Origin of the sequence: Nocardia cyriacigeorgica, assembly GCF_010858045.1 — a bacterium.
GTDB classification, from domain to species: domain Bacteria; phylum Actinomycetota; class Actinomycetes; order Mycobacteriales; family Mycobacteriaceae; genus Nocardia; species Nocardia cyriacigeorgica_E.
Genome location: NZ_JAAGVC010000005.1, coordinates 248,869 through 293,014, shown reverse-complemented (window position 1 = coordinate 293,014; position 44,146 = coordinate 248,869). Strand labels below are relative to the sequence as shown.

Annotated in this window: 39 protein-coding genes and 1 pseudogene (1 of these 40 cut by a window edge); 20 read left to right on the top strand and 20 right to left on the bottom strand. The window is 69.2% G+C overall.

All coding sequences use genetic code 11. The annotated features are described in order from the left end of the window. A pseudogene (locus tag GV790_RS07825) lies at nt 1-234 on the bottom strand (hypothetical protein); the annotation flags it as partial. 186 nt (nt 235-420) lie between these two features. Between GV790_RS07825 and GV790_RS07820 the strand changes: the two are divergent. Further along, nucleotides 421-1,107, top strand: coding sequence for a metal-dependent transcriptional regulator (locus GV790_RS07820; protein ID WP_163811946.1), 687 nt, complete (start codon nt 421-423; stop codon nt 1,105-1,107). A 3-nt stretch (nt 1,108-1,110) separates the two neighbouring features. Next, entirely contained in the window at nt 1,111-2,091 is a 981-nt protein-coding gene (gene galE, locus GV790_RS07815) for a UDP-glucose 4-epimerase GalE (RefSeq protein WP_163811944.1), read from the top strand. Between the two features lie 29 nt (nt 2,092-2,120). Here galE and GV790_RS07810 read toward each other — a convergent pair whose 3' ends face one another. Together GV790_RS07810 and GV790_RS07805 are read right to left on the bottom strand one after the other, a co-directional pair. Then, entirely contained in the window at nt 2,121-3,218 is a 1,098-nt protein-coding gene (locus GV790_RS07810) for a DUF4192 domain-containing protein (RefSeq protein ID WP_163811942.1), read from the bottom strand. Nucleotides 3,219-3,880: 662 nt separating this feature from the next. Then, nucleotides 3,881-4,600, bottom strand: a complete 720-nt coding sequence (locus GV790_RS07805) for a sensor domain-containing protein (RefSeq protein WP_163811940.1) — start codon at nt 4,598-4,600, stop codon at nt 3,881-3,883. A 259-nt stretch (nt 4,601-4,859) separates the two neighbouring features. Here GV790_RS07805 and GV790_RS07800 point away from each other — a divergent pair, with 259 nt between their 5' ends. From GV790_RS07800 to speD, 4 genes are all read left to right on the top strand, one after another. Beyond that, on the top strand, nt 4,860-5,816 hold the full coding sequence (locus GV790_RS07800) for a PAC2 family protein (protein ID WP_163811938.1): 957 nt from the start codon (nt 4,860-4,862) through the stop codon (nt 5,814-5,816). A 42-nt stretch (nt 5,817-5,858) separates the two neighbouring features. Then, entirely contained in the window at nt 5,859-8,357 is a 2,499-nt protein-coding gene (locus tag GV790_RS07795; protein ID WP_163811936.1) for a DEAD/DEAH box helicase, read from the top strand. Between the two features lie 99 nt (nt 8,358-8,456). Next, entirely contained in the window at nt 8,457-9,569 is a 1,113-nt protein-coding gene (locus GV790_RS07790) for a type III PLP-dependent enzyme (protein WP_163811934.1), read from the top strand. A gap of 10 nt (nt 9,570-9,579) precedes the next feature. Further along, complete coding sequence (speD, locus tag GV790_RS07785) at nt 9,580-10,788, top strand: adenosylmethionine decarboxylase (RefSeq protein ID WP_163811931.1); 1,209 nt, start codon at nt 9,580-9,582, stop codon at nt 10,786-10,788. A 57-nt stretch (nt 10,789-10,845) separates the two neighbouring features. On the opposite strand, the gene GV790_RS07780 is transcribed toward speD, so the two are convergent. Next, the gene (locus GV790_RS07780) at nt 10,846-11,754 is read right to left on the bottom strand and encodes a hydrogen peroxide-inducible genes activator (protein ID WP_163811929.1); all 909 of its coding nucleotides are present in this window, start codon (nt 11,752-11,754) and stop codon (nt 10,846-10,848) included. A gap of 130 nt (nt 11,755-11,884) precedes the next feature. Here GV790_RS07780 and GV790_RS07775 point away from each other — a divergent pair, with 130 nt between their 5' ends. The 3 genes from GV790_RS07775 to GV790_RS07765 all read left to right on the top strand — a co-directional run bounded on the left by GV790_RS07775 (nt 11,885) and on the right by GV790_RS07765 (nt 13,834). Next, nucleotides 11,885-12,472 (top strand): peroxiredoxin, encoded by a 588-nt coding sequence (locus GV790_RS07775; RefSeq protein ID WP_036538064.1) that lies wholly within the window; start codon nt 11,885-11,887, stop codon nt 12,470-12,472. Between the two features lie 9 nt (nt 12,473-12,481). Continuing rightward, on the top strand, nt 12,482-13,021 hold the full coding sequence (locus tag GV790_RS07770) for a carboxymuconolactone decarboxylase family protein (protein ID WP_138455001.1): 540 nt from the start codon (nt 12,482-12,484) through the stop codon (nt 13,019-13,021). A 138-nt stretch (nt 13,022-13,159) separates the two neighbouring features. Then, nucleotides 13,160-13,834, top strand: coding sequence for a PhzF family phenazine biosynthesis protein (locus tag GV790_RS07765; protein WP_163811927.1), 675 nt, complete (start codon nt 13,160-13,162; stop codon nt 13,832-13,834). A gap of 12 nt (nt 13,835-13,846) precedes the next feature. On the opposite strand, the gene GV790_RS07760 is transcribed toward GV790_RS07765, so the two are convergent. From GV790_RS07760 to GV790_RS07750, 3 genes are all read right to left on the bottom strand, one after another. Beyond that, nucleotides 13,847-14,467: a DUF5134 domain-containing protein gene (locus GV790_RS07760; RefSeq protein WP_163811925.1), complete on the bottom strand. Its 621-nt coding sequence runs from the start codon at nt 14,465-14,467 to the stop codon at nt 13,847-13,849. Nucleotides 14,468-14,751: 284 nt separating this feature from the next. After that, nucleotides 14,752-15,975 carry an aminotransferase family protein gene (locus GV790_RS07755; RefSeq protein WP_163811923.1) on the bottom strand — a complete coding sequence of 408 codons (1,224 nt, stop codon included), beginning with the start codon at nt 15,973-15,975 and terminating at the stop codon, nt 14,752-14,754. After that, nucleotides 15,975-16,628 (bottom strand): Pr6Pr family membrane protein, encoded by a 654-nt coding sequence (locus GV790_RS07750; RefSeq protein WP_163811921.1) that lies wholly within the window; start codon nt 16,626-16,628, stop codon nt 15,975-15,977. Before GV790_RS07750 ends, GV790_RS07755 begins: the two co-directional genes overlap by 1 nt. Before the next feature lie 294 nt (nt 16,629-16,922). Between GV790_RS07750 and hrpA the strand changes: the two genes are divergently transcribed. Together hrpA and GV790_RS07740 are read left to right on the top strand one after the other, a co-directional pair. After that, nucleotides 16,923-21,113 (top strand): ATP-dependent RNA helicase HrpA, encoded by a 4,191-nt coding sequence (gene hrpA / locus GV790_RS07745; protein ID WP_163811919.1) that lies wholly within the window; start codon nt 16,923-16,925, stop codon nt 21,111-21,113. Between the two features lie 267 nt (nt 21,114-21,380). Then, complete coding sequence (locus GV790_RS07740) at nt 21,381-21,611, top strand: hypothetical protein (protein WP_163811917.1); 231 nt, start codon at nt 21,381-21,383, stop codon at nt 21,609-21,611. 29 nt (nt 21,612-21,640) lie between these two features. Here GV790_RS07740 and nrdR read toward each other — a convergent pair whose 3' ends face one another. The 3 genes from nrdR to GV790_RS07725 all read right to left on the bottom strand — a co-directional run bounded on the left by nrdR (nt 21,641) and on the right by GV790_RS07725 (nt 24,225). Continuing rightward, complete coding sequence (nrdR, locus tag GV790_RS07735; protein ID WP_048834273.1) at nt 21,641-22,111, bottom strand: transcriptional regulator NrdR; 471 nt, start codon at nt 22,109-22,111, stop codon at nt 21,641-21,643. Nucleotides 22,112-22,319: 208 nt separating this feature from the next. After that, complete coding sequence (locus GV790_RS07730) at nt 22,320-23,504, bottom strand: hypothetical protein (RefSeq protein WP_309138984.1); 1,185 nt, start codon at nt 23,502-23,504, stop codon at nt 22,320-22,322. Nucleotides 23,505-23,703: 199 nt separating this feature from the next. Beyond that, nucleotides 23,704-24,225 carry a hypothetical protein gene (locus GV790_RS07725; RefSeq protein ID WP_163811912.1) on the bottom strand — a complete coding sequence of 174 codons (522 nt, stop codon included), beginning with the start codon at nt 24,223-24,225 and terminating at the stop codon, nt 23,704-23,706. Between the two features lie 289 nt (nt 24,226-24,514). On the opposite strand from GV790_RS07725, the gene lexA reads away from it, so the two are divergent. Both lexA and GV790_RS07715 read left to right on the top strand, forming a co-directional pair. Beyond that, nucleotides 24,515-25,252: a transcriptional repressor LexA gene (gene lexA / locus GV790_RS07720; RefSeq protein ID WP_175585824.1), complete on the top strand. Its 738-nt coding sequence runs from the start codon at nt 24,515-24,517 to the stop codon at nt 25,250-25,252. Nucleotides 25,253-25,284: 32 nt separating this feature from the next. Next, the gene (locus GV790_RS07715; RefSeq protein WP_163811910.1) at nt 25,285-25,992 is read left to right on the top strand and encodes a histone deacetylase; all 708 of its coding nucleotides are present in this window, start codon (nt 25,285-25,287) and stop codon (nt 25,990-25,992) included. A gap of 73 nt (nt 25,993-26,065) precedes the next feature. Here GV790_RS07715 and GV790_RS07710 read toward each other — a convergent pair whose 3' ends face one another. Beyond that, a complete protein-coding gene (locus GV790_RS07710) occupies nt 26,066-26,941 on the bottom strand; it encodes a helix-turn-helix domain-containing protein (protein ID WP_163811908.1) in 876 nt (291 codons plus the stop codon). 93 nt (nt 26,942-27,034) lie between these two features. Between GV790_RS07710 and GV790_RS07705 the strand changes: the two genes are divergently transcribed. From GV790_RS07705 to GV790_RS07695, 3 genes are all read left to right on the top strand, one after another. Further along, entirely contained in the window at nt 27,035-27,826 is a 792-nt protein-coding gene (locus GV790_RS07705) for an SDR family oxidoreductase (protein ID WP_163811906.1), read from the top strand. Nucleotides 27,827-27,836: 10 nt separating this feature from the next. Continuing rightward, entirely contained in the window at nt 27,837-28,910 is a 1,074-nt protein-coding gene (locus tag GV790_RS07700; RefSeq protein WP_163811904.1) for an NAD(P)H-dependent amine dehydrogenase family protein, read from the top strand. Nucleotides 28,911-28,989: 79 nt separating this feature from the next. Continuing rightward, nucleotides 28,990-29,841, top strand: a complete 852-nt coding sequence (locus tag GV790_RS07695; protein WP_280213295.1) for a class I SAM-dependent methyltransferase — start codon at nt 28,990-28,992, stop codon at nt 29,839-29,841. A gap of 71 nt (nt 29,842-29,912) precedes the next feature. Here the strand turns inward: GV790_RS07695 and GV790_RS07690 are convergent, their stop codons facing one another. From GV790_RS07690 to GV790_RS07660, 7 genes are all read right to left on the bottom strand, one after another. Then, nucleotides 29,913-31,058: an acyl-CoA dehydrogenase family protein gene (locus GV790_RS07690; RefSeq protein WP_163811902.1), complete on the bottom strand. Its 1,146-nt coding sequence runs from the start codon at nt 31,056-31,058 to the stop codon at nt 29,913-29,915. A 149-nt stretch (nt 31,059-31,207) separates the two neighbouring features. Further along, nucleotides 31,208-32,197 carry a lysophospholipid acyltransferase family protein gene (locus GV790_RS07685; protein WP_256673097.1) on the bottom strand — a complete coding sequence of 330 codons (990 nt, stop codon included), beginning with the start codon at nt 32,195-32,197 and terminating at the stop codon, nt 31,208-31,210. 117 nt (nt 32,198-32,314) lie between these two features. After that, the gene (gene hflX, locus GV790_RS07680; RefSeq protein WP_163811900.1) at nt 32,315-33,835 is read right to left on the bottom strand and encodes a GTPase HflX; all 1,521 of its coding nucleotides are present in this window, start codon (nt 33,833-33,835) and stop codon (nt 32,315-32,317) included. 88 nt (nt 33,836-33,923) lie between these two features. Further along, complete coding sequence (dapF, locus tag GV790_RS07675; protein ID WP_163812044.1) at nt 33,924-34,805, bottom strand: diaminopimelate epimerase; 882 nt, start codon at nt 34,803-34,805, stop codon at nt 33,924-33,926. A gap of 41 nt (nt 34,806-34,846) precedes the next feature. Further along, nucleotides 34,847-35,680 carry a TrmH family RNA methyltransferase gene (locus GV790_RS07670; protein WP_163811898.1) on the bottom strand — a complete coding sequence of 278 codons (834 nt, stop codon included), beginning with the start codon at nt 35,678-35,680 and terminating at the stop codon, nt 34,847-34,849. Next, nucleotides 35,677-36,666 (bottom strand): tRNA (adenosine(37)-N6)-dimethylallyltransferase MiaA, encoded by a 990-nt coding sequence (miaA, locus tag GV790_RS07665; RefSeq protein ID WP_175585823.1) that lies wholly within the window; start codon nt 36,664-36,666, stop codon nt 35,677-35,679. Before miaA ends, GV790_RS07670 begins: the two co-directional genes overlap by 4 nt. Continuing rightward, nucleotides 36,663-37,418: a hypothetical protein gene (locus tag GV790_RS07660; protein WP_163811894.1), complete on the bottom strand. Its 756-nt coding sequence runs from the start codon at nt 37,416-37,418 to the stop codon at nt 36,663-36,665. The genes miaA and GV790_RS07660 overlap by 4 nt, the downstream gene beginning before the upstream one ends. 265 nt (nt 37,419-37,683) lie before the next feature. Here GV790_RS07660 and GV790_RS07655 point away from each other — a divergent pair, with 265 nt between their 5' ends. Then, on the top strand, nt 37,684-39,057 hold the full coding sequence (locus tag GV790_RS07655; RefSeq protein WP_163811892.1) for a DUF349 domain-containing protein: 1,374 nt from the start codon (nt 37,684-37,686) through the stop codon (nt 39,055-39,057). Between the two features lie 271 nt (nt 39,058-39,328). Here GV790_RS07655 and GV790_RS07650 read toward each other — a convergent pair whose 3' ends face one another. Together GV790_RS07650 and miaB are read right to left on the bottom strand one after the other, a co-directional pair. Further along, nucleotides 39,329-39,913 (bottom strand): Rv2732c family membrane protein, encoded by a 585-nt coding sequence (locus tag GV790_RS07650; protein ID WP_163812042.1) that lies wholly within the window; start codon nt 39,911-39,913, stop codon nt 39,329-39,331. A gap of 371 nt (nt 39,914-40,284) precedes the next feature. Further along, nucleotides 40,285-41,844, bottom strand: coding sequence for a tRNA (N6-isopentenyl adenosine(37)-C2)-methylthiotransferase MiaB (gene miaB, locus GV790_RS07645; RefSeq protein WP_175585822.1), 1,560 nt, complete (start codon nt 41,842-41,844; stop codon nt 40,285-40,287). Nucleotides 41,845-42,149: 305 nt separating this feature from the next. Here miaB and gluA point away from each other — a divergent pair, with 305 nt between their 5' ends. From gluA to GV790_RS07630, 3 genes are all read left to right on the top strand, one after another. After that, nucleotides 42,150-42,878: a glutamate ABC transporter ATP-binding protein GluA gene (gluA, locus tag GV790_RS07640; RefSeq protein WP_163812038.1), complete on the top strand. Its 729-nt coding sequence runs from the start codon at nt 42,150-42,152 to the stop codon at nt 42,876-42,878. Nucleotides 42,879-42,938: 60 nt separating this feature from the next. Beyond that, nucleotides 42,939-43,778 (top strand): glutamate ABC transporter substrate-binding protein, encoded by an 840-nt coding sequence (locus GV790_RS07635; RefSeq protein ID WP_036538100.1) that lies wholly within the window; start codon nt 42,939-42,941, stop codon nt 43,776-43,778. 100 nt (nt 43,779-43,878) lie between these two features. Continuing rightward, on the top strand, nt 43,879-44,146 hold the beginning of the coding sequence (locus GV790_RS07630; protein WP_014351936.1) for an amino acid ABC transporter permease. 413 nt of this gene lie beyond the right edge of the window; the window shows 268 of its 681 coding nt (coding positions 1-268); its start codon is at nt 43,879-43,881; the stop codon falls past the right edge of the window.

The following is a 44,146-nucleotide window of genomic DNA, read 5'->3' as shown; positions in this document are numbered from 1 at the left end:
GAATTGCTCGAGCCCGCGGCCGCGGGCACCCCCGAACTGCTGCGCATCCACACCGCCGAGTACATCGACGCCGTCGAGCACGCCGAGGCTGCGCGCCAGCGCCATCGTGTACGCCAGCCGGGCCGGTTTCATCGGATGTTGCGGCGTCCAGGTGTAGTCGAGGAACCGGTCGGTCCACACGACCGTCGCCGGGTCGGCGGGTCCTGGATGCGCGCCGGGCACTGCAGTGGCCATGCTCGCAACGCTAGCGGGAAGCGCAGCGCCCCGTTCGGCGTTCATATGCAGTAGAAATACAAGCATGAGCGAACACGGCGGTATGCCGTGCGCCGACAGGGTTCCCGATACGCGACGCGTGCCGCTGTGGCGTGCGCGAATCGAGACGTCGCGTGGGTAGAATTCGTGCCGACGAAGGGGTAACAGGTGAAGGATCTGGTCGACACCACGGAGATGTACCTCCGTACCATCTACGACCTCGAGGAGGAGGGCGTGGTGCCCCTGCGTGCCCGGATCGCCGAGCGCCTCGAGCAGAGCGGGCCCACGGTCAGCCAGACCGTCGCCCGCATGGAGCGCGACGGGCTGCTCCTGGTGGCCGGTGACCGGCATCTCGAGCTCACCGACAAGGGCCGCAGCATGGCCGTCGCGGTGATGCGCAAGCACCGGCTGGCCGAGCGGCTGCTGGTCGACATCATCGGGCTGGACTGGCAGAACGTGCACGCCGAGGCCTGTCGCTGGGAGCATGTGATGAGCGAGGACGTCGAACGACGCCTCGTCGAGGTGCTCAACCACCCCACCACCTCCCCCTACGGCAACCCGATCCCCGGTCTGGACGAGCTGGGTGTGGCCCCCATCGCGCCGGCCGACGAGAACCTGATCCGGCTCTCGGAGCTGTCGCACGGTCAGACGCACGCGGTCGTGGTCCGCAGGCTCGCCGAGCACATCCAGACCGACCCCGAGGTCATCAACCGGCTGCGTGAGGCCGGCGTGGTGCCCGACGCCAGGGTGACCGTCGAGACCAAGCCCGGCTCGGTGGTGATCACGGTGCCCGGCCACGAGGGGTTCGAGCTGTCGGACGAAATGGCCCACGCCGTCCAGGTGAAGCTGGTCTGACCGGTGAAACTTCTGGTCACCGGCGGTGCCGGTTATGTCGGTGGAGTGTGCGCGCAGGTCCTCATCGAGGACGGTCACGAGGTGGTCGTCCTCGATGATCTGTCCACCGGCAACGCCGACGGCGTGCCCGGCGCCGCGCGGTTCGTCGAGGGCGATATCGCCGAGGCCGGGCCCGATCTGCTCGCGTCCGAAGAATTCGATGGCGTCCTGCATTTCGCGGCTCAGTCGCTGGTGGGCGAGTCGGTGCAGCAGCCGGAGAAATACTGGCACGGCAATGTGGTGAAAACGCTGGAGCTGCTGGAGGCGATGCGCCGCACGAGCACGCAACGACTGGTGTTCTCCTCCACGGCCGCCGTGTACGGCGAGCCCGAGCAGGTGCCGATCACCGAAGACGCCCCGACCAGGCCGACCAATCCCTACGGCGCTTCGAAACTGGCGATCGACCACGCCATCACCTCGTATTCCGTCGCGCACGGCCTCGCGGCCACCAGCCTGCGGTATTTCAACGTCGCGGGCGCCTACGGCGGGCTCGGCGAGAACCGAGTGGTGGAGACCCATCTCATTCCGCTGGTGCTGCAGGTCGCCGCCGGTCACCGCGAATCCATCGCGGTCTTCGGCACCGACTGGCCGACCCCCGACGGCACCGCCGTCAGGGATTACATTCACATCCGCGATCTCGCCGACGCTCATCTGCTCGCTCTCCGGTCGTCCGAGCCCGGCACTCACCGGGTGTTCAATCTCGGTAGCGGCACCGGTTTCTCGGTGCGCGAGGTGATCTCGGCCTGTGAGCGGGTCACCGGGCTGCCCATCGCCGCCAAGGATTCGCCGCGGCGCGCGGGCGATCCGGCCGTGCTCATCGCCTCCAGCGATCGGGCGATCGCCGAACTCGGCTGGCGGCCCGAACACAACGATCTCGACGAGATCGTCACCGACGCCTGGAACTTCCTGCGCGAGCTCGGCCCGCGGGCACACAGCGCGCCATAGCCCGGCTCCCGGGCGCACTCCGCGGCAGATCACCATGATCGGTCGAGGTCGACGCCGAGATCGATGGCTGCCTCGCGGCCGCAGGTGATCAGCCGCTGCAACCGCTGCGGGTCCATTCCCGAACTCAGCGCGGCGTCCAGCAACGCCGCCAGCGAATGCTCGGGGTCGGCGTCCAGCGCCGCCGCGAACGCGATACCGGCGAGGGGCCCGTCACCGCGGGCGTACGCGCAGTAACCGAGCAGGGTGGCGGCTTCGGCGCGGTCGGTGTCGGGCAGGCCGCGCGTCATCATCGCCCACAGCTGTTCGGCGGCATCGGCGTGATCGGTGCCCGCCAGGGCGAACATGGCATCGCGCGCGTGTTTATCCCGCAGTGCCGCAGCTGATTCTGCGATCTCGGCCGCCGACATCCGCACCCCTGATGCCACATTCGCGATCTGCCACAGCAGGTAGTGCGCGGCGCGCCTGCTGTAGCCGACCCGATCGCCACCGCCGGCCGCGTCGACGAAACGCTCATGAGCTCGCGCAAGCGCCGAACCCATTTCCGCACAGACCTGTTCACGCATCGCCGGATCGACCGCCACCGCCGCGATCAGTTCCGAGCGCGACCGGCGGATCTGTTTTCCGTCGAGCACATGGCTCAGCGTGATCGGTGAGGCGGCCGGATCGGGCACCACCCCGCGGCGGTCCGCGCCCAACACGCTCCACCACCCGTAGCCCGGCGCGATCGCCTGCGCCGCCCACGCTCCGCACAGCGGTACCGAACGCAGCTCCAACCGCGCCGCCAACGCCGTGACGACCGAATCGCGCCCGGCTGTCCCCGGCTCGGGTTCGCTTCGGCGGTCATCGATGACGCCGGCCAGCACCCCGACCACACCCTGCTGATCGCAGACCTCGGCCACCGTCGCGGCCAGTGTTCTGGAACCGTCGCCGGCCGGCGACGGGGTGAGGTCGAATCGCGCCACCACATCGATCACAGCGCTGTCCGGATCGCGCGGCGCAGCGCGCAAGACCGCGACCACCAGCGAACGCACCGGCACGAATCCGAGAATCGCCGGAATCCCGGCCAGGAACTCCCCTGGTTCGGCGAGCCTGATCTCCCCCGAGCCGCATATCCACCACGCAGTCATCGGGATGCGCGAAATCGTCGGCGGTATGCCCCGCATCGTTGCGCGGGGGCCCGGAACCGGGTTCTGCGCCCTCGTCGACGACGTCGTCACCGTCGGTGTCCACACCGTCCGCGCAGCTCAGGATCCTCGATTCGGGCCATTCATCGACGGCCCGCGGCGGGCCGGAACATGCGGCCGCGTCGGTGCGGTGTCGCTCTGCCTGCCACGGCTCCGGCGCGGCAGGCCGCGGTGTGCGTGGCGGGTCCAGCCCCTCGGCGACAGAACCGGCCGTCTCGATCCGTCCCGTTGTGCGACCGGTTCTCGGAGCCGGACGCAGCGGTCCGAGTTCCACGGTGCCCTGTGCGTTGACACAGCTGTTGGCCGGTTCGTCGGCCGTCCTGGCTCGGTGACAGACACCGCAGTTTCCCGAACGACCCGCACTGGACGGCGACCTGCGTATTCCGCCGGCCCCGGCTGGGGCGCAGGGCGGCCCGGAATCGCCCGGCGGTGCCGCTGGATGCGCTGTTCGCGTGGTGCGGGCCTGATCACGCCTCGTGGGTTCGGTGGGCGTCGCGGGAGTCGTCATGGGTGCAGCCTGCCCGGGCACCGCTTCATCGACGCGGACACGACCTGGGCTTTCACCCGGCCTGTGGATAACTTCCCCCTGTGGACAACTCCACGTTTCAGCTGGTCGCGACCTTGTTCACGGCGGTATCGAACAACTGCTCCAGCGCTTGCGTATCCGGCTCGGCGGCGCTGAACGACATATAGGTCACCGTTATCCGCACGTCCCCGATCTGGCCGATCAGCGTGTTCATCGACTGGGTGAGTCCGGCTGCGCCGACGTCCGGACGCACCGTGCGCCGCAGCGCCATCGCATCGTCGGCGTCGACCTCCGGCGCCTGCCCGACCTCGGTGATCACCGTGCTCGACGCTCCCGAACGCGACACCCGGATCCGCTCGCACTGCTGCAGCTGATTGCGCAGCCGCAGTAGCGGCGCATCCGTGCGGGTCAGCTCCACGGTCAGGGTGGCGCGGGCCGCATCGTCGGTGCCGACGGCGACGGCGAGACGGTCGGCACCCGGACGGGCCTCGGGTGGCGTGCATTCGGCCGGCTGCACGCTCGCACCGGCTCCGACTCCGTCGAGATCACCGGCGGCCTGTCCCGCGGCCTCGGCGGGCAGCACCACGGCCGGGTATCCGGCCGGGAAGGCCTCGGTCTCGGGGAGCAGGGCCGACAGGGGTGCTTCGAGCTGCCGGGTGACTGCGGTCGGCTCGGCAGGGACCGCCCGGCCGGACATCTCGCCCCCGCAACCGGCGCTCAGCAGCACGGTCACCGCCAGCGCGCCGCCGGCCACCGCGCGGCTCAGCGACGATCTGTGCGTCGAATCCGGCACGCCCACCCGCCCCACTCTGCCAAACTCCACTGGCGGCCCGCCCACGCCACGCCGACCACCCCGGTTGTGCGTGCGTAACGCGGGAATGCTTGTGCCGTCGACGCTGTTGCCTCCACTGAAGGGTCGATGTCCGCCCGCGCGCGAAGCAGTGCATCGCCCATGGGGGACAATGGACTGTGGTACACCAGGCGACGCGGCGACCGGTGCGAGATACTGGCCCGTCGGCGTCGACACGTCGGGTGCGCCGCGCAGGAAGGAGTACGCGATGGACTACGAGTCGCGAATGTACGAACTGGAGTTCCCCGCTCCGCAGCTGTCGTCCGACGACGGTTCGGGTCCGGTCCTGGTGCACGGACTCGAGGGTTTCACCGATGCCGGGCACGCGGTGCGGCTGGCCACCACGCACCTGCGCGAGAGCCTGGAAAGCGAACTGGTCGCCTCGTTCGACGTGGACGAGCTACTCGACTACCGGTCGCGGCGGCCGCTGATGACGTTCAAGTCCGATCACTTCGCCGATTACGCCGAGCCCGAACTGAACCTGTGGGCGCTGCGCGACACCGCGGGCACCCCGTTCCTGCTGCTGTCGGGTCTGGAACCGGACCTGCGCTGGGAGAAGTTCACCACGGCCGTGCGCTTGCTGGCCGAACAGCTCGGTGTGCGCCGCAGCATCGGCCTGAGCGCGATCCCGATGGCCATTCCGCACACCCGCCCACTCGGCATCACCGCGCATTCGTCCAATCGCGATCTGATCGAGGAGAACCAGCGCTGGCCGGGTGAGCTGCAGGTGCCGGGCAGCGCCTCCTCGCTGCTGGAATACCGGATGGCCCAGCACGGGCACGAATCGCTCGGCTTCTCGGTGCATGTGCCGCATTACCTGGCGCAGACGGCCTATCCGGAGGCCGCGCAGACGCTGCTGGAGCACGTCTGCGAGAACGCCGGCCTGGATATTCCGCTGGCCGCGCTCGGTGAGGCCGCAGCGCGGGTGCGTGAGCAGGTCAACGAGCACATCGCGGGTAATTCCGAGGTCGAGACGGTCGTACACGCCCTCGAGCGTCAGTACGACACGTTCGTGTCCGCGCAGGAACGCCAGTCGAGTCTGCTGGTCGGTGACGGTGAACTGCCCAGCGGTGACGAGCTCGGCGCCGAGTTCGAGCGCTTCCTCGCCGAACAGGGCGGATACGACGACAACGGCTCCGGCACCGGCGCGGACGACCCGCGCTGACCTGGATCGGTCCCGGCTCCGGCGGCCCGTAGGGTTGTCGGAGTGGATCTGACCGAACTGCTCGAGATACCGGGAACCGACGCCGACGCGCTGTACGAGTCGTTCGGAACGTGGGCGGCCGAGCAGGGCACGCCGTTGTATCCCGCGCAGGATGAGGCGCTGCTGGAGCTGGCCTCGGAGTCCAACGTCATCCTGGCCACGCCCACCGGCTCGGGGAAGTCGTTGGTCGCGGTGGGCGCGCATCTGTTCGCGCTGACGCGCGGGCAGCGCACCTACTACACCGCGCCGATCAAGGCATTGGTGAGCGAGAAGTTCTTCGCCCTGTGTGAGGTGTTCGGCGCCGAACGCGTCGGCATGGTCACCGGTGACGCAGCGGTCAATCCGGAGGCGCCCATCATCTGCGCCACCGCCGAGATCCTGGCCAATCTGGCCCTACGTGAGGGCGCGCAGGCCGATATCGGCCAGGTGGTGATGGACGAGTTCCATTTCTACGCCGACCCCGATCGCGGCTGGGCCTGGCAGGTGCCGCTGCTGGAGTTGCCGCGAGCGCAGTTCCTGCTCATGTCGGCGACGCTGGGCGAGGTCGATTTCTTCGCTACCGATCTGAGCAGGCGCACCGGCCGCTCCACCGCCGTCGTCGCCGGGACCGAGCGCCCGGTCCCGTTGACGTTCTCCTACGCGCGCACTCCGATCACCGAGACATTGGAGGAGCTGGTCACCACCCATCAGGCGCCGGTCTATGTCGTGCATTTCACCCAGGCCGCCGCCCTCGAGCGGGCACAGGCACTGACCAGCGTGAACTTCGCCAGCCGGGCCGAGAAGGACGCCATTGCCGAGGCTCTGGGCAGCTTCCGTTTCTCCGCCGGATTCGGCAAGACCCTCGCACGGCTGATCCGCCACGGCATCGGAGTGCATCACGCCGGAATGCTGCCCAAATACCGCAGGCTGGTGGAGAAGCTGGCCCAGGACGGATTGCTGAAGGTGGTATGCGGCACCGACACCCTCGGCGTCGGCATCAATGTTCCGATCCGCACCGTGCTGCTGACCGGGCTGACCAAATACGACGGTGTGCGCACCCGCAGGCTCAAGGCTCGCGAGTTCCACCAAATCGCCGGCCGGGCCGGCCGCGCCGGCTACGACACCATGGGCACGGTGGTCGTGCAGGCCCCTGACCACGAGGTCGAGAACACCAGGATGCTGGCCAAGGCCGGTGACGATCCGAAGAAGCTGCGCAAGGTGCAGCGGCGCAAGCCCCCGGAAGGTTTCGTGTCCTGGAGCGAGGAGACCTTCGACCGTTTGGTAGCCGCCCCGCCGGAACCGATGGTGTCGCGCTTCGCGGTGACCAATTCGATGCTGCTCAACGTGATCGCCCGCCCCGGCAACTGCTTCGACGCCATGCGGCATCTGCTCGAAGACAATCACGAACCGCGCCCGGCGCAGCGCAGGCATATTCTGCGCGCGATCCGGTTGTATCGCGCGCTGCGTGATGCCGGTGTGGTGCAACAGCTTTCCGAGCCCGATGGCCAGGGCCGCATGGCGCGGCTGACGGTGGATCTGCAACGCGATTTCGCGCTCGATCAGCCGCTGTCGCCGTTCGCGCTGGCCGCGTTCGAGCTGCTCGATGAGCAATCTCCCACCTACACCCTCGATGTGATCTCACTCATCGAGTCGACGCTGGAGGATCCGCGTCAGCTGCTGATGGCGCAGCAGCACAAGGCCAGGGGCGAGGCGGTCGCGGAGATGAAGGCCGACGGCATCGACTACGACGAACGGATGGAGCTGCTCGAAGAGGTCACCTGGCCCAAGCCGCTGGCCGAGCTGATCGAACCCGCCTTCGAGACCTACCGGGCGGGGCACCCGTGGGTCTCGGAGTTCGCGCCGTCACCGAAGTCGGTGGTGCGCGAGATGGTGGAACGGTCGATGACCTTCGCCGAGCTCATCTCGCACTACGAGCTCGCCCGCTCCGAAGGGGTGGTGCTGCGCTACCTGGCCGACGCGTATCGCGCGCTGCGCCGCACCGTGCCCGAGGCCGCGCGAACCGAGGAACTCGACGACATCACCGAGTGGCTGGGTGAGCTGATCCGGCAGGTGGATTCGAGTCTGCTCGACGAATGGGAACAGCTCACCAACCCCGGCGCGGAGACCGACGCCGAGCAGCTGGCCTTCGGCGCGGAGACCGTCCGGCCGATCTCGGCCAATGAACGCGCCTTCCGCGTTCTGGTCCGCAATGCCATGTTCCGGCGGGTGGAGTTGGCGGCCCTGCGCAACTGGCAGGCGCTGGCGGACCTCGGCACCGGACCGGACTGGGAGACCGAGCTCGCGCCCTATTTCGCCGAGTACGACACCATCGGCACCGGCCCCGACGCGCGAGGGCCGCAGATGTTCCGGGTCGAGACCCGCCCGGGCTTCTGGCAGGCACGCCAGACTCTCGACGATCCGGCCGGCGATCATGGCTGGGCGATCGTGGGTGTGGTCGATCTGGCCGAGTCCGACGCGGCCGGTGAAGTGGTATTCGACGAGGTCACGGTGGTCGCGGGATGACCGGGCACCGATCACCGGAACTGAAGGTTTGACGGATTCGATTCCGGGTAGGCGCCGCTGATACTGTTCTGCTCCGCTGCCCGACCGAAAGATCCACCGATGCCCGAATCCCCGTACCTGCTCGTCGACCCCGAGCGCGTGCGCGAGAACTACCGCGCCCTCGACGCCGCCCTGCTCCGGGCCGGTCGCAGGGCCCGGATCCGCTTCGCCGTCAAGGCCTGCCCGGTGCCGCAGGTGGTGCGGGTCCTCGACGCCGAGGGCGCCCAGTTCGACGTCGCCAGCGTCGGCGAGATCCGGATGTGCCTGGATCTCGGTGTCGACCCGGGACGGCTCTATTACGGCAATCCGATCAAGAAGGCCGCCGACATCGCCCGCGCGTACGCACTCGGGGTGCGTGGCTTCGCCTTCGACACCGAGGACGATCTGCTGCGGATCGCCGAGCACGCGCCCGGCGGTGCGGTCGAATGCCGGTTCCTGGCGGCCGCACCGCAATCGCAGACCCCGTTCGGCACCAAGTTCGGCTGCGCTCCCGGCGAGGCGCTGCGGCTGCTGGTGCGCGCCCGTGATCTCGGTCTGACCGTCGCGGGCCCCTACTTCCATGTGGGCTCCCAGCAGCTCGACCCGAACGCCTGGCGGATCGGCATCGAGCAGGCGGCGCGGATCGTCGACGCGTTGTCCGACAAGGACATTGCGGTGTCGACGGTGAACATCGGTGGCGGCCTGCCGGTCTCCTATGCCGAATCCGCGCCCGGTATCGAACAGATCGCCCCGGTGACGGCCGGCGCGGCGGTGGAGCTGCTGCCCGAGACGGCCGAACTGGTGGTGGAGCCGGGCCGTGCGCTGGTGGCCACGGCGGGCGTGGTGCACGCCGAAGTGATCGCGGTGCGGACCGCACCGGACGGACGGCGCTGGGTCTATCTCGACATCGGCCGTTACAACGGCCTGGCCGAGACCGAAAACGAGTACATCGCTTACCGTTTCGTCACCGAACGCGATGGCGATCCGGTGGACGAGGCCGTCGTCGCGGGACCGACCTGCGACGGCGACGATGTACTGTATCAACGCACGCGGGTCCTTCTGCCGACCACGTTGCGAGCCGGGGATCGGGTACAGATTCTCGATACCGGCGCCTATACCGCGAGTTATTCGTCGGTGTCCTTCAATGGTTTCCCGCCCTTGACCGTGCATGTCGTGGGCGCTGAGGGAGAGTGAGTGTGTGTCCATGACGGCGGAGTTCACCGGTTGGCATGTGCTGGCCGAGTTCGGCGGGGTCGATGCGGATCTGTGCAACGACCTGGAACGACTCGACCAGGCCCTGCGCCGGTCGCTGGTCGGTGCCGGCGTCACCATCTGCGATGTGGTGCGTAAACAATTCACCCCGCAGGGCGTGACGGTGCTCGCATTGCTGTCGGAATCGCACGCCTCGATCCACACCTACCCCGAATCCGGTGACATCTTCGTCGACGTGTTCACCTGCGGCAGCATCGGTGACGGCGCCGAGAAGACGGTGGAATTGCTGCGGGACGCCTTGTCGCCCAAGGAAGTTCGCATGTCGACCGTGCGCAGGGGACGCGCCGGGCAGCGGGTCGAGGAACCCATGGGCCCGGGCCTGACCCGGATCTGGGATCTGTCGGATGTCCTGGTGGACACCAGGACCGAGTTCCAGCATCTGCTCATCGCGCGCACCGAACAGGGCATCAGCCTGTTCTCCGACAACGACCGCCAATCCACCGAGTTCTCCCAGATCACCTATCACGAGGCGATGATGGTGCCGGCGTTCGTGCTGGCCGAGAAGCTCGACAATGTGCTCATCATCGGATCCGGCGAGGGCGTGGCGAGTCAGATGTCGGTGGCCGCAGGGGCCACCCGGGTCGACCACGTCGACATCGACCGCGAGGCCGTGCAGTTGTGCGCCGAACATCTGCCCTACGGCTACACCGCCGACGAATTGGCCGCCGCGGTCGAAGGTTCGGGCCCGGTGCGGGTGCATTACGCCGATGGCTGGGACTTCCTCGCCGACGCCACCGCCGCGGGCGTGCGCTACGACGTCATCGTCATCGACCTGCCCGACGAGCGCGTCGAAGACGCCCAGCACAACCGGCTCTACGAGACCGAATTCCTGCAGCGATGTCGCGCCCTGCTGGCTCCCGGCGGCGTGCTGAGCGCCCAGGCCGGCTGCGCGACCATGTGGCGCAACGACACCCTCAAACGCTCCTGGCAGCGTTTCCACGACAACTTCGGCACCGTCGTGCACTACGGCAGCGATGAGCACGAATGGTCGTTCCTGTTCGGCCTGGTCGACCCGATCGCCGATCCGGTACCCGGCATGCTCGACCGGCTCAGCACGCTCCCCTACCGACCCTCCACCATCGACGCGCGCGCCCTGACGCGCGGGGCGATCGAACCGTACGCGCTGCGCGCGGTGAACTGAGATCGAGACCGGCCCTCCCCCAGGCGAAACCGGCACCGAGGGGGAGGGCGGCGCCGATCACGCCGGGCGCTGGGTGCGGATGATCTCGGCGATATAGGCGTAGTCGTCGGCGCGCGCGGTGGATGCGCGGTAGACCATGCCAAGGGTCCGGCCGGGCGCCGGAGCGGCGAAACGCGCCGTCGCCAGCGTGCCGCGCGCGGTTTCGGCCGCCACTGCCATCTCCGGAATCAGCGTGATGCCGAGCCCACCGGCCACACACTGCACCACCGTCGTCAGCGACGCGGCGCGCGTGTCACCCACCGTGGCGGGGTGGGCGTCGGCCGAGCGGCACAGCTCCAGGGTTTGATCGCGCAGGCAGTGACCTTCGTCCAGCAGCAGCATCGGCAGCGCGTCCAAGGCGGCCGGCTGGATGTCGGTACGCCCGGCCAGTTCGTGTTCGCGGGGCAGGACCAGCACGAACTCCTCGGTGTACAGCGGGATCTCGATCAGGCCAGAGGCCTCGGCGGGCAACGCGAGCACCGCGACATCGAGGACACCGGTGCGCAGGCCCTCGAGCAGCCGGGCGGTCTGATCCTCGACCACCTGCGGCACCAGCGCGGGCAGCTTGCGCCGCAGCGCGGGCAGCAACGACGGCAGAATGTAGGGGGCGGCGGTCGGGATGATGCCCATGCGCAGCGTGCCGCCGAGCCCGTCACCGGTCGCCGAGGCGAGGAACCGGTCGGCCGCCTCCAGTGTCGCCATCGCCTGTGGCAGCAACCGCATTCCGGCGGCGGTCACCAGCACGCGCCGGGTGCTGCGCTCGATCAGCTGCAATCCGAGCCCGTGTTCGAGCGCGGCCAGCGCCTGCGATAACGTGGGCTGGCTCACATTGAGCCGGGCCGCAGCCGTGCCGAAGTGCCGATACTCGGCGATCGCGACGAACGCACGCAGCTGCGACAGGGTTGGCTGATAAGTCTGATCAGTCACGCCTATCAGTGTAGTGCGACTTATCACCTTTACCTTTCACCGGTTGTTGGGCAAGATCACAGATGAGCTTTTTCGCACCGCCGGCTGGTCGCTCGACCCGCCGGCTACCGACATGAAAGAGGAGATGAGCATGGCCCTGCTGACCATCGGCGACCAGTTCCCGGCGTACAACCTCACCGCGGTGATCGGCGGTGACCTGTCGAAGGTCGACGCTCAGCAGCCAGACGACTACTTCACTCAGATCACCAGCGACGACCACGCGGGCAAGTGGCGGATCGTGTTCTTCTGGCCGAAGGACTTCACCTTCGTCTGCCCCACCGAGATCGCCGCGTTCGGCAAGCTCAACGACGAATTCGCCGACCGCGACGCGCAGGTGCTGGGCGTGTCCGTCGACAACGAGTTCGTGCACTTCCAGTGGCGGGCCCAGCACGAGGACCTGAAGACCCTGCCGTTCCCGATGCTGTCGGATCTCAAGCGTGAGCTGGCCACCGCCACCGGCGTTCTCAACGCCGACGGCGTCGCCGACCGCGCCACCTTCATCGTCGACCCGAACAACGAGATCCAGTTCGTCTCGGTCACCGCCGGTTCCGTCGGCCGCAATGTCGACGAGGTGCTGCGCGTGCTCGACGCGCTGCAGTCCGATGAGCTGTGCGCCTGCAACTGGAAGAAGGGCGACCCGACCATCAACGCCGGCGAGCTGCTGGCCGCGAGCGTCTGAGGTAGCACCATGAGCATCGATAATCTGAAGAACTCGCTACCCGAGTACGCCAAGGATCTCAAGCTCAACCTGTCCTCGATCGCGCGCACCACCGTGCTGAACGAGCAGCAGCTGTGGGGCACCCTGCTGGCCACCGCCGCCGCCACCCGCTCGGCCACCACGCTGCGCGAGATCGCCGAAGAGGCCGCGGACACCCTGTCGGCGGAGGCGTACAACGCCGCGCTCGGCGCCGCCTCCATCATGGGCATGAACAATGTGTTCTACCGCGGTAAGGCATTCCTCGGCGGCAAGTACGACGACCTGCGGGCCGGCCTGCGCATGCAGATCATCGGCTCCCCCGGCGTCGACAAGGCCGACTTCGAGCTGTGGTCGTTCGCCGTGTCCTCGATCAACGGCTGCCAGCACTGCCTGGAGGCCCACGAGCACACCCTGCGCGAGGAGGGCGTGTCCCGCGAGGTGATCTTCGAGGCGCTGCGGGCGGCCGCGATCGTGGCCGGTGTCGGCCAGGCCGTGCAGACCACCGAGGCGCTGGCCACGGCCGCGGTCTGATCCGTACCCCGCCGTTTCGATGGCCCCGGCCCGTGTGGCCGGGGCCATCGTCGTGGAGTCATGTTTGCCGGACATTTGCTGTGATGTGCGACATTCACCCCCTTACGGCCGCGACTGCGCCGAGTACGCTCGGCTGACATGGGCACACAGGCTGAAGTGTTGCGGGTATTCACCGATACGACGGGGCGATTCGGCAACCTGCTGGGTGTCGTCCGGGCCACCGAGGTCGCGGAGCCGCAGCGGCAGGCCGTCGCGGCCCGCCTCGGCTACAGCGAAACGGTGTTCGTGGAGGACCCCGTCGCCGAGATCGCCAAGGTCCGGATCTACACCCCCGCCGTGGAACTGCCCTTCGCGGGGCACCCCTCCGTCGGCACCGGCTGGTGGCTGGCCGAGCACGGCATGCCGGTGCACACTCTCGATGTTCCGGCCGGACCGGTGCCGGTGGAACTGACCGACGGCCTGGTGTGGATCAGGGCGCGCGGCACCTGGGCGCCCGCGTTCACCTTCCATCAGCTCGATCGGCCGGATGAGCTCGCCGCACTCGACCCCGCCGACTTCTCCGACGGTTCGCACTACCTGTGGGCCTGGACCGATGAGCATCGCGGTTCGGTGCGCTCGCGGATGTTCGCGCCGGCCATGGGGATCGCCGAGGACGAGGCCACCGGCGCCGCCGCGGTCGCGCTGACGGCGTTGCTGCGGCGCGGCCTGAAGATCACCCAGGGACAGGGATCGCAGATCTTCACCGAATGGGACTCCGACGGCTGGGTGCGCCTGGGCGGGCGCGTCGTCGCCGATTCTTTCGTGGATCTGTAGCCGCCGTCCGCGTCAGGCCGCCACGGCGGCGATCAACATGTACGCGGTCCCGAGGTCCATCACGAGGTGCGGCACCAGTGCGGCGGGCCGCGCGCCGGCATGGTCGAGCCAGGGCAGTTGCCGTCCGGTGGCCGCGCAGCCGATCAGTACGGCCGCGTCCGCCGCGAACAGCAGCGCCAACGCGATCACCGGCGCGGGCGCGGGCCCGCCGGCGTGGCCGCTCGCGGTATGGCCGGACATGGCGTACAGCATCACCGCCGCGGCGGCGACGTGGGAGCCGAGTGCCCCCGCCCGTGCCACCGGCAGCGGCCGGCCCTCGACCTGCCACTCCACCATTCGAACCGTGAGCAACATCGCGAACGCCACCGTCATCGAGATCAGCACGCCACGCATGGCGGGCCCGTGCGCGTGCACCGGGAACACCAGCATCGCGAGCATGACCGCGCACATGATCAGATGCGCCGCGTCCGATTCCCGGTGATGCGCGTCGGGTGGGCTCGTCGATGCCGGCGCCCCGGCCGCCTGCACCGGCATGGGAGCCAGCACTCGCATGAGCACCACACCTGCCGCGAGCACGAACGCGCCGACCACGATCCACCGCAGCGCCGCGTATTCGAGCACGAATTCCGCCACCCCGCACCGCCTTTCGCCGCAGCGACCGTGGATACCGTTATCCATGATCGCATCAGGACGAGCGATGCGGCGCACTTTTCGTCCGGACGGCCCACGGCTGCGAAAGCAGCCATCGATCATCCGGTGCGCCAAAGCATTCGACGCAGCTGAACCGCCGACGCGGGCCTAGGCCAGTCGCCCGGCACCCCGCAACGACGCCGTGACTGGCGAGCGGCACCGCGGTGTCGGCCAGCACGATCTCCCCGTCCACCGGCGCGACGTCCGCTGCGCCTGGCCGGACGCCGTTACCCGAGGGCTCGGGTGAAAGCTTCGGCGAGTTCGGCCAGTTGCGCGTCGGTCATGACGAACGGCGGGGAGATCTGGAGGGCGCCCGCACCGGCGGCGCGGGCGGAAACGCCGTGGGCGCGCAACGCCTTCACCGTGGCGGGGGCTTCGCCGGGATCGGTGAGCTGCACCGCGGCGACGGCACCGAGCCCACTGCGCACCTCGGCGACCCGCGGGTGCTCGGCCAGCGGCGCGAGGTGCGCGTGCAGCGCCGATTCCAGGTGCGCGGAGGCGGTGAGCAGCTCTTCGCGCTCGATGATGTCGAGGTTTGCCATGGCCGCGGCGGCCGAACCGGCGTGACCGCCGTAGGTGTAGCCGTGCCGCCACCACACGCCACCACCGAAGAACGGTTCGGCGACCCGCGGGGCGATGAAGACCGCGCCCATCGGGAGGTAGCCGGAGGTCAGGCCCTTGGCGGTGGTCATGAGATCCGGCTCGAGGCCGAACCGGGTGGAGGCGAACCAGGAGCCGCCGATCCGGCCGAAACCGGTGACCACCTCGTCGGCGACGAACAGGATGTCGTGATCGCGGCAGATGCGGCGCACCTCGTTCAAGTAGCCCTCTGGTGGCAGGTACACCCCGCCCGCGCCGATGATCGGCTCGCAGAAGAACGCCGCGATGCGTTCGGCGCCGATCTCCTCGATCAGCGCCAGCAGAGCCTTCGCGTCATTCCATTCGACGGTGCGGGCATCGGCCATCAGCTCGCCGTACCCTTCCCGATTCGGCGCGAGTCCCGATAGGGCGGTGCCGGCCACATGCATGCCGTGATAGGCCAGCCGACGCCCGACGATGATCGACTTGTCCGGCTTGCCCAGCTCATGCCAGTAGCGGCGGGCTAGTTTCGCCGCGGTGTCGATCGAGTCGGATCCGCCGGAGGTGAAGAAGATCTTGCTGCCGGGCACCGGCGCGAGAGCGGCCAGCCGTTCGGCCAGCTCGCCGGTGACGGGCGCGGCGAGATCACCGAAATTGGAGTAGTGCGCCAGCTGGGTCAGCTGCCGGGCCACCGCGTCGGCGATCTCGCCGCGACCATGGCCGACATTGGCGAACCACAGTCCGGCCGTGGCATCGAGATAGCGGTTGCCCGCCTCGTCCCAGATGTAGGCGCCCTCACCCCGCGCGACGACAAAGGCGCCGTCTCGTTCGACGGCGCCCATATCGGCGAAACCATGCCACAGTGATCCCATCAGGCGCTCCTCGGTTCGACAGCCGTGCGCCGTCCATCCTGCCAGCGCCGCGCGAGCCCGCCGAGTGCGATGACGGCCATCGCCAGCATCGCGAACACGACGGCGAGCACCACCAGGCCCAGCGCCATGGACACATAACCCTGCTCGCGCGGGTCGATGAACGGATACGGATACCAATCGACGATGGGCCCTCGGATCAGTGAGTACGCGCCGTACACCGCCGGATACGCCAGCAGCGCACCCACCAGCCGCCCGGTGAGGCCGAGACTCACCGGCACCAGCAGCCAATCGACCATCAGCACCAGCGGTATCAGCCGGTGCTCGATGACGTTGATCCATTGGTCGGTGAGCATCACATCGATATCGGCCAGCAGTACCGCGTAGACCACACCGGTGATCAGCAGGTACAACGTGCTCGCCGCGCGCACCACCTGCCAGCGCCGGTCGGCCGGATCGATCAGCGCGCCGACCAGCAGCACCCCCACCCCGATCACATTGGACTGGATGGTGAAGTAACTGAAGTAGTTCGCGGTCGAGAAGGTGGACTCGCCGATATTGCGGACCGGGATCCACGCCAAAGCGATGACACCCAGCACACCGAAGGCAAGTCGCAACACCCGGATCCACATCGGCGTACCCACGCTGGTGATCATGAGCCCGATCGTCGCATAACCCAGGCTGCGCGGCCCGGCGAATCGCAGGCGCGCACACGGACAGCAAACCCGATGGGCGGGTCCCCGAACCCACTCGGTGACGCAGCTTCACCCCGTTGGACGCCCGTTTGCCCGGTCCGAGTCCACCACCTCCGACCCGCCGGCACGTGTGTGTCCGGTCACCCCGCCGGGCCAGGGTGAGCCCGTACGCTGGGCCGTCCGGCATGCCCCTGACCTCCCCTGCGGAAAACCAGCGGACCACCGCGGACCGCGTCCATTAGGCTGGATGCCGCAATGACCAGGACCGCAACCACCCCGCGTGAGCTTCGCACCCGCCTGGCCACTCTCACCCTCCGCGACGAGCACCGGCTGCGCAGGCAGCTCGACCGCGCACGCGGAGGCGACCTCGGACGGATCGAGACCGAGATCGCGGTGGCCCAGCAGCGGATCGAGAACCGGCGGTCCGCCGTACCCGAGATCCGCTATCCGGAACAGCTTCCGGTCACCGCTCGCCGCGAGGACATCGCCGCGGCCATCGCCGCCCATCAGGTCGTGATCGTGGCGGGTGAGACGGGTTCGGGCAAAACCACCCAGATCCCGAAGATCTGTCTCGAGCTCGGACGCGGTATCCGCGGCATGATCGGCCACACCCAGCCGCGCAGGCTCGCCGCGCGCGCTGTCGCCGAACGCATTGCCGAGGAACTGGGCACCGAACTCGGCGACGCCGTCGGCTACACCGTCCGCTTCACCGATCAGGCCGCCGAACACACGCTGGTCAAGCTGATGACCGACGGCATCCTGCTCGCCGAGATCCAGCGCGACCGGCTGCTACGCAACTACGACACGATCATCATCGACGAGGCGCACGAACGCAGCCTCAATATCGATTTCTTGCTCGGCTACCTCAAACAGTTGCTGCCGCGCCGACCCGATCTGAAGGTGATCATCACCTCGGCCACCATCGATCCGGAGCTGTTCGCTCGCCATTTCGCCGATGCCTCCGGGACGCCTGCTCCCATCGTCGAGGTGTCCGGCCGGTCCTATCCGGTGGAGATCCGGTACCGGCCGCTGGCACTGCCGGTGGCTGCCGCCGACGAGGACGATGAGGACCGCGTCCTGGATCGCGACCCGGTCGACGCCATCGGCGACGCGGTGACCGAATTGTTCGCCGAGGGCGACGGCGATGTGCTGGTGTTCCTGTCCGGTGAACGCGAGATCCGCGACGCCGCCGACGCCCTGCGTGAGCTGAAATTACCGCGCACCGAAATCCTGCCGCTGTACGCGCGGCTGTCGGCGGCCGAACAGCATCGGGTCTTCGCTCCGCACACCGGCCGCCGCGTCGTGCTCGCCACCAATGTCGCCGAGACGTCTCTGACGGTGCCGGGCATCCGCTACGTCGTCGATCCCGGCACCGCCCGCATTTCGCGGTATTCGATGCGCACGAAGGTGCAGCGGCTGCCGATCGAGCCGATCTCGCAGGCCTCGGCGCGTCAGCGTTCCGGGCGCTGCGGGCGCGTGGCCGACGGCATCTGCATCCGGCTGTACTCCGAGGACGATTTCGAATCACGTCCGCTGTTCACCGATCCGGAGATTCTGCGCACCAATCTGGCGGCGGTCATCCTGCAGATGACCGCGCTCGGCCTCGGTGATATCGAGAAGTTCCCCTTCGTGGAGCCGCCGGATTCGCGCGCGATCCGCGACGGCATCGCGCTGCTCGAGGAGCTGGGTGCCCTTGCGCGCAGGTCGTCGGGCACGGCCCAGGGTAGCGCCCGCGCCACCGCCGCCGATGGCACCGAGCACGGCCGGGACGCATCGGTGGACGCGGACAGCGCAGCCGTGCCCGCCGACTCCGGCGAGCCGACCGGATCGTCGCCCGCGGGACGCGCGCCGCGCGCTCGCGGTTCGCGTCGTCGATCCGAGGACGAGGGCGGCCTGTCGCTCACGCCGGTCGGGCGCGAGATGGCGCGCCTGCCGGTGGATCCGCGGATGGCGCGGATGCTGGTGCAGGCCCATCGTGATGGCTGTCTGGCCGAGGTACTGATCATCGTGGCGGCGCTGTCGATTCAGGATGTGCGCGAGCGGCCGGCCGATCAGCAGCAAGCCGCCGACACCAAGCACGCAAGGTTCGTCGTCGAGAATTCCGATTTCCTGGCGTACCTGCGCCTGTGGGACTACCTGTCGGTGCAACGTAAAACGTTGTCGTCCAATCAGTTCCGGCGCATGTGCCGCGAGGAGTTCCTGCATTACCTCCGCATTCGCGAATGGCAGGACCTGCACGGGCAGCTGCGCACCATCACCAAGGGTCTCGGCTGGTCGGCGCACACCGACACCCATGCGGCGCGCACGCAGCACGCGGCGAAGGCGGGCGCGCGCGGCAAGACCTCGGGCAAGCCGGCGAAGGCCGCCGCCGTCGAGGGCGACGACACGCTGCCCTGGGACGTCACCGCGATCCACCAGGCGCTGTTGGCGGGCATGCTGTCGCATATCGGGGTCCGGGAGGCCGAATCGCGCGAATTCCTCGGCGCGCGCGGGGCGAAGTTCATGATCTTCCCCGGCTCGTCGCTGGCGAAGAAGCCGCCGCGCTGGGTGATGGCCGCGGAACTGGTGGAGACCTCGCGGCTGTGGGGCCGCATGGCCGCGCGGGTGGAACCGGAATGGGCCGAACGCCTGGCCGGTGATCTGGTGAAACGCACCTATTCCGAGCCGCATTGGTCGTCCAAGCGCGGGGTCGCCCGGGCCTATGAACGCGTCACCCTCTACGGCGTCCCCCTGGTGACGAAGCGCCCGGTCGACTACAGCCGCATCGACCCCGTCGTTTCGCGTGAGTTGTTCCTGCGCCATGCCCTGGTGCAGGGGGAATGGCAGACCCATCACGGGTTCTTCCACCGCAATCGTGAACTGCTCGACGACGTCGCCGATCTCGAACATCGTGCGCGCCGCCGCGACATCCTGGTCGACGACGAAGTGCTGTTCGAGTTCTACGACCGGCGGGTGCCCGCCGACATCGTCTCCGTCCGGCATTTCGACAGCTGGTGGCGCACCGCACAACGCACAGATCCCACGCTGCTGGACTTCACCGCCGACACCGTCGTCAACGAGGGTGCGGCACCACTGGATCCGACCGATTTCCCGGATGCCTGGCGCCAGGGCGAGCTGAGTTTCCCGCTCACCTACCAGTTCGAGCCCGGCAATGACGATGACGGCGTCACCGCACGGATCCCGGTGGCGCAGCTGGCGCATGTGCGGGCCATGGGATTCGACTGGCTGGTGCCCGGCATGCGCGAGGAGTTGGCGACCGCGCTGATCAAGACGCTGCCCAAGAACCTGCGCCGTGCGGTCGTACCCGCCCCCGATTTCGCGTCGGCGGCGCTGGCGGCGCTGACCCCGAGGGCCGAACCGTTGCGCACCGGGCTGGCGCGGGAGCTGTCGCGGCTGGGCTCGGTGCCCATCACGCCGAACGATCTGGACCCGTCGGCGCTGCCGGATCATCTGCGGATGACCTTCGCCGCCGTCGATACCGACGGCACGGTTGTGGCCCGTGACAAGAACCTCGCGCGGCTGAAAACCCGGCTCTCGGAACAGGTGTCGCAATCGGTCGCCCGCGCCACCGCGGGCGCCGAGCGCGCCCCCGCGGTCGTGTGGACCGCGGAATCGCTCGGTACGGTGCCGGCGACCGTGAAGCGGGAGGTCGCCGGGCAGACCATCACCGGCTATCCGGCGCTGGTCCCCGAGGACGAGGGCGTCGCCGTGCGAGTGCTGAGCTCACCCGCCGAGCAAGCGGCTGCCATGCGGGCAGGCACCCGGGAGTTGATCTTGCGCGCCGTTCCCACCTCGCCGCGCACGGTCACCACAGGCCTGTCCCCCGCCGACCGCCTGGTGCTGAGCCAGAACCCCTACGGCTCGCTGGACGCGCTGGTCGCCGATTGCCGGGCGGCCGCTGCCGACGAACTCATCGCGGCCGCCGGCGGACCGGTGCGCGGTCCCGACCAGTTCGAGGCTCTGGTGGCGAAGGTCCGGCCGGAGCTGGCCGGCGCGGCCGCGCGGATGGTGCGTCTGGTGGTGCCGGTGCTCACGCAGGCGCACCGAGTATCGACGGCCTTGGCGAACACCACCGAAGCCGACATCGCCGACGATGTCCGGGCACAGCTCGCGGACCTGGTGTTCGACGGCTTCATTTCCGAATGGGGCAGCGCGCGACTGCGTGAACTGCCGCGCTATCTTCAGGCGGCGGTGGTGCGGCTCGAGGCGCTGCCAGGTTCGGCGGTGCGCGACCGGCAGGCGATGGCCGAGGTAGACGCCGCACTGGCGGCCTACGACCGGCTGCTGGCCGGGCTGCCCGAACCGCGCAGGAACGCGCCGGACGTGGTCGAGATCTGGTGGATGATCGAGGAGCTGCGGGTCAGTCTCTTCGCGCAGAAACTCGGCACGCCGTACCCGGTGTCGGCCAAGCGGATCCAGAAGGCCATCGGCGCCATCCGGCGCTGAGCACGCGCCCCTGATCGGCGTCCGGACGTCACTGCCACGGATCGCCGGATGCCGATCCCGTCAGCGATCGCCGCGCACCAGCCGCCATCGGGCCCGTGTCGTGCCCCATGAATCGGTGGCGGCGGATTACGGGGCGCGCCGATCGCGGGTGCCCCGGTCTACCGTCGTCGGTGTACCGCGTTCGGCGAACGGTAGTCCACGGACACCGCCGCCGCGCCACTGCCACCCGGGCCGTGCCCCGTGCCCGGTCATGAGGATGTGTTGGTCATGCGAAAAGTTATCGGCGGCATCGGAATCGGAGCGGGTCTGCTGCTCGCGACCACTGCGGGCGCCGGACCTGCGGGCGCGGAGGCGCCCGCGCCGGTGGCGTCGCCGTCGAACCTCACGATGTGGTTGCGTCCACTGGCGGGCCTCGTCGGCTCCGGCTCGATCACGATCTGCCCCGGGCAGCACATGGGCAGCTTCAGCTGCTCGTGCCCGCCGGGCATCTGCATCTGAGCTGCGAAGCGCTCGGTCGGCCGAAGCCCTCAGTCGCCGGAGCCGACGGCCGCGGCGCGCGCCTGACGCATGCCCTGGATCTCGCGTTCGAAATCCTCGGCCGAGGTGAAGGAGCGGTAGACCGACGCGAACCGCAGGTACGCCACTTCGTCGAGATCGCGCAGCGGACCGAGGATCGCCAGTCCGACCTCATGGCTCGGAACCTCCGGTGAACCCTTGGCCCGGACGGTGTCCTCCACCTGCTGAGCCAGCAGGTTCAGCGCGTCGTCGTCGACCTCGCGGCCCTGGCAGGCGCGGCGCACACCGCGAATGACCTTTTCCCGGCTGAACGGTTCGGTGACACCACTGCGTTTGACCACGGACAGGATCGCGGTTTCGACCGTGGTGAAGCGCCGCCCGCATTCCGGGCAGGAACGTCTGCGACGGATGGCCGCGCCTTCATCGGCCTCACGCGAGTCGACCACCCGGGAGTCAGGGTGCCGGCAGTACGGGCAGTGCATCCGAGATCCTTCGTCGATGCGTACGCTCGCGTCCGGACCGCCGGCCGATCGGGGCCTGCCATCCGGCGAGCGCATGGGCCGGGACGGTACCCGGCGGCGGGTACACCCGTGGCGAACTCCGGTATACCCGCATAGCACTTCGAGAATACCCGCGCGGGGTTCGCCCCGGTGCTGCTCACCCCGCGAGCGCACCGGATGGTTATCGGCGTCAGCCGCTCAGCTGCCACTGGGTGGTCATATCGGCGAGGACATCGGGCAGGCGCTGGAGCAGGCGACCGCGCGCCAGTTTGTCCCAGAACGGCTCCGCCAGGACGGTGGCCGCCAGGGCCGGATCGGACTTCATGTCGATATGGCGCGGCACCAGATCGCCGGTGATGTAGGCCCAGCGGGCGTCCCGGTCGGCCCAGTTCCAGTCCGGCAGCGGTGTGCGCAGCGACAGCGTGCGGTCGCCTACCGCGACGGTGACGGTAGCGGGTCCGAAGACGCCAGGAGCCCGAACCCCGGGCACGCCCGCCTTACCGGCGAGGGTGCTGACGTAGGTGAGTACGCGCCCCATGGCGCCGCGTCCGGTGGCGGTGGCATCCCACTGGTCGGCGACGATGTGGTTCTGTTCGCGGTCGGTCATCCGGATCAGCGCGTCGACGAATCCGGCGCGGGTGCCGGAGGCCACCGAGTGCCAGGCGGCGCGCAGGCCGTCGTCGAGGATTCCGGCCCGGTGCATCTCCTCGATGCCCGCCAGGCCGTCAGCCAGGTAGGCCTCGTGCATCGGCACCAGATCCACGAAGATGTGTTTCTGCATGGTCATCAACCGGATCTGGTACCAGATCAGATCGTCGGTGGTCAGGCGCGGGCCTTCGGTGGCGAGCAGGCGGATATCGGTGGGTAGTCCGCGCACCAGTTCGCCGGGCGTGTGGCGCAGCAGGTCCGCGACGGCGTTGCCGAGTTGATGGATGGCGGGCAGATCCACCATCCGGCCCACATCGCTCATGTCGAAGTAGCCGGAAGCGAAGGAGCCGCCCGCGATTCCGGCCAGCGCGGCCCACCAGAATTCTGGATGCTGCGAGGCCAGGCGCAGGTAGTTGACGTAGACCTGGTTGAAGATTCGTTCGCCCGCGGCCGGGCCGCGGTTCGGGGCCCAGGCCGCGAGCTCGATGCCGGCGTTGTCGGTCGCGACGACGAGCCAGTACTGGTGTAGCAGGGTCGCGTATCGGCCCGCTGGGATGCCGTCGGATCTGGCCTGATCGAGCGCGGTGCGCAGGGTAGTCGCGTCCAGCGGCAGAGCGGGATTCAGGCCACCGGCACCGGAGCCGTCATCGTTGACGGCCGGCAGATCGAGGTAGGCCGCGTACGCCGGCGCCGCCTGCGCGACCGGAACGGGAGCGAGCGCGAACACCGTGCAGAGGAGGACGACTGCGGTCCTGGCGAGGAACCGGAGACGGACTCCGGCAGTGTGCTGATACGTCATGCGGCCCCGGTTCAGTTGTCGGCGGTGGTGCCTGGATCAGGTGTTCAGCACAGTAGCAACGTGTTTCAGTTGTCGATCAATATATTCGGCCACCCGTGGTGACCGTTCTTCGATGCCATTCGGGCATTCAGCGCGGCACATCGGCCGCAACATCACCCGGCAACAGCGCCGGCTCGACGACGGCGGGCCCTTGCGGATGCTGCTGCGGGGCAACGGACTCCGCCCGTAGGTGCGCGATGCCGATCAGCGCCGTCACCACCAGCGCGCTCAGCACAGCCGCGATCGCCAGGACAGCGAACCCGACCTGAGCCTGCTCGACCCGTTGCGCGGAGTCGGCCGGGTATCCCGCCCGAGCGAGCCGGGCCGGACGAGAGTCGTAGCGCACCACCGCTGCCCGGGGGCCCGCTCCACGTGGGCGTCGCTCGGCGGGCCGATGGATCGCCTGGCGGGTGCGCAGGGTGCCGCGCGCCCGGCGGATCCGCACGGCAACGGACCCTCGCTCGCCGCTCCCGCCCTCGGTGGCACCGGGCCGCGAGTGCCGCCGGCCCGCTGCCACCCCGCCGCCCGCGCCGGGAACGAGGTCGAGTCCGGCCTCCCGGGCCTCGGGCCCGGACGCCACCCTGTCCATATCGCTGATCGCTGTGCTCATCGGACAAACCTCCGTGGTGATACCCCGTCGTTGCTGTCATCCGCCGCACCTTCGCGGCGACCGGTCGCTCTACCAGCGGACTCGCCGCTCGCCCGACCCTCATTCGATCACATGTTCGAAGCACTGATGTTCGATTTCTACCACGGCGCACCGACAAAGTCAGCAGAAACGCCGGACATGCTCGAACAGATGTTTGATACATCGCGCCGACCGGACTAGATTCGGAGAACGACATCGACTCCCGGTACGGCGCGGTCGAGCCGGGCACCGACACGAAAGGGCGGCAACGGTGAGCCAGACAGACGGCACGGGCGACGGGAGCGGTCTCGGCGCCGAAACAGCCGGGACCGGAACGGATCTCACCGTGCGTCAGCGGAAGGTGCTGGAGGTGATCCGCAGCTCGGTGAGCGAGCGCGGCTACCCGCCCAGCATCCGCGAGATCGGCGATGCGGTCGGACTCACCTCCACCTCCTCGGTGGCACATCAGTTACGCACCCTGGAACGCAAGGGCTATCTGCGTCGCGATCCGAATCGTCCGCGCGCGGTGGACGTCAGGGGCCTGGACGAAGCGGTGCGCGCCGTGACGAGCCTGTCGGCGGTGGGCGCGGAGAGCAGCGGCGAAGACCTCGCGGCCGGCGACTCCGATCGTCCGGTGCCCACCTTCGTCCCGGTGCTGGGCCGGATCGCCGCCGGTGGCCCGATCCTGGCCGAGCAGGCCGTGGAAGATGTCTTCCCGCTGCCGAAGGAGTTGGTCGGCGACGGCTCGCTGTTCCTGCTGAAGGTGGTCGGTGAGTCCATGGTCGACGCGGCCATCTGCGACGGCGACTGGGTGGTGGTCCGGCAGCAGAATGTCGCCGAGAACGGCGATATCGTCGCGGCCATGATCGAGGGCGAGGCCACGGTGAAGACGTTCAAGCGCACGGGCAAGGACGTCTGGCTGATGCCGCACAACCCGCATTTCGAGCCCATCCCCGGTAACGACGCCCAGATCCTCGGCAAGGTCGTCACCGTCATCCGCAAGATCTGAGACGCCATGAGCAGGGTCCCGGCGGGCGCGTGATGGCCGACGCGACCGCCGGGAGTGCGGAAACCGGCAGACCGGAGCTGGTCTGGTACGCCAGTTACGGCTCGAATATGAACCCGCGCCGCCTCGACTACTACCTGCGCGGGGGTGCACCCAACGGCGGGGTGATGACCCTGCCGGGCTGCCGGGACCCGAGTCCGCCACTGCGGTCGGTGCCGCTGCTGTTGCCCGGACTGCTGTACTTCGCCACCGAATCGGCCATCTGGACCGGCGGGCGCGCCTTCTACGACCCGGATGTCGCCGACCACACCGCCGCCCACGCCTACCTGCTCACCGCCGCCCAGTTCAGCGATATCGCCGCCCAGGAGATGTACCGCGAACCCGGCACCGACCTGGATTTCTCCCTCGCGCTCGGCACCGGGCGCGCGAGCTTCGGCCCTGGCCGGTACGAAACCCTGGTGCACGCCGGCGTCCGCGACGGTTACCCGATCCTCACCTTCACCGCGCCCTGGGGCAGCCACGCCGTGCCCGGCAACCCGCCCGCCCCGGCCTACCTGCGACACCTGGCGCACGGACTGATCGCCTCGCACGGCTGGACGATCCAGCGCACCGCCGCCTACCTCGCCTCCCGACCCGGCGCCGACCTGGCCTGGACCGCCGAATCGGTGGTCGCATTGCTGACCGACGACGCCACCTCGCCACCACCGGATGCCGGCCGGAGCAGCGAGAACCCGTCCCGCTGACGAGCTCTCCGCCCGGACGCGGTGTGTCATCGCCGTCGAGTGCGCACCCGGCCCCGCGATGTTGGTCCCTGCGCTACCTCGCCTGCTCCCCGAGCGCCGCCGACATCGCCTGCGCGCCCGCTCGAATCGCGGCGATATACCTCGCCCGCTCGGCCGGGCCGACGGCGGGCAACAGCGGACCGATCTGCACCTCATAGGGTGCCGCCGCACCGTCGAACACCGGTGCGGACAGGTAACTGACCGGCAGCGCCTCCGCCGAGTCGATATCGGCGGCGGTGTAGGGCCGCGCGGTCAGCCGCGACAGCTGCCGCAGCACCCGCGATCGCAACTGGGGTTGCAGCACCTCGGCACCGACCGCGCCGAGCAGATCGGCGAGGACGTCGACCAGTCCGGCATCGTCGGCATCGGGCCGGAACACCGCATAGCCGTTGTCGGCCACGAACCGCAGCAGGGCCGGGGCCGCGCGACGAGCCGGACCCGACACGCTCGCCAGCCATGCGCGGCGTTCGGCTTCCGCGCGCCACGGCATCACCGCCGCTCCGGCCGGGTAGGACAGTGGAAGCGATTGCCCGACAGTCAAACCGGGCACCACCCGCTCGCCCGAATACTGCTTGGCCACCACCGTCAGCCGGTCACTGTCGATCCGGCTGAGGGTGGCGCCGCAACCGGCGGCCGCGGCCAATGCCGCCAGTTCGGTATGGGCGGCGCCGATGTCAGCGGGCGGCCCCGGTGACAACCGCGCCAACGCGGGCCCCGGCCGGTACCGCAGATCACCGTCACGGCGAACCCACCCCGCAGCGGCGAGCTCTGCCAGGACGGCCGTGACGGTGGCGCGCGCCAACGACAGTGCCGCCGCGATCTCCGAGGCGTTCATCGCCCGCTCGGATTCGATCAGCAGCTCGACCACCGCGATCACCCGGCGGGTCGGTGGTGACCCTGATATCGACATCGCATCCCCTTGTCGCCGGACGCGCCGCGCCCTACACTGCATCGACTATTCGCCGAATAGTAGTCGAATATTCGACACAGAAAGGATACGGCGATGATTCTGGATCGATTCCGGCTCGATGGCCGGGTAGCGATCATCACCGGCGCGGGACGTGGCCTCGGTGCCGCGATCGCCCTCGGATTCGCCGAGGCGGGCGCGGACGTGGTGATCGCGGCGCGCACCGAGGCAGATCTGCGCGAGGTCGCCGCGCAGGTGGCGGCGACCGGTAGGCAGGCGCATGTCGTGGTGGCCGATCTCGCCGATCTCGAGGCCGCCGCCGCGCTCGCCGACGCGGCGGTGACCCGGTTCGGCCGCCTGGACATCGTGGTGAACAACGTCGGCGGAGCGATGCCGAAACCGCTGCTGGACACCGACGCCGCCGAATTGGCCGAGGCGTTCACCTTCAATGTCGGTACCGCGCATTCGCTGGTGCACGCCGCGGTACCGAAGATCCTGGAGACGGCGGGCACCGGCTCGATCATCAACATCACCTCGACGATGGGCAGGCTGCCCGGCCGCGCGTTCGCCGCCTACGCCACCGCGAAGGCCGCGCTGGCGCATTACACCCGCAGTGCCGCCATGGATCTGTGCCCGCGCATCCGGGTGAACGCGATCGCCCCCGGATCGATCCTCACCTCGGCGCTGTCCGTCGTGGCGGGCAACGACGAGATGCGCGGCAAGCTCGAGCAGGCCACCCCGATGCGCCGCCTCGGAGATCCCGTCGACATCGCCTCGGCGGCACTGTTTCTCGCCTCCCCCGCGGGCGATTTCCTGACCGGCAAGGTGCTCGAGGTCGACGGCGGCCTCATCGCACCGAATCTCGACATCCCCCTTCCCGATCTGTGAGGTGACGACCATGGTCTATCGCGTAGTGCACTGGGGCACCGGCAATGTCGGGCGGCACGCGCTCGCCGGCGTGCTCGACGATCCACGACTCGAATTGGTGGGCGTGCGGGTGTCCGGGCCGGACAAGGACGGCAGGGACGCGGGCGAACTCGTCGGGGCGGCCCCGACCGGCATCACGGCCACCACCGACACCCAGCGGATCCTCGCACTGGAGCCCGACTGCGTGGTGTACACCGCCATGACCGACAACCGGCTGATGGAGGCCCTCGACGACCTGCGGACCTTGCTCGCCGCCGGTATCAATGTGGTGGCCAGTGCGCCGGTGTTCTTGCAATACCCATGGGATGTCATCCCGGACGAACTGCTGGTGCCGGTGGAAAAGGCTGCCGCGGCGGGCAATGCGTCGCTGTTCGTCAACGGCATCGATCCCGGGTTCGCCAACGATCTGCTGCCCATGGCGCTGCTCGGCACCTGCCGCCGGGTCGATCAGGTGCGGTGCCTGGAGATCGTCGACTACTCGACCTACGACAATCGCGCGGTCATGTTCGACATCATGGGCTTCGGTAAGCCGATGGACGAGACGCCGCTGCTGTTGCAACCGGGCGTGCTGTCGCTGGCCTGGGGCAGCGTCGTGCGGCAACTGGCGGCGGGGCTGAATATCCAGCTCGATGCCGTCACCCAGGACTATGAGCGGATCCCGGCTCCGGAAACGTTCGAGATCGATTCCGGCACCATCGAGAAGGGCACCGCGGCCGGGCTGCGCTTCGAGGTGCGCGGCATGGTCGGCGATCGGGCCGTCACGGTGCTCGAACACGTCACCCGGTTGCGGGCCGACCTCGCCCCGGACTGGCCGCAACCGGCCCGTGCGGGCGGCTCCTACCGCGTGGAGGTCACCGGCGAACCGCACTACGCCCTGGACCTGGCCATGTTCAGCGACAACGGCGACCACAACCACGCCAGCCTGGTCGGCACCGCGATGCGCCTGGTCAACGCGATCCCAGCGGTGGTCGCGGCACCCGCCGGAATCCGCACCACCCTGGACCTGCCGCTGATCACCGGCACCGGCCTGGCGTCGCGTACCTGACCGTGCCGGTCGTCGGTCGCCCCGCCTGCTCCGGATGAGCCTGCCCCGGACCATGTCGTGAACCTCTACCGTTGGCGATGTGGTGAATGAGCAGATGCGGCAGAACTGGGCCGAGGGCGCGGCCGGATGGACCGAGAACGAGCAGCTCTTCGACGCGTTGTACGCGCCGGTGACCGAGGCCATCGCCGGTGCGGCGGCGCTCGGTGACGGTCGTGCGATGCTCGATATCGGTTGCGGGACCGGCACATTGCTGGCCGCCGGTCGCGCGGCCGGCGCGGCGGTCACCGGCGTCGACGTGTCTGCGGGCATGGTGGAGGCGGCGCGGGCGCGCGTGCCGGAGGCCGCGGTGGTCCTCGGCGATGCGCAGACCATGGACCTGACCACGGTTCCCGGCGCGCCGTTCGACCGGATCGTGTCCCGATTCGGCGTGATGTTCTTCGACGATCCGGTCGCGGCCTTCGCCAATATCGGCCGGGCGGCCGCACCGGAGGCCGGGTTGACGTTCGCCTGCTGGCGCGGGCACGCGGAGAACCCGATGTTCACCCTCGGCACCACCGTGCTGACCGATCGCATGGACCCTCGGCCGGACGACCCGCAACCCGGCGCACCCGGCCCGACGGCGTTCGCCGATCCCGAGCGCCTGACCTCGATTCTGACGACGGCTGGATGGTCCGATATCGCCGTGACCCCCGTGGATTTCCTGTGCGACTACGGCATCGACGGCGGCGATGGGGTGGCGCAGCGGATGGCGCTCATCCTTGGTACCACCACCGGACGGCAGGCTCGCCGTGTGCTCGAGCCCGAACTGGGCGCCTCCGGGTGGACGGCGCTGCTGGATGAGGTACGTGCCGAGCTGCGCCGCCATCTGGTCGACGGGGTGGTCCGGCATCCGGCCGCGACCTGGCTGGTCACCGCCCGGCACGCGGGCTAGCGACGGAAACCGCCCCGCCCCACCGTGATCGGCGGGACGGGGCGCTCGGTGCTGCGCGGCCTTCGCGGGAATCAGGCCAGTTTCAGCGACCGGCCGATGATCTCCTTCATGATCTCGGTGGTGCCGCCGTAGATCGTCTGGATGCGGGCGTCCATGTACGCCTTGGCGATCGGGTATTCCTTCATATAGCCGTAGCCGCCGTGCAGTTGCAGGCAGCGGTTGATGAGGTCGAGCTGCTCCTCGGTGCTCCACCACTTCGCCATGGCGGCGTCCTCGGGGGAGAGTGTGCCGGCGTTCAGGTCTTCGATGAAGCGGTCGACCATGATGCGCACCGCGGTGGTCTTGGTGGCCAGCTCGGCCAACACGAAACGGGTGTTCTGCAGGGCGCCGATCGGCTTGCCGAAGGCCTTGCGGTCACGCACGTACTGGCAGGTCATGTCCAGGCAGCCCTCCATGGCGGCGGCCGCCATCACGGCGATCGACATGCGTTCCTGCGGCAGGTTCTGCATGAGATGGATGAAGCCCATCCCCTCGGTGCCGAGCAGGTTGGCGGCGGGCACCCGGACGTCATTGAAGCTGAGCTCGGCGGTGTCCTGCGCCTTCAGGCCGATCTTGTCCAGGTTGCGGCCGCGTTCGAAGCCGGGCATATCGCGCTCGACGACCAGCAGGCTGAACCCCATCGCGCCCTTGTCGGGGTCGGTCTGGGCGACCACGATGACGATGTCGGCGTTGATGCCGTTGGTGATGAAGGTCTTGGCGCCGTTGAGGACCCAGTCGTCACCGTCGCGGACGGCGCGGGTCTTGATGCCCTGCAGGTCCGAACCCGTGCCCGGCTCGGTCATCGCGATGGCGGTGATGATCTCGCCGGAACAGAAGCCCGGCAGCCAGCGTTGCTTCTGCTCCTCGTTGGCCAGCTCCAGCAGGTACGGCGCGATGACGTCGTTGTGCAGCGAGAAGCCGAGACCGGAGTACTGCCCGCGCACCGTCTCCTCGGTGATCACCGCGTTGTAGCGGAAGTCCTTCACCCCGCCGCCGCCGTACTGCTCGGGCACGGCCATGCCGAGGAAGCCCTGCTTGCCTGCCTCGGTCCACACCGACCGGTCGACGATGCCCTGCTCTTCCCATGCCGCGTGGTTCGGCGCGACATGGGTGTCGAGAAACTTGCGGAACGACTCCCGGAACAGGTCGTGCTCGGGTTCGAACAGTGTGCGCTCCACACCAACCTCCTAGTGACCACACGAACCGGTCCGCACCGGTCCGTCGTTGTCACCCACCGTACCCGGAATGAGAATGGCTGTTCACTTCACTCCCCGAATTCGTCGCCTCACCTGCTCGAGTATCGGGGACGAAGATGATCAAAGGAGATTCACGACAAACGAAAACGCCGCAGCCGATCGATGGCACCGGAGGCGAACGCACCCAGATCGCCGCGCACCCGGCCCACCAGGGTGCGACCGGCGTCACGGTCGCGCTCGGCGAACAGGAACCGCAGTTCCTCCTCCAGGCTCTTGCGCACCACTGCCCGCAATTCCACCGCCGCGGCACCCAGATCGGGGGCATCACGCCAGGGCGCGGGATCGATCGGCGCCCCCGCGGCGAAGTAGAACCGCTCCGGCCGGGGCAGCGGCGTCGGGCCGATGCCGCGCACCAGGGGCGGGGTCAGCTCGCGGTTGATGCCGAGGGCCTCGACCACCCAGCGCAGCGGCCGCAGCACCGGATGATCACCGTCGACGATGATGTCGTAGGCGTCGTCCACACCGATCATCGCGACCGGAACGATGGGCGCGCCCGCCTCGATCGCCATCCGGGCGAACCCGGTGCGTCCCTCCCATTTGAGGTGGTACTTCTCGTTCTTGCGGCGCACCGCTTCGCGCCCGCCACCGGGGAAGACCATCACGGCCTCACCACGCTCGAGCAGCGCCAAGCAGTTCTGCCGGGTGCCGCGCACCGAACCGTAGTGGTGCAGCAGGTGCCGGACACCGGGCACCGCGATGAGGACGTTCTCCGCGAGGCCGCGGATGAGCCTGCCGCGCCGGCGCAGCACCTCCGGCAACAGCAGCGGCGCGTCGATCCCGCCGAGCAGATTGTGGTTGCCCACCAGCAGCACCGGCCCCTCGGCCGGAATATTCTCCAGCCCGTAGAAGCGCGGGCTGGTCCAGGCGCGCAGCGGGGCGAGCAAGGTCTCGATGATGCGCAGATCGGTATCGCTCAGCGATACCGTCAGCGGCGCACCGTCGCTGAGCACGGCGGTTTCGCGCAGGGCCCCGGCCTCGTCGGCCGGAGCAGCGGCCCCCCGCGGCAGAGCACCGGCCGGCCGATCACCGGAATCGGCCGAGCCGGAACGGTCGTGCGACATGAACCCTCCTGATGTCGATTCGATGACGATAACGCAACGAAATCGACTGTGTCGCATCGGATATGCCACTACGGGCTGACCTGCGACATTGTTCACGTGCCGGAAACCCGGCGGTCGTTACGCCCCGTCGCCGACGGCAGTGCCCGCGTGCGCGTACTCCGACAGCGCCGCGGCCAGGGCTTGCGGCACGTGGGCGTGCACCCTGGTGCCCGCTTCCTCATGGCTGGAGCTATCGATCCGGCCATCGGCGTGGATGCGGGCGAGCAGGTCACCGCGGGTGTAGGGCAGCAACACGCTGACCTCGACATCGAGGCCGCCGAGCACCTCGGCGAGCCGGTCACGCAACTCGTCGATGCCGGTGCCCTTGTGCGCGGAGACGAACACCGCACCCGGCAGCAGGGCGCGCAGCCTGGTGAGCTCGACCGGATCGATGGCGTCGATCTTGTTGACCACCAGCAATTCCGGCGGCGCGGGCATGCCCGATTCGCGGATCACATCGGTGACCACTTCGCGCACCGCCTTGATCTGCTCCGAGGGCAGGGCATCCGAGCCGTCCACCACGTGCAGCAGCAGATCGGCGCCGGTGACCTCCTCCAGGGTGGAGCGGAACGCCTCGACCAGCTGGGTCGGCAGATGCCGGACGAAGCCGACGGTGTCGGTGAAGACGACCTCGCGGCCGTCGTCGAGTTCGGCGCGTCGGGTGGTCGGGTCGAGGGTGGCGAACAGCGCGTCCTGGACCAGCACACCGGATCCGGTGAGCGCGTTCATCAGGCTGGACTTGCCGGCGTTGGTGTAGCCGACGATCGCGACCGACGGGATGCCGCTGGAGGTGCGCCGCGAGCGCATGGTGTCGCGCGCGGTCTTCATCTCGCGGATCTCGCGGCGCAGCTTGGCCATCCGTTCGCGGATGCGGCGCCGGTCGGTCTCGATCTTGGTCTCACCGGGACCACGCAGACCCACACCGCCGTTGCTGCCGGCCCGGCCGCCTGCCTGCCGTGACATCGACTCACCCCAGCCGCGCAGCCTCGGCAGCATGTACTCCATCTGGGCCAGCGCGACCTGCGCCTTGCCCTCGCGCGAGGTGGCGTGCTGGGCGAAGATGTCCAGGATCAGGGCGGTCCGGTCGATCACCTTGACCTTGACGACCTTCTCCAGCGCGGTGAGCTGGGCGGGGGTGAGTTCACCGTCGCAGATCACGGTGTCCGCACCGCTGGCGAGTACCACCGAGCGCAGCTCGTCGGCCTTGCCGGAGCCGATGTAGGTGGCCGGATCGGGCCGGTCGCGACGCTGGATCAGCGCCTCGAGCACCTCGGAACCGGCGGTTTCGGCGAGCGCGGCGAGTTCGGCCATGCTGGCCTCGGCACGCGCGGCGCTGCCCTCGGTCCACACCCCGACCAGTACGACTCGCTCCAGGCGCAGCTGCCGGTATTCGACTTCGGTGATGTCGGTGAGCTCGGTGGACAGCCCGGCGACGCGGCGCAGTGCGCTGCGGTCTTCGAGCTGGAGTTCACCGGTGGTGGGCTCGGGGGCCCAGCCGCCGCGGCGGCTCGGTCGCGCCTCGGCGGTGCCGTCGGTGCCGTCGAACTCGGCGCCGTCCACGTCGTCGGCGCCGTCGTACAGATCGCTACCGTTGGTCATATCGAAAGACTCTGAATTCCTCATACACCATCCATGCTGCCACGAAATCCCAGGACAGCGCATGTGGTTATCCGCCGGCGCGGTCCGGTCACCAGGTTTGCCACCACTCGGCGGCGATCCGGCCGGTCGCCACCAGCACCGATGGGCCGCGCAGCCAGGCCAGGCCACGCTCGAGCCCGACCGACACCGCGCCGCCGGGCACCCGCACGGTCACCTCGCCGGTGTCGGCGGAGATGCGGAAACCACCCGCGGCCAGGGCGGCGGCCGCGGCGGCCACCGTCCCGGTGCCGCAGGAGCGGGTCTCGCCGACCCCGCGTTCGTAGACGCGCATGTCGACCGCACCCGTCGCGTCGAGGCCGGTGACCAGCTCGATGTTCACCCCGTGCGGGAACAGGTCGGGGTCGTAACCGGGGGCAACGGTCAGATCGAGCTTTGCCAGCGCGTCGGCGGTGAGCTCCGGATCGACGCAGGCCAGGTGCGGGTTGCCGACGTCGATGCCGATCCCGCGGTAGCCCCAGCCTGCGACGGTCGCGGTCGATTCGCCGAGCTCGCGGACCTCCCCCATGGCGACGGTGACCTCACCGTGTACCGGACCGGCGGTGTGCACCGTCACCGGGCGCGCACCGGCGCGGCTTCCCACGACGAATTCGCCGCGCGTCTCCAGCCCCGATGCGGCCAGGTAGTGCGCGAACACCCGCACGCCGTTGCCGCACATCTCGGCGATCGAGCCGTCGGCATTGCGATAGTCCATGAACCAGTCCTGATCGCCGACACCGTCGGGCAGCTCGGCCAGCACGCCCGCGGCCTGCAACGCACCGGCTCGCGCGACCCGCAGCACGCCGTCCGCGCCGAGTCCGCGTTGCCGATCGCACAGCGCCGCGATCCGCTCGACGGTGAGCTCGAGCCGCACCTGCGGGTCGGGCAGCACCACGAAATCGTTCTGGGTGCCGTGGCCCTTGGTGAACTCGATGCTGTCGGTGTCTGGCACGTGCCGGCCGCCTCTCGTCGTGGTCATCTGGCAAACGTCCGGCGTTGCCGGGAAATTTCGTACAGCGCGACCGCTCCCGCCGAGGGCGCGCCCAGCGAGCTCGCGGTCCCGCCCATCGGGATGTCGACGATATCGTCGCAGGCCTGTGCCCAGGCCGCGCTCATCCCGCTGGTCTCGTTGCCGACCACCAGGATGGTGGCCTCGGTGAAATCGTGGTCGAACACCGCATGCGTACCGCCTTCGTCGGTGCCGACGATGCGCGTGGGAATGCCGCGATCCACCTGCCGGTCCCGGAAGGCGAGGATCTGGGCGGGCCCCGCGGTGCGCAGCACCGGCATCGCGAACAGTGAACCGGTCGAGGCCCGCACAGCCTGCGGGTCGTACTGGTCGGCGCCGTGACCGGTGACGATCACCGCGTCCGCTCCGAACGCGTCGGCCGAACGGATCAGCGTGCCGAGATTGCCCGGCGAATTGGGCCGGTCGAAGACCACGACCACCGGCGCGTCACCGGGTTCGCCCGGTTCGAACGTATCCAGTTCGACGATCCGCTGTTCGGCGACCGCGACGACCTCGGGCACCCCGCTGGCCTTCTCCCCCAGTTCGGCCATCAGTTCCGGCACCAGGCCCACCTGCGGCACCTCGCTGGTCGCGAGCAGCTCACGCGCCCAGCGCGACAGCTCCGGCCCACCGAGCCGGTACAGCAGCGTCTCCAGCGGCCAGTCGTTGGCGACGGCCTGGGTGATCGGGCGCACGCCCTGCACCAGGAAGCGGCGGTCGCGATGACGTTTGGTGCGATTGTTCAGGTAGGCCTGCCACACCTGCACGGAGGCGTTGCGGGTACTGACGCGTCGGGTCACTGCGGGGTTCGCTCCTCGGAGTCGATGCCGGTGCTCGGCCGGGTCGTGGCCGCGCCCGGTTCATCGGGTTCGGCGGTGGCGAGCAGCGACGCGACTGTAGCGGCCAGATCCGGATCGGCGCCGTCCACCCAGCGCACCCGCCCATCCCGACGGAACCAGGAACGCTGCCGCCGCACGTAGCGGCGGGTGCCGATGAAGGTCCGCTCCCTGGCGTGTGCCAGGTCGTATTCCCCGTCCAGATAGGCCAGCACCTGGGCGTAGCCGATGGCGCGGCGCGCGGTCTGGCCGCTGCGCAGGCCACGTTCGACCAGCCCGCGCACCTCCTCGACCAGGCCGGTGTCGAACATCAGGTCGGTGCGGCGGGCGATGCGTTCGTCGAGTTCGGCGGTGTCGCGGTCGACGCCGATGATGATCGTTCCCCAGCGCGGGCGCCCGATCACCGGTGCCGACGCCGCGAACGGCTTACCGGTGAGCTCGACGACCTCGAGCGCGCGCACCATCCGCCTGCCGTCGGTGGGCAGGATGGTGGCAGCAGCGGCCGGGTCGGCGGCCCGCAATGCCTCGTGCACGGCCGCCACTCCGCCGTCGGCGAGCAAGGCCTCCCACCGGGCGCGGACCTCCGGATCGGTGGCGGGGAAATCCCACTGGTCCAGCAGCGCCTGCACATACATCATCGAACCGCCGACGATGACGGGCGTGCGCCCACGGGCCATGATCGCCTCGACATCGGCGGACGCGGCGGCCTGATAGGCGGCCACCGTCGCGGTGTCGGTCACCTCCAGCACGTCGAGCTGATGGTGCGGAATGCCGCGGCGCTGCTCCGGCGGCAATTTGGCCGTACCGATATCCATGCCGCGATACAGCTGCATCGCGTCGATATTGACGATCTCGCCGTCGAGGCGTTCGGCCAGATCGAGCGCGAGATCGGATTTGCCGGTGGCGGTCGGGCCGACCACCGCGATCGGGGTGCGTGCCGGTGCGCTCACCGCCGGTCTCCGGTCCGCGGTCGCCACGTGCTCACCTGATAGCCGACGCCGAACGGGGCGTCCTGGTATCGCGTGTCGACGATCGGTGCCGCCGGGTCCGCGCCGAATACGCCGGCCAGCACCTGGAACGCGGCGCGGCCGCGGATACCGACCTCGGCGCATTCGAGCGGATCCAAGGCGAGTAGGCCGTCGCGGTCACCCGCGCGCAACGCGTTGTCCAGCGCTGCCTGCCGGTCCGCGGCGCGCGGATCGAAGTAGCCGGGCGCTGCGGTGGACAGCGTGGTGGCGCCGTCGGCGACCACGAGCACGCCCTGTGGCTGCGGGTCGGCATCCAGTTCCGCGCGCAGTTTCGCGCCCAGTTCCGCGCACTCGCCCGCGGGAGTGTCGGCGTCGACGATCCAAGCCTGCGCGACCGCATGCGGCGCGACCTGCTGCCGCAACCAGGCGGCGATGAGCACGGGCAGCGGCAGATCCGGGTCGGCATCGAGATCGCCGGTCGGCGCGCTGCCGCTGAGACCGACCACGAGGTCGACGCCGAAACCACGGAACGTGCCCGCGCGCTCCGGCCCGGCCACCCGGTCACCCGCCCCGACGCCGACCACCGTCCAGCTCGAAGCCGCCGCCGCCAGCTCGGCCGCCGCGGCCGAGGCCGCCGCGCGCACCTCGTCGACCGCCGCACCCGCACCGAGACCACCACAGAGCTCGGGAACCAGGATCGGCGGCGAGGGAACAAGGGCCGCAAGACAGAACACGCCGTCAACGGTAGTCGCCCGCCACCGCGGCCCAGCGCCCTGCCAGTCCCCGTGCGCCACCGTGGGTTCGAGTGTCTCTGCCGGAAACCCGGCCACAATTGCTAGTGTTCGAGGTACTCCAACCCAGGTCATCGCGGGTCGGGGTCCGTGGCGCCACACCGCGGTGCATGCTCGATCGATGTGGTTTCCAGGGCTCGGACCGGGTTCAATGGGATGAGCTAGGGCGTAACCAGGCAGCCGTGACGCGCGGCAGGGACGAGGAGCAATGACCGACAGCAACGGAACCGCGAAACCCGGCCCCGGCACCACCCCGCGACCGTCCGGAATGCCGAAACCCGGCGGCTCGGCCCACCCCAAACCGCATGCGGTCAAACCGGCGCCCGGCGCCTCGCACGAGCACCCGCATCCGGTCATCGTCCCCACCGTGACCGATCCCAGCGAATGGGGCCGCGTCGACGAAGACGGCACCGCCTGGGTGAAGACCGCCGACGGCGAACGCGTCGTCGGGTCCTGGCAGGCAGGCGATGCCGCCGAGGGCCTGGCTCACTTCGGCCGCCGCTTCGACGATCTGGCCACCGAGGTCGCGCTGCTGGAAGCCCGGCTGGCGGCGGGCGCCGATGCCCGCAAGACCAAGGCCGCCGCGTTGGCGATCGCCGAATCGTTGCCGACGGCCGCCGTGATCGGCGATATCGACGGGCTCGCGCGCCGATTGCAGGCCATCGCCGAGCACTCCGAGGAAGCGGCCGCGCACGCCAAGGAAGAAAAAGAGCGCGCCAGGCACGAGCACACTGAGCGCAAGGAGGCGCTCGCCGCCGAGGCCGAGCGCATCGCCGCCGAATCCACCCAGTGGAAGGCGGCGGGTGATCGGCTGCGCGAGATCCTCGAGGAGTGGAAGTCCATCCGCGGGGTTGATCGCAAGGTCGACGACGCGCTCTGGAAGCGGTACTCCAAGGCGCGGGAGGCGTTCAACCGCCGTCGTGGCGCCCACTTCGCCGAACTCGACCGCGAACGCGCCGCCGCCAAGACCCGTAAGGAAGAGCTCTGCGCACGGGCCGAGGAGCTGTCCGGGTCCACCGATTGGGCGGGCACCGCCGCGGTGTTCCGGGATCTGCTGGCCGAATGGAAGGCCGCGGGTCGCGCGCCGCGCGAGGCCGACGAAGCGCTGTGGCGCCGGTTCAAGAGCGCCCAGGACGTGTTCTTCGCCGCCCGCAACGCCGCGGCCTCCGAACGCGACGCGGAATTCGAGCAGAACGCCGCCGCCAAGGAGGAGCTGCTCGCCGCCTACGCCCACATCGATCCCGCGCACGGGCTCGACAACGCACGGGCCGCACTGCGCGAATTGCAGGACAAGTGGGACGCCATCGGCAAGGTGCCGCGCGAACGCATGCAGGAGCTGGAAGGCAGGCTGCGCGCCATCGAGAAGCGGGTCCGCGAGGCGGCCGACGCGCAGTGGCGGCGCACCGACCCCGAGGCCATGGCGCGGGCCGCGCAGTTCCGCGAACGCGTCGCGCAGTTCGAGGAGCAGGCAGCCAAGGCCACCGCCGCCGGCAAGACCCGGGACGCGGAAAAGGCGCTCGAGCAGGCCAAGCAGTGGCGCGAATGGGCCGAAGCGGCCGAAGGCGCGGTCAGCAACCGCTGATCGGCGCGGACAGGAGAAGGCGCACCCGAGCAGAGAGCCGGGTGCGCCTTCTCGTGTAAGCCCTACCGCACTCGGTCAGGCGACACCCGGTGTTGTGAACCAACCGGTGTGTGCAGACCGAGCTCGGCTGCGCTCGACCTCTCGGGAGCTGGCCGGCGACGGCGAGGCTGATCGGTCGTGTGGCCCGTCAGATGCTGCTCCGGACCAGACGAACCGTGCCGATGGCGCGGCAGCCGATGCCGTAAGACTCAGTGCGCTGACGCCGCAGCACTCAGGAGTCGTCGCCCTGCAACCTGCGCCGGTCCCGCTCTTCCTCGGCGGCGGCCGCGATACGCCGCTGTTCCTCGGCGGCCAGTTGCAAGGCCGTGCGGCTCCACACCACGCGAACCCAGTGGAACGTCAGCACGACCGCGGCGATGGTGCCGATGACCAGGCCGATGCCGGGGCCCGCGCCGATGTAGTTGTTGAGACCCGGGGTCTGCCGATGCCAGATCGAGAACACGCCGAACGCACTGGCGATGGCCGAACCGGCCACCGCGATCCAGGCCAGCACCCAGCGCCGGGTCATCAGCGCCAGCAGCGAGAACCCGATGCCGAACACGACGACGAACCAGACGAAGATGCGCGAGGGCAGGCCGATGTGCTCGGTCGCGGCGACATCGGAGCCGAGCAGCACATCGAAACCGCGCGCCGCGCCCGCATGCGAGAGCACCAGCGACACCAGCAGGGCGAACACCGCAACGGCCACCACCATGGCGCGCACACCCGGATCGATCTCGCCGGCGATCCGGCGCTCGACGGCGTCGAGATCGTCGCGGAACTGTTCGAATTCGTCAGTCTGCTCGACCGAGCTCACGTGGTCCTCGTTTCCTTCGGCTGCATCAGTGGTGTCGGGGGTCTGTGCGGCGGTCCGATCGGCCGCGTCGTCGCGAGGTTCGGCACTGGCGTCCTCGCCGGAAGAACCTGCCGGCGGCGACAGGTCGGCAGCGCCATCGCGGGGCGGGCCACCATCGTGGGAAGAATCCGGTGTTCCCTCGACCGCGGGCACGTCCGCGGAGTCGCCGCGGGCCGGGGCGGCGCCGTCGTCGGCCGAGCCGGATGCCGTGTCGGCCGCGGACACGTCCGTCGTCGAGTCCGCGCCTGGCGCGTCGGCGCCGGTGGGCGGGCGGCTACCGGTGCCGGTATCGCCGGAGCGGTCCGCCTCGTCGGGATCGCGAGGGGCCTCGCTCATGTCCCGCATCCGGTGGCGCACCCCGCGGCCGCGACCGGCTCCGGTGCGGGGGCGCCGATACGGGGCAGGCCGAGCCCGACGCCGATGGGTTCGGTCTTCGGGGTGGTGCCGCGTTCGTGGGCATCGCCCGCCCGGGTGCGGCGGTGGGTGCGCAGCGGTGCGTCGGCGATCAGGTGATGCGGTGCCGCGCCGGTGATGTCGACGGTGACGATGTCGCCGGGCCGGATCGGCTCGGCGGATTCGGGCCGGAAATGCACCAGCCGTCCGTCGCGGGCCCGTCCGCTCATCCGCGCGGTGGCGGCGTTCTTCTTGCCCGCGCCTTCGGCGACCAGCAACTCCACTTCGGTGCCGATCAGCGCACGGTTGGCCTCGAGCGAGATCTCTTCCTGCAGTGCGATCAGCCGGTCGTAGCGCTCCTGCACGACCTGTTTGGGCAGCTGATCGGGCATATCGGCGGCCGGGGTGCCCGGCCGCTTGGAGTACTGGAAGGTGAACGCGCTGGTGAATCGCGCCTGCCGCACCACCTCGAGGGTTTGTTCGAAATCTTCCTCGGTCTCGCCGGGGAAGCCGACGATGATGTCGGTGGTGATGGCGGCATGCGGCATCGCGGCCCGCACCTTCTCGATGATGCCGAGGAAGCGGGCCTGCCGGTAGGAGCGGCGCATCGCCTTGAGCACGCGGTCCGAACCGGATTGCAGCGGCATGTGCAGTTGCGGGCAGACGTTCGGCGTCTGCGCCATCGCCTCGATGACGTCGTCGGTGAACTCGGCCGGATGCGGGGAGGTGAACCGCACCCGCTCCAGGCCCTCGATGCCGCCGCAGGCGCGCAGCAGTTTGGCGAACGCGCCGCGATCGCGCGGCTGCTCCGGGTCGGCGAAGGAGGCGCCGTAGGAATTGACGTTCTGGCCGAGCAGCGTCACCTCGAGCACCCCCTGATCGACCAGCGCCTGCACCTCGGCGAGCACGTCACCGGGACGCCGGTCGACCTCTTTGCCGCGCAGCGAGGGCACGATGCAGAAGGTGCAGGTGTTGTTGCAGCCGACCGAGATCGACACCCAGCCCGCGTAGGCCGATTCCCGCTTGGCCGGCAGCGTCGACGGGAACGCCTCGAGCGACTCCAGGATCTCCACCTGGGCCTCGTCGTTGTGCCGGGCGCGTTCCAGCAGCACCGGCAACGACCCGATGTTGTGTGTGCCGAACACCACATCCACCCACGGCGCTTTGCGCACCACGGTGTCGCGGTCCTTCTGCGCCAGGCAGCCGCCGACGGCGATCTGCATGCCGGGGCGCCCGGCCTTGATCGGCGCGAGATGGCCGAGGGTGCCGTAGAGCTTGTTGTCGGCGTTCTCCCGCACCGCGCAGGTGTTGAACACCACCAGGTCGGCCGTCTCGCCCGCGGCCGCCTTCACATAACCCGCATCCTCGAGCAGGCCGGACAAGCGCTCGGAATCGTGCACGTTCATCTGGCAACCGAAGGTGCGGACCTCGTAACTGCGTGCGTCCGTCTGCGCCGGGACCAGGGCGGGATGCGCTACTGCCTGTCCGATCGAATCCACCCGTCCAGGGTACGGGCTGGCTCGTAGCGGGCTCGCGGCGCATCGGCCCCGCCCGGCCACCGCGGGCGCAGGTCACCGGACTCGCGCCGGACCTCGCCGAGTCCAGCACCCCGCGGTTCGCGCGGCTACCACACCGGCTGACCGCCAGGTTACGGCGACATGTCGATTCGGCGTGGCGACTCGGTGTGTCACGGAAAGCCGGGCAAATCCCGGATTTCCGCTTAAGGTCATGGACCATGACCGACGCCACCGACGCGCCCGGAACGACCGGGGCCGCCGACAGCGGGGACGCCACCGCGCCACCGATGATCTCGATGCGCAACGTCAACAAGCACTTCGGTGCTCTGCACGTGTTGCGTGATATCAACCTCGAGGTGCCCAAAGGGCAGGTCGTGATCGTGCTCGGCCCTTCGGGGTCCGGCAAGTCGACGCTGTGCCGCACCATCAATCGGCTCGAGCCGATCGACACCGGCGACATCAGCGTCGACGGGATCCCGCTGCCCGCCGAGGGGCGCGGGCTGGCCGCGCTGCGCGCCGACGTCGGCATGGTCTTCCAGTCGTTCAACCTGTTCGCGCACAAGACGATCCTGGAGAACGTCATGCTCGCGCCGATCAAGGTGCGCAAGCTGAAGAAGGATGAGGCCCGCACCCGGGCGATGGGACTGCTCGAACGCGTCGGCATCGCCAACCAGGCCGACAAGTACCCGGCCCAGCTCTCCGGCGGCCAGCAGCAGCGCGTGGCCATCGCGCGCGCCCTGGCGATGAACCCCAAGGTGATGCTGTTCGACGAGCCGACCTCCGCGCTCGACCCCGAGATGGTCAACGAGGTCCTCGACGTCATGGTGTCGCTGGCCAAAGAGGGCATGACCATGCTGGTGGTCACCCACGAAATGGGCTTCGCCCGCAAAGCGGCCAACCGGGTGCTGTTCATGGCCGACGGTCAAGTGGTCGAAGACGCCACGCCGGAAACGTTCTTCACCACACCGAAGTCCGACCGGGCCAAGGACTTCCTCGGCAAGATTCTCAGCCACTGAGCGCTGCACCGCCCACCGACCACGGCCATCGAAAACCAGAATGAGGGAAGAAGGAAATCGATGAGGATCAACCGTGCGCTCCGTCTCGGAGTCGGGGCCATCGCCCTGGCCCTGGCCGCCGCCACCACCGCGGGTTGCGGTAGCGGAGACGACAAGACCGCTCTCGACCACGCCAAGGAAGGCAAGCTGACCATCGGCATCAAGTTCGACCAGCCGGGTCTGGGTCAGCGCAACACCGATGGCACATACAGCGGCTTCGATGTCGAGGTGGCCCGCTTCGTCGCGGCCAAGCTCGGCGTCCAGCCCGACGGCATCACCTTCAAGGAAGCTCCGTCGGCGCAGCGCGAGACGCTGATCGAGAACGGCCAGGTGGACTTCATCGTCGCCACCTACTCCATCACCGACCAGCGCAAGGAGAAGGTCGATTTCGCCGGCCCGTACTACGTCGCGGGTCAGAGCCTGCTGGTGAATGCCGACAACACCGACATCACCGGCCCGGAGACCATCGCGGGCAAGACGGTCTGCTCGGTCAAGGGTTCCACCCCGGCGCAGAACATCGAGAAGAACTTCCCCGACACCCAGCTGCAGACCTACGACACGTACTCGCTGTGCCTCGAGGGTCTCAACAGCGGCGCGGTCGACGCGATGACCACCGACGACATCATCCTCGCCGGTTACGCCGCGCAGACCCCCGGCCGCTACAAGCTGGTCGGCAAGCCGTTCACCACCGAGAACTACGGCATCGGGCTGAAGAAGGGCGATCAGGAGAGCCGCGACAAGATCAACGACGCCATCGAGGCGATGATCACCGAAGGCGCCTGGGACAAGGCCTTCCAGGATTCGGTCGGGCGCGCCGCTAACTACCCGACTCCGCCGGCTCCGCAGGTGGACCGGTACTGATCCGATGATCGACCGCGGTGGGCGCCGATGATGCGCCCACCGCGCGGTCATCCGGTCGCCGACCCTGCCCTCACCTCATGATCGGAGGCGCGCACCCACCGTGTTCGATTTGATCTCTGAGTACGATTCCCAACTGCTCGACGCGTTCTGGGTCACCATCAAGCTGACCGTGCTGTCCGCGATCGGCGCGCTGGTGCTCGGCACCATCGTGGCTGCCATGCGGGTCTCGCCGGTCCCGGTGGCGCGCTGGGTCGGCACCGTCTACGTCACCGTCTTCCGCAACACCCCGCTGACGCTGATCCTGGTGTTCTGCTCGCTCGGCCTGTATTCGACGCTGCGCGTCAAACTGGCCGCCGACGGGCCGAACT

Coding starts and splice junctions, on each gene's coding strand:
- GV790_RS07810 (WP_163811942.1), bottom strand. CDS start 3,218: ATGACTGCGTGGTGGATATGCGGCTCGGGGGAGATCAGGCTCGCCGAA.
- GV790_RS07800 (WP_163811938.1), top strand. CDS start 4,860: ATGGACTACGAGTCGCGAATGTACGAACTGGAGTTCCCCGCTCCGCAG.
- GV790_RS07790 (WP_163811934.1), top strand. CDS start 8,457: ATGCCCGAATCCCCGTACCTGCTCGTCGACCCCGAGCGCGTGCGCGAG.
- speD (WP_163811931.1), top strand. CDS start 9,580: ATGACGGCGGAGTTCACCGGTTGGCATGTGCTGGCCGAGTTCGGCGGG.
- GV790_RS07775 (WP_036538064.1), top strand. CDS start 11,885: ATGGCCCTGCTGACCATCGGCGACCAGTTCCCGGCGTACAACCTCACC.
- GV790_RS07770 (WP_138455001.1), top strand. CDS start 12,482: ATGAGCATCGATAATCTGAAGAACTCGCTACCCGAGTACGCCAAGGAT.
- GV790_RS07765 (WP_163811927.1), top strand. CDS start 13,160: ATGGGCACACAGGCTGAAGTGTTGCGGGTATTCACCGATACGACGGGG.
- GV790_RS07755 (WP_163811923.1), bottom strand. CDS start 15,975: ATGGGATCACTGTGGCATGGTTTCGCCGATATGGGCGCCGTCGAACGA.
- GV790_RS07750 (WP_163811921.1), bottom strand. CDS start 16,628: ATGATCACCAGCGTGGGTACGCCGATGTGGATCCGGGTGTTGCGACTT.
- hrpA (WP_163811919.1), top strand. CDS start 16,923: ATGACCAGGACCGCAACCACCCCGCGTGAGCTTCGCACCCGCCTGGCC.
- GV790_RS07740 (WP_163811917.1), top strand. CDS start 21,381: ATGCGAAAAGTTATCGGCGGCATCGGAATCGGAGCGGGTCTGCTGCTC.
- nrdR (WP_048834273.1), bottom strand. CDS start 22,111: ATGCACTGCCCGTACTGCCGGCACCCTGACTCCCGGGTGGTCGACTCG.
- GV790_RS07725 (WP_163811912.1), bottom strand. CDS start 24,225: ATGAGCACAGCGATCAGCGATATGGACAGGGTGGCGTCCGGGCCCGAG.
- GV790_RS07715 (WP_163811910.1), top strand. CDS start 25,285: ATGGCCGACGCGACCGCCGGGAGTGCGGAAACCGGCAGACCGGAGCTG.
- GV790_RS07710 (WP_163811908.1), bottom strand. CDS start 26,941: ATGTCGATATCAGGGTCACCACCGACCCGCCGGGTGATCGCGGTGGTC.
- GV790_RS07705 (WP_163811906.1), top strand. CDS start 27,035: ATGATTCTGGATCGATTCCGGCTCGATGGCCGGGTAGCGATCATCACC.
- GV790_RS07700 (WP_163811904.1), top strand. CDS start 27,837: ATGGTCTATCGCGTAGTGCACTGGGGCACCGGCAATGTCGGGCGGCAC.
- GV790_RS07685 (WP_256673097.1), bottom strand. CDS start 32,197: ATGTCGCACGACCGTTCCGGCTCGGCCGATTCCGGTGATCGGCCGGCC.
- hflX (WP_163811900.1), bottom strand. CDS start 33,835: ATGACCAACGGTAGCGATCTGTACGACGGCGCCGACGACGTGGACGGC.
- GV790_RS07655 (WP_163811892.1), top strand. CDS start 37,684: ATGACCGACAGCAACGGAACCGCGAAACCCGGCCCCGGCACCACCCCG.
- gluA (WP_163812038.1), top strand. CDS start 42,150: ATGATCTCGATGCGCAACGTCAACAAGCACTTCGGTGCTCTGCACGTG.
- GV790_RS07635 (WP_036538100.1), top strand. CDS start 42,939: ATGAGGATCAACCGTGCGCTCCGTCTCGGAGTCGGGGCCATCGCCCTG.